56 protein-coding genes and 2 tRNA genes are annotated in these 55632 nt (G+C 68.0%); 44 read left to right on the forward strand and 14 right to left on the reverse strand.

The features are described from left to right. Window positions 1–73 precede the first annotated feature (73 nt). The 4 genes from EIZ44_RS33275 (at window position 74) to EIZ44_RS33290 (ending at window position 1330) form a co-directional block, all read left to right on the forward strand. Window positions 74–146 (forward strand) — tRNA-Met (locus tag EIZ44_RS33275). 49 nt (window positions 147–195) lie between these two features. Next, window positions 196–360 (forward strand): 50S ribosomal protein L33, encoded by a 165-nt coding sequence (rpmG, locus tag EIZ44_RS33280; protein ID WP_005152047.1) that lies wholly within the window; start codon window positions 196–198, stop codon window positions 358–360. A gap of 125 nt (window positions 361–485) precedes the next feature. Continuing rightward, window positions 486–935, forward strand: coding sequence for a MaoC family dehydratase N-terminal domain-containing protein (locus EIZ44_RS33285; protein WP_167754349.1), 450 nt, complete (start codon window positions 486–488; stop codon window positions 933–935). Beyond that, the gene (locus tag EIZ44_RS33290; RefSeq protein WP_167754350.1) at window positions 932–1330 is read left to right on the forward strand and encodes a MaoC family dehydratase; all 399 of its coding nucleotides are present in this window, start codon (window positions 932–934) and stop codon (window positions 1328–1330) included. Before EIZ44_RS33285 ends, EIZ44_RS33290 begins: the two co-directional genes overlap by 4 nt. Before the next feature lie 371 nt (window positions 1331–1701). Here EIZ44_RS33290 and EIZ44_RS33300 read toward each other — a convergent pair whose 3' ends face one another. Together EIZ44_RS33300 and EIZ44_RS33305 are read right to left on the reverse strand one after the other, a co-directional pair. After that, window positions 1702–2610, reverse strand: coding sequence for an SGNH/GDSL hydrolase family protein (locus EIZ44_RS33300; RefSeq protein WP_134733096.1), 909 nt, complete (start codon window positions 2608–2610; stop codon window positions 1702–1704). A 40-nt stretch (window positions 2611–2650) separates the two neighbouring features. Then, entirely contained in the window at window positions 2651–3562 is a 912-nt protein-coding gene (locus EIZ44_RS33305; RefSeq protein WP_167754351.1) for a TIGR03619 family F420-dependent LLM class oxidoreductase, read from the reverse strand. A gap of 434 nt (window positions 3563–3996) precedes the next feature. Between EIZ44_RS33305 and EIZ44_RS33310 the strand changes: the two genes are divergently transcribed. The 6 genes from EIZ44_RS33310 to EIZ44_RS33335 all read left to right on the forward strand — a co-directional run bounded on the left by EIZ44_RS33310 (window position 3997) and on the right by EIZ44_RS33335 (window position 7637). After that, a tRNA-Trp gene (locus EIZ44_RS33310) sits at window positions 3997–4069 on the forward strand. A 32-nt stretch (window positions 4070–4101) separates the two neighbouring features. Next, window positions 4102–4536, forward strand: coding sequence for a preprotein translocase subunit SecE (gene secE, locus EIZ44_RS33315; RefSeq protein WP_107051120.1), 435 nt, complete (start codon window positions 4102–4104; stop codon window positions 4534–4536). A 76-nt stretch (window positions 4537–4612) separates the two neighbouring features. Continuing rightward, window positions 4613–5434 (forward strand): transcription termination/antitermination protein NusG, encoded by an 822-nt coding sequence (gene nusG / locus EIZ44_RS33320; RefSeq protein WP_037816303.1) that lies wholly within the window; start codon window positions 4613–4615, stop codon window positions 5432–5434. Between the two features lie 82 nt (window positions 5435–5516). Then, window positions 5517–5948, forward strand: coding sequence for a 50S ribosomal protein L11 (gene rplK / locus EIZ44_RS33325; protein ID WP_037360170.1), 432 nt, complete (start codon window positions 5517–5519; stop codon window positions 5946–5948). A gap of 90 nt (window positions 5949–6038) precedes the next feature. Beyond that, window positions 6039–6758, forward strand: a complete 720-nt coding sequence (gene rplA / locus EIZ44_RS33330) for a 50S ribosomal protein L1 (RefSeq protein ID WP_037816302.1) — start codon at window positions 6039–6041, stop codon at window positions 6756–6758. Window positions 6759–6827: 69 nt separating this feature from the next. Further along, complete coding sequence (locus EIZ44_RS33335; protein ID WP_037816301.1) at window positions 6828–7637, forward strand: alpha/beta fold hydrolase; 810 nt, start codon at window positions 6828–6830, stop codon at window positions 7635–7637. Between the two features lie 3 nt (window positions 7638–7640). On the opposite strand, the gene EIZ44_RS33340 is transcribed toward EIZ44_RS33335, so the two are convergent. Beyond that, window positions 7641–8576: a hypothetical protein gene (locus tag EIZ44_RS33340; protein ID WP_134733100.1), complete on the reverse strand. Its 936-nt coding sequence runs from the start codon at window positions 8574–8576 to the stop codon at window positions 7641–7643. A gap of 319 nt (window positions 8577–8895) precedes the next feature. On the opposite strand from EIZ44_RS33340, the gene rplJ reads away from it, so the two are divergent. The 13 genes from rplJ to EIZ44_RS33405 all read left to right on the forward strand — a co-directional run bounded on the left by rplJ (window position 8896) and on the right by EIZ44_RS33405 (window position 21897). Further along, window positions 8896–9450 (forward strand): 50S ribosomal protein L10, encoded by a 555-nt coding sequence (gene rplJ, locus EIZ44_RS33345; protein ID WP_037816297.1) that lies wholly within the window; start codon window positions 8896–8898, stop codon window positions 9448–9450. A gap of 50 nt (window positions 9451–9500) precedes the next feature. Further along, complete coding sequence (gene rplL, locus EIZ44_RS33350; RefSeq protein WP_037816296.1) at window positions 9501–9887, forward strand: 50S ribosomal protein L7/L12; 387 nt, start codon at window positions 9501–9503, stop codon at window positions 9885–9887. A gap of 458 nt (window positions 9888–10345) precedes the next feature. Beyond that, on the forward strand, window positions 10346–11527 hold the full coding sequence (locus EIZ44_RS33355; RefSeq protein ID WP_037816295.1) for an ABC transporter ATP-binding protein: 1182 nt from the start codon (window positions 10346–10348) through the stop codon (window positions 11525–11527). Between the two features lie 32 nt (window positions 11528–11559). Beyond that, window positions 11560–12312 (forward strand): MlaE family ABC transporter permease, encoded by a 753-nt coding sequence (locus tag EIZ44_RS33360; protein ID WP_051165981.1) that lies wholly within the window; start codon window positions 11560–11562, stop codon window positions 12310–12312. 2 nt (window positions 12313–12314) lie between these two features. Further along, window positions 12315–13151 (forward strand): MlaE family ABC transporter permease, encoded by an 837-nt coding sequence (locus tag EIZ44_RS33365; RefSeq protein ID WP_037360186.1) that lies wholly within the window; start codon window positions 12315–12317, stop codon window positions 13149–13151. Further along, window positions 13148–14479, forward strand: coding sequence for an MCE family protein (locus tag EIZ44_RS33370; protein WP_037816294.1), 1332 nt, complete (start codon window positions 13148–13150; stop codon window positions 14477–14479). The genes EIZ44_RS33365 and EIZ44_RS33370 overlap by 4 nt, the downstream gene beginning before the upstream one ends. Further along, window positions 14476–15504, forward strand: coding sequence for an MCE family protein (locus EIZ44_RS33375; RefSeq protein WP_037816293.1), 1029 nt, complete (start codon window positions 14476–14478; stop codon window positions 15502–15504). The genes EIZ44_RS33370 and EIZ44_RS33375 overlap by 4 nt, the downstream gene beginning before the upstream one ends. Next, on the forward strand, window positions 15501–16487 hold the full coding sequence (locus EIZ44_RS33380; protein ID WP_134733102.1) for an MCE family protein: 987 nt from the start codon (window positions 15501–15503) through the stop codon (window positions 16485–16487). The genes EIZ44_RS33375 and EIZ44_RS33380 overlap by 4 nt, the downstream gene beginning before the upstream one ends. Then, on the forward strand, window positions 16484–17665 hold the full coding sequence (locus tag EIZ44_RS33385; protein ID WP_037816291.1) for an MCE family protein: 1182 nt from the start codon (window positions 16484–16486) through the stop codon (window positions 17663–17665). The genes EIZ44_RS33380 and EIZ44_RS33385 overlap by 4 nt, the downstream gene beginning before the upstream one ends. 10 nt (window positions 17666–17675) lie before the next feature. Continuing rightward, complete coding sequence (locus EIZ44_RS33390; RefSeq protein ID WP_037816463.1) at window positions 17676–18899, forward strand: MCE family protein; 1224 nt, start codon at window positions 17676–17678, stop codon at window positions 18897–18899. Next, a complete protein-coding gene (locus EIZ44_RS33395; protein WP_043827674.1) occupies window positions 18899–20161 on the forward strand; it encodes an MCE family protein in 1263 nt (420 codons plus the stop codon). Before EIZ44_RS33390 ends, EIZ44_RS33395 begins: the two co-directional genes overlap by 1 nt. A gap of 36 nt (window positions 20162–20197) precedes the next feature. Next, entirely contained in the window at window positions 20198–20806 is a 609-nt protein-coding gene (locus tag EIZ44_RS33400; protein WP_043827673.1) for an Rv1363c family protein, read from the forward strand. A gap of 26 nt (window positions 20807–20832) precedes the next feature. Next, complete coding sequence (locus EIZ44_RS33405; protein ID WP_240691484.1) at window positions 20833–21897, forward strand: hypothetical protein; 1065 nt, start codon at window positions 20833–20835, stop codon at window positions 21895–21897. Window positions 21898–21913: 16 nt separating this feature from the next. Here EIZ44_RS33405 and aroQ read toward each other — a convergent pair whose 3' ends face one another. After that, window positions 21914–22384 (reverse strand): gamma subclass chorismate mutase AroQ, encoded by a 471-nt coding sequence (aroQ, locus tag EIZ44_RS33410; protein ID WP_134733104.1) that lies wholly within the window; start codon window positions 22382–22384, stop codon window positions 21914–21916. Between the two features lie 720 nt (window positions 22385–23104). Here aroQ and rpoB point away from each other — a divergent pair. Beyond that, window positions 23105–26608: a DNA-directed RNA polymerase subunit beta gene (gene rpoB / locus EIZ44_RS33415; protein ID WP_134733106.1), complete on the forward strand. Its 3504-nt coding sequence runs from the start codon at window positions 23105–23107 to the stop codon at window positions 26606–26608. A 155-nt stretch (window positions 26609–26763) separates the two neighbouring features. After that, the gene (locus tag EIZ44_RS33420) at window positions 26764–30675 is read left to right on the forward strand and encodes a DNA-directed RNA polymerase subunit beta' (protein ID WP_037816286.1); all 3912 of its coding nucleotides are present in this window, start codon (window positions 26764–26766) and stop codon (window positions 30673–30675) included. 61 nt (window positions 30676–30736) lie between these two features. Here the strand turns inward: EIZ44_RS33420 and EIZ44_RS33425 are convergent, their stop codons facing one another. From EIZ44_RS33425 to EIZ44_RS33440, 4 genes are read right to left on the reverse strand one after another with little or no spacing between them, the layout of a single operon-like run. Further along, window positions 30737–31552, reverse strand: a complete 816-nt coding sequence (locus tag EIZ44_RS33425) for a hypothetical protein (RefSeq protein ID WP_134733108.1) — start codon at window positions 31550–31552, stop codon at window positions 30737–30739. A gap of 3 nt (window positions 31553–31555) precedes the next feature. After that, window positions 31556–32617 carry a hypothetical protein gene (locus EIZ44_RS33430; protein WP_037816284.1) on the reverse strand — a complete coding sequence of 354 codons (1062 nt, stop codon included), beginning with the start codon at window positions 32615–32617 and terminating at the stop codon, window positions 31556–31558. A gap of 8 nt (window positions 32618–32625) precedes the next feature. Further along, entirely contained in the window at window positions 32626–32961 is a 336-nt protein-coding gene (locus EIZ44_RS33435; protein WP_134663737.1) for a hypothetical protein, read from the reverse strand. Beyond that, on the reverse strand, window positions 32961–33542 hold the full coding sequence (locus EIZ44_RS33440) for a YbaB/EbfC family nucleoid-associated protein (RefSeq protein ID WP_037816282.1): 582 nt from the start codon (window positions 33540–33542) through the stop codon (window positions 32961–32963). Before EIZ44_RS33440 ends, EIZ44_RS33435 begins: the two co-directional genes overlap by 1 nt. Window positions 33543–33739: 197 nt before the next feature. On the opposite strand from EIZ44_RS33440, the gene EIZ44_RS33445 reads away from it, so the two are divergent. Continuing rightward, the gene (locus EIZ44_RS33445) at window positions 33740–34378 is read left to right on the forward strand and encodes a double zinc ribbon domain-containing protein (protein ID WP_240691485.1); all 639 of its coding nucleotides are present in this window, start codon (window positions 33740–33742) and stop codon (window positions 34376–34378) included. A 4-nt stretch (window positions 34379–34382) separates the two neighbouring features. On the opposite strand, the gene EIZ44_RS33450 is transcribed toward EIZ44_RS33445, so the two are convergent. From EIZ44_RS33450 to EIZ44_RS33470, 5 genes are all read right to left on the reverse strand, one after another. Further along, window positions 34383–35882 (reverse strand): hypothetical protein, encoded by a 1500-nt coding sequence (locus EIZ44_RS33450; RefSeq protein ID WP_134733110.1) that lies wholly within the window; start codon window positions 35880–35882, stop codon window positions 34383–34385. 14 nt (window positions 35883–35896) lie between these two features. Then, window positions 35897–37375: a hypothetical protein gene (locus EIZ44_RS33455; protein WP_134733111.1), complete on the reverse strand. Its 1479-nt coding sequence runs from the start codon at window positions 37373–37375 to the stop codon at window positions 35897–35899. A 132-nt stretch (window positions 37376–37507) separates the two neighbouring features. Then, entirely contained in the window at window positions 37508–38671 is a 1164-nt protein-coding gene (locus EIZ44_RS33460; protein ID WP_134733112.1) for a hypothetical protein, read from the reverse strand. Window positions 38672–38684: 13 nt separating this feature from the next. Further along, a complete protein-coding gene (locus EIZ44_RS33465) occupies window positions 38685–39020 on the reverse strand; it encodes a hypothetical protein (RefSeq protein ID WP_043827665.1) in 336 nt (111 codons plus the stop codon). Beyond that, window positions 39017–39598 carry a YbaB/EbfC family nucleoid-associated protein gene (locus tag EIZ44_RS33470; RefSeq protein ID WP_134733113.1) on the reverse strand — a complete coding sequence of 194 codons (582 nt, stop codon included), beginning with the start codon at window positions 39596–39598 and terminating at the stop codon, window positions 39017–39019. The genes EIZ44_RS33465 and EIZ44_RS33470 overlap by 4 nt, the downstream gene beginning before the upstream one ends. Before the next feature lie 619 nt (window positions 39599–40217). Between EIZ44_RS33470 and EIZ44_RS33480 the strand changes: the two genes are divergently transcribed. The 5 genes from EIZ44_RS33480 to EIZ44_RS33500 all read left to right on the forward strand — a co-directional run bounded on the left by EIZ44_RS33480 (window position 40218) and on the right by EIZ44_RS33500 (window position 45125). Next, a complete protein-coding gene (locus EIZ44_RS33480; protein WP_238608644.1) occupies window positions 40218–42080 on the forward strand; it encodes a selenium-binding family protein in 1863 nt (620 codons plus the stop codon). A gap of 60 nt (window positions 42081–42140) precedes the next feature. Further along, entirely contained in the window at window positions 42141–43901 is a 1761-nt protein-coding gene (locus EIZ44_RS33485; protein WP_134733115.1) for a hypothetical protein, read from the forward strand. A gap of 41 nt (window positions 43902–43942) precedes the next feature. Next, a complete protein-coding gene (locus EIZ44_RS33490; protein ID WP_134733117.1) occupies window positions 43943–44323 on the forward strand; it encodes a hypothetical protein in 381 nt (126 codons plus the stop codon). 18 nt (window positions 44324–44341) lie between these two features. Next, a complete protein-coding gene (locus tag EIZ44_RS33495) occupies window positions 44342–44575 on the forward strand; it encodes a hypothetical protein (RefSeq protein ID WP_134733119.1) in 234 nt (77 codons plus the stop codon). Between the two features lie 64 nt (window positions 44576–44639). After that, window positions 44640–45125, forward strand: coding sequence for an MmpS family transport accessory protein (locus EIZ44_RS33500; protein WP_134733121.1), 486 nt, complete (start codon window positions 44640–44642; stop codon window positions 45123–45125). Here the strand turns inward: EIZ44_RS33500 and EIZ44_RS33505 are convergent. Then, window positions 45118–45606, reverse strand: coding sequence for a GNAT family N-acetyltransferase (locus tag EIZ44_RS33505; RefSeq protein WP_134733123.1), 489 nt, complete (start codon window positions 45604–45606; stop codon window positions 45118–45120). The genes EIZ44_RS33500 and EIZ44_RS33505 overlap by 8 nt on opposite strands. A gap of 74 nt (window positions 45607–45680) precedes the next feature. Between EIZ44_RS33505 and EIZ44_RS33510 the strand changes: the two genes are divergently transcribed. The 13 genes from EIZ44_RS33510 to rpsC all read left to right on the forward strand — a co-directional run. After that, window positions 45681–45833, forward strand: coding sequence for a hypothetical protein (locus EIZ44_RS33510; protein ID WP_101436018.1), 153 nt, complete (start codon window positions 45681–45683; stop codon window positions 45831–45833). 802 nt (window positions 45834–46635) lie between these two features. Next, window positions 46636–47010, forward strand: a complete 375-nt coding sequence (rpsL, locus tag EIZ44_RS33515) for a 30S ribosomal protein S12 (protein WP_003102113.1) — start codon at window positions 46636–46638, stop codon at window positions 47008–47010. After that, window positions 47010–47480, forward strand: coding sequence for a 30S ribosomal protein S7 (gene rpsG, locus EIZ44_RS33520; protein ID WP_007031033.1), 471 nt, complete (start codon window positions 47010–47012; stop codon window positions 47478–47480). Before rpsL ends, rpsG begins: the two co-directional genes overlap by 1 nt. Window positions 47481–47543: 63 nt before the next feature. After that, window positions 47544–49643 carry an elongation factor G gene (gene fusA / locus EIZ44_RS33525; RefSeq protein WP_037816271.1) on the forward strand — a complete coding sequence of 700 codons (2100 nt, stop codon included), beginning with the start codon at window positions 47544–47546 and terminating at the stop codon, window positions 49641–49643. Between the two features lie 127 nt (window positions 49644–49770). Next, a complete protein-coding gene (gene tuf / locus EIZ44_RS33530; RefSeq protein WP_037816270.1) occupies window positions 49771–50964 on the forward strand; it encodes an elongation factor Tu in 1194 nt (397 codons plus the stop codon). A gap of 401 nt (window positions 50965–51365) precedes the next feature. Beyond that, a complete protein-coding gene (gene rpsJ / locus EIZ44_RS33535; RefSeq protein WP_003102098.1) occupies window positions 51366–51671 on the forward strand; it encodes a 30S ribosomal protein S10 in 306 nt (101 codons plus the stop codon). A gap of 30 nt (window positions 51672–51701) precedes the next feature. Then, a complete protein-coding gene (gene rplC / locus EIZ44_RS33540) occupies window positions 51702–52352 on the forward strand; it encodes a 50S ribosomal protein L3 (protein WP_037816269.1) in 651 nt (216 codons plus the stop codon). A gap of 2 nt (window positions 52353–52354) precedes the next feature. Then, a complete protein-coding gene (gene rplD / locus EIZ44_RS33545; RefSeq protein ID WP_037816268.1) occupies window positions 52355–53044 on the forward strand; it encodes a 50S ribosomal protein L4 in 690 nt (229 codons plus the stop codon). Next, window positions 53041–53352, forward strand: coding sequence for a 50S ribosomal protein L23 (gene rplW / locus EIZ44_RS33550; protein WP_009072304.1), 312 nt, complete (start codon window positions 53041–53043; stop codon window positions 53350–53352). The genes rplD and rplW overlap by 4 nt, the downstream gene beginning before the upstream one ends. A 15-nt stretch (window positions 53353–53367) precedes the next feature. Continuing rightward, window positions 53368–54201, forward strand: coding sequence for a 50S ribosomal protein L2 (gene rplB, locus EIZ44_RS33555; protein WP_037816266.1), 834 nt, complete (start codon window positions 53368–53370; stop codon window positions 54199–54201). 18 nt (window positions 54202–54219) lie between these two features. Next, window positions 54220–54501 (forward strand): 30S ribosomal protein S19, encoded by a 282-nt coding sequence (gene rpsS, locus EIZ44_RS33560; protein WP_003102083.1) that lies wholly within the window; start codon window positions 54220–54222, stop codon window positions 54499–54501. A 28-nt stretch (window positions 54502–54529) separates the two neighbouring features. Beyond that, a complete protein-coding gene (gene rplV, locus EIZ44_RS33565; protein ID WP_037816265.1) occupies window positions 54530–54943 on the forward strand; it encodes a 50S ribosomal protein L22 in 414 nt (137 codons plus the stop codon). Then, on the forward strand, window positions 54943–55632 hold a 690-nt coding region (rpsC, locus tag EIZ44_RS33570; protein ID WP_134733125.1), incomplete at its 3' end, for a 30S ribosomal protein S3. The genes rplV and rpsC, both read left to right, overlap by 1 nt.

Genomic DNA, 55632 nt, shown 5'->3' on the forward strand with positions numbered 1-55632 from the left:
GGCTTCGCCCCCCTGGACCCCCGGCCGGGGTTAAGCTCGGTTGGCGGGTTCTGGTGGGGTGGGTGTCACGTAGGGCGGTGTAGCTCAGTTGGCAGAGCAAGCGGCTCATAATCGCTGTGTCGCCGGTTCAAGTCCGGCCACCGCTACGCGGTAACGACGGGGCTGGCCCCCGGATCTGAGAGAGAAGGAAACGCTGTGGCTGCCACCGACGTGCGACCCAAGATCACGCTGGCGTGCGAGGAGTGCAAGCACCGCAACTACATCACCAAGAAGAACCGGCGCAACAACCCGGATCGCCTGGAGATGAAGAAGTTCTGCCCGAACTGCGGTACGCACCGGACTCACAAAGAGACCCGCTGACGCAGGCGGTCTTTTACCAGCTTCGCAAAAGCCGTCCCGGCACTCGCCGGGGCGGCTTTTCGCTGTTACCGACGGGTTTAGGCACCCGCGCGGGACGGCCGCCGGGTTCGGTTAGCCTTCTTCGCGTGCCTTTGGACCAGTCGTTCACCGGGCGGGAGTACCCGTCGGACAGCAAGTACTTCGTGAGCCGGGAGAAGATCCGCGAGTTCGCCGACGCGATCGACGACCCGAACCCGGTGTACCGGGACCCGGAGGCGGCCCGCGCGGCCGGCCACCCGGACGTGCTCGCGCCGCCCACCTTCCTCACCATCCTGAACCTGCCGAAGATCAACGGCATCGTGACCGACCCCGCGCTCGGACTCGACTACTCCCGGATGGTCCACGGCGACCAGGGCTTCCGCTACGAACGCCCGGTCCACGCGGGCGACGAGCTCGAAATCTCGGCCTCGATCGAGTCGATCATGGCGCGGGCGGGCAACGACTTCATCAACCTCCGCGCGGAAATCACCGACGCGGACGGCAAACTCGTGTGCACGACGCGGGCGCAGCTCGTGGTTCGGGGGGCGGAAGCGTGAACGTCGGCGACGAACTGCCTCCGCTGGAGGTCCGCATCACCCGCGCGCAGCTGGTCCGCTACGCCGGGGCCTCGCTCGATTTCAACCCGATCCACTGGAACGAGAACTTCGCGACCAAGGTCGGCCTCCCGGACGTGATCGCGCACGGCATGCTCACGATGGCCCTGTCCGGCCGCATCGTCACCGACTGGCTCGGCGACCCGGCCCGCCTCGTGGACTTCAGCACGCGCTTCACCCGCCCGGTCGTGGTGCCGGACAACGACGAGGGCGCACTGGTCGAGGTGACCGCCAAGGTCGGCGCCCTGACCGACGAGGGACTGGCCCGGATCGACCTGACGGTGAAGTTCGAGGGCAAGACCGTGCTGGGCAAACCGCAGGCTCTCGTCCGCCCCTGAGCAACCCGGCTTTGCCCAGCGGTTCCTCCGTGGCCGGTCCTGCCGCCATAGGTCCGGCGCGCTGCTGCGGTCCGTGAAGGGCTCCTTGAGGGAACCAGATTCCCTCAAGGAGCCCTTCACGGCCTTTCGGGGAAGCGAAGCCACGCGGCCAGCCTCGCCAGCCGGTGCTCCGCCGCGGCCCGGCGAGCGCTACCGGGAACCCGCCGCAAACCGCAGCTCTCGCTCGCCCCTGACGAGCCCGCAGCTCGGCCTGATCGCCCCAATGTGGCGTTGGGTGCATCTGACGCATCGAAAGCCACATTGGGTGCGCGGCACGCACCGAACGCCACATTGGGTGCGCGGGACGCACCGAATGCCACATTGGGGCGCTCTCAGTGCACCCCGAGCACCGACTCCACCACGTCAGCCATCCCCGCCTCGCCCCGTGCGTTCGGGTGCAGGGCTGCGGCCGAGGACGTCGGGATCACCCCTTCGACCCACTTGACGTCCGAATTCGCGCACACGTCGTGCCCCTTGCTCGGCGCGGCGGTGTCGGCGAACCCGGCGTCGTGCGACTTGGCCTGGTCGGACAGGGCGTCGTTGAGCTTGCCGAGCGCGTCCCGCAGGTACGCCACGTCGCCGGAACCCAGCGGCAGCACCGGCCAGCAGCCGTCGCCGTCCGGGAGGACCGTCGGGTAGCCGACGACCACCACTCGCGCCTTCGGGGCCTTCTTGTGGATCTGGTCGAGCGCGGTGCCGACCTTCTTCGCGGTCGCGCTGATCCGGTCGGCCAGTTCGTCCTTGCCGCCCGCGGTGAGCCGGTCCTTGCACGGCGAGGCGCTCTGGTGGGAGGTCACACAGGTCTGGGCCAGTGAGATGAATCCCACATCGTTGCCGCCGATGCCCAGGGTGACGAGCGTCGTGTCCGCGGTGACCGAGTCGAACTGCGGCGGGTTCGAACCGTTGCGGGTCGACTGGGTGTCGGTCAAGTCCTCGGTCGTCGCGCCGCTGCAGCTGACGTCCACGAACTTCGCCGGCTTCAGCTTCGCCGACACCAGGTGCGGATAGTTGTTGTCCGACCGCGCGCATCCGGCCGGCGAGCCCGCCTGCTTCCCGGTCCGCGGCGCCGACGTGTACGAGTCGCCGAGCGCGACGTACCGGCCGCTGCCGCCGCCGGTGTCCGCGCCGGACGGCGGTGCGGTCGACGAGTCGTGCTTCGACTTGTAGTAGCCGACGGCCAGCAGCGCCCCCACGACCACGAGGACGAGCAACCCGCATCCACCGCTTTTGTTTGCCCCCACCCGACCGTTTTACCGGTCCCGCTCCTCGCCGACGACCCGCTTACGGGTGATCACGCAAAGACAGGGCGTGCAGTTCGCCCGCCAGTTCCAGCGCGTGCGGGACGGTTTCGGCCACATAGTGCAGATCGACCAGTGCCTCGGTGATGCCGTCCGCTTCGGCGGCCTTCAGCTGAGCCGCGACGTCCTCGACGGACGCCGTCTTCGACCCCGGCGTCGGGTTGATCCGCAGCACCCGGCGCAGCGACTCCGGATCCCTTCCGGCCTTCTCCGCGGATTCGACGACCACGTCCCACTTCTGCCGCAGCATCGGGATCGGGAGCCCGGCGGGCAGCCAGCCGTCGGCGATCCGGCCGACGCGGCGCAGTGCCGCGTCCGACGCCCCGCCCAGCAGCACCGGCGGACCGGGCTGCTGCAGCGGACGCAGGCCGATCAGCGAGTCCGGGATGTCCCAGCGTTCGCTCTGGTGCCCGGCCGGATCCGCGGTCCAGAGCGTCCGCAGCACCTGGACCAGTTCGGCCAGCCGCGCGCCGCGGTGCTCCCACGGCACGCCGGCGGCGATGTACTCGTCGCGCAGCCAGCTGAGCCCGAGGCCGACGTCGAGCCTGCCGCCGGACAGCAGGTCCAGCGAAGTCAGCGAACGCGCCAGCAGCACCGGGGAGTAGAGCGGGCCGTTGAGGGTGCTCGACCCCAGCCGCGCGGTCTCGGTCGAATTCGCCGCGATGGTGAGCGCCAGCAGCGGATCGACGAAGCGGACGAACTCCGGCGGGTACGGCTGTTCGGGTGTACCGGACGGGTAATAGGTCTTCGGGGCGACCGGGGTCAGGACCCGGTCGCCGACCCACAGCGAAGCGAAGCCCATCCGCTCGGCTTCGGTGGCGAAGCCGGCGATGGCGGAGGGATCGGCGAGCTTGCCGTACTGCGGCAAAGCGAGGCCAAGCCGGAATGAGGTCACCGCTGCTCCTTGATCAGAGTTTCGCTTGCGGGTCAACGAAGATCATCTTCCAGTGCGCCGGTCTTGGCTTCCTGACGGGGAATTTCGCGGGCGTGGAAGCGATTTCGGTTGCCGTGCCAGCGATCCGGAGCGGTCGCGAAGCCGGGCGGGACAACGCTCGTCAGCGGCTTTGCGATTAATCGGATAACGGGCACGCGCTCATATTCGCACGATCAGGTGATCTTCGCCGAGGATTCCGGGGTGCTGTCCGAAGGGTCCGGAACGGCCGTCTCCGGGGTGCCGCGAGACCGTCGCGGCGCGGTCGAGGGGGCTGGGTTGCGAGGCTTCATACGGCTTGCCGTAGACTTCGGAACTCGGAACGCACTACGGTCATCCCCGCCGGATGGTGGGGACGATGGAATGCGTCCTCCGGAGCCAGGGTGACCGGGCTCCACAGGGGTGTAGCTCAATTGGCAGAGCAGCGGTCTCCAAAACCGCAGGTTGCAGGTTCAAGTCCTGTCACCCCTGCGTACGGGAACTGGTGGAGCGGAGGAGTGGTCGTGAGCGACAGCGACGCCAGCGGCGAGCACGAGCAGGACGATTCGGGCAAGCAGCCCGGAGTCGAATCCCGCCCGGTGTCCGCCGCGGCTCGGCGCGAACGCCGCGCTTCCGCTCGGCCGGCAGGCAAGTCCGAGGCACGGCCGGGCTCGACCCGTCCGTCCGGCAAGGCGGGCGACAAGGTCGCGAAGCCCGCCGACGCCAAGGGCGTGCCCACCCCCAAACGGGACCGGAAGGCCAAGAAGGCCTCGGTGTTCGCCCGGTTCACGCGGTTCATCCGCGAGGTCTGGGCCGAGCTCCGCAAGGTCATCTGGCCCAACCGCAAGCAGATGGTCACCTACACCGCGGTCGTGCTGGTGTTCGTGGTGTTCATGGTGGCCCTCGTGAGCGGCCTCGATCTCGGCTTCAAGGAGCTGGTCGGGCTGGTCTTCGGCTGACGCCCGCAACGGGCGCGCCACCGCGCTGGCCGGGCCCCGGTCCGGCCCGGCAAGCGATCAACTGAGAGGACGGAACGTGACCTCCGACAACGGCACCGAAGCCGGTCGCGACCTGACCGAGCTTTCCGACGAGCAGGTGCAGACGGCACCCGGCGACGAGGAGTCCGCCGACGCCGTCGAGGTGCCCGTCGCCGAGGACGAGGTCGCCGCCGACGAGAGCGCTGAGGAAGCGGACGACGCCGCCGAAGCCGACGTGACCGAGCCCGCCCCCGAGGCGGACGACCCGGTCGCCGCGCTGCGCGCCGAGCTCAAGGCCGCGCCGGGCGAGTGGTACGTCGTGCACTCGTACGCCGGTTACGAGAACAAGGTCAAGACCAACCTCGAGACGCGTACCCAGACCCTGGACGTCGAGGACTACATCTTCCAGATCGAGGTCCCGACCGAAGAGGTCACCGAGATCAAGAACGGCCAGCGCAAGCAGGTGCAGCGCAAGGTGCTGCCCGGCTACATCCTGGTCCGGATGGACCTCAACGACCAGTCGTGGAGCGCGGTCCGCAACACCCCGGGCGTCACCGGGTTCGTCGGAGCCACCTCGCGGCCGTCGCCGCTGACCGTGGACGAGGTGCTGAAGTTCCTCGCCCCGCAGGTCGAGAAGGAAGCCCCGGCCAAGGCTGCCAAGGGCGGCGAATCGGCCGCGGCCGCGCCGTCCGGTGCGCCCGCCGTCGAGGTCGACTTCGAGGTCGGCGAGTCGGTCACCGTCATGGACGGCCCGTTCGCCACGCTGCCCGCCACGATCTCCGAGGTCAACGTCGACGGGCAGAAGCTGAAGGTCCTGGTGTCGATCTTCGGCCGGGAGACCCCGGTCGAGCTCTCGTTCAGCCAGGTCTCCAAGATCTGACGGCCGGGCCATCCCGGTCGGCAGTCCCCGCGTACTGGCAGGTGTGCGGGGGACTCACGTCAGTTAAGAAGGACACAAGGTAATGCCACCCAAGAAGAAGAAGCTTGCGGCGATCATCAAGCTGCAGATCAAGGCGGGTGCGGCCAACCCCGCGCCGCCGGTCGGCCCGGCGCTGGGTCAGCACGGCGTCAACATCATGGAGTTCTGCAAGGCCTACAACGCCGCGACCGAGTCGCAGCGCGGGGACGTCGTCCCGGTCGAGATCTCCGTGTACGAAGACCGGTCGTTCGACTTCAAGCTGAAGACGCCGCCGGCCGCCAAGCTGCTGCTCAAGGCCGCGGGCGTGGAGAAGGGCTCCGGCGAGCCGCACAAGACCAAGGTCGCCAAGGTCACCTGGGACCAGGTCCGCGAGATCGCGAAGACCAAGGAGACCGACCTCAACGCGCACGACATCGACCAGGCCGCGAAGATCATCGCCGGCACCGCCCGCTCGATGGGCATCACGGTCGAGTAATTGCTTCGGCCTCGCTGAAGCAAAACCAGTGGGAGAGCCAGGTGCTGGCTCGTCACCACACTGATCCACTGACTTACTAAGGACAGAAGCATGACCAAGCACAGCAAGGCCTACCGCCAGGCCGCGGAGCTGATCGACAAGGCGCGCCTGTACGCGCCGCTCGAGGCCGTGAAGCTGGCGAAGGAGACCTCCAAGACGAAGATGGACGCGACCGTCGAGGTCGCGATGCGTCTCGGGGTCGACCCGCGCAAGGCCGACCAGATGGTCCGCGGCACCGTGAACCTGCCGCACGGCACCGGTAAGACCGCCCGCGTCATCGTTTTCGCCGTCGGCGACAAGGCCGCTGAGGCCGAAGCCGCCGGCGCGGACGCGGTCGGCACCGACGAACTGATCGAGCGCATCCAGGGTGGCTGGCTCGACTTCGACGCCGCGATCGCGACGCCGGACCAGATGGCCAAGGTGGGCCGCATCGCCCGCATCCTCGGCCCGCGCGGCCTCATGCCGAACCCGAAGACCGGCACGGTGACCCCCGCGGTCGAGAAGGCCGTGAAGGACATCAAGGGCGGCAAGATCAACTTCCGCGTCGACAAGCAGGCGAACCTGCACCTGGTGATCGGCAAGGCGTCGTTCGACACCGAGAAGCTGGTGGAGAACTACGCGGCCGCGCTGGACGAGATCCTGCGCGCCAAGCCGTCGTCGGCGAAGGGCCGCTACGTCAAGAAGATCACCTTCACCACGACGATGGGCCCGGGCATCCCGGTCGACCCGGCGCGGACCCGCAACCTCCTCTCCGAGGAAGCCGCGGTCTGAGTCGCACATCACGCGAAAGGGTGGTCACGCTTCGTGCGTGACCACCCTTTTTTCGTGTCTCATGGACGTATGCCAACGACGTTCCTCGCCCCCGACGGGCTCCAGCTGAGCTACACGGTCTGGGAGGGCGACGGACGGCACCGGCGGCCCGTCGTGCTGCACCACGGTTTCGCCGCCGATTCCCAGGTGAACTGGGTCAACCCCGGAGTCGTGGACGCACTGGTCAAGGCCGGGTTCACGGTGATCGCGCTGGACGCGCGCGGACACGGCGAGTCGGAGAAACCGCACGACCCGGCGGCCTACGGCGAGGACATCATGGCCGCGGACCTGACCGCGCTGTTCGACGAACTCGGCCTGGACGAGGTGTGCCTGGCGGGCTATTCGATGGGCGCGATCGTCTCGCTGCTGGTGGCTACGAGTGACCGGAGAGTCCGCTGCCTCGCGGTCGGCGGCGTCGGCGCGGGAATCGTGGACTTCGGCGGGGTGGACGCCCGGGTCATCAACCGCAGCCAGATCGCGGACGGACTGCTGGCCGAGGACCGGTCGCAGGTGCCGCCGGCGGCCCGCCCGTTCCGCCGCCTGGCCCGCCGCGCGGGCGCGGACGTCGAAGCACTGGCCGCGGTCATGCACGCGACCCCGCACGGCCCGATGCGACTCACGAACCTGTCGGCGGCGACGCTGATCCTGGCCGGGGAGTCGGACGAACTGGCGACCCAGCCGGAACGCCTCGCCGCGGGAATCGCGGGCGCGCGGTTGGTGCGGGTGCCGGGGAACCACATGGAAGCGGTGGCGCACCCGGCTTTCGCGGCGTCGTTGGTGGACTTCTTCGCGTACTCGGACACGGGGGAGACCCGGTTGCCGATCAGCTCGCCTGCCTGACGGTCAGCCCGGGGTGGAGGTCGCCGTCGGCGGCGTGCACTTCTCGGGTCCGCGTTTATGCCCGACGATCAGCCACTGTCCTTTTTCGACCTGCTTGACGGTGAAGTCTCCGAGAGCCGGGCCGCCGGTGATCGCGAAGTCGCACGACTTGATCACCACGTCCTCGCCCGGCGGCCATCCGGAGCGCTTCGAGATCGACTCGGCGTAGGCGTCGACTGAACCGGGTGCCCGGTCAAGCCGGTCGTGCAGGCCCTGCACCGCGGCGGCGCAGTCCGTGAAACCGAGATCGGTCGCGAACTTCTGTTGCGTTGCCTGGTCGAAAAGGCCGCAAACGTGGTCGACCATGCTCTTCGGCCCGGGGCCGTGCTGAGCGATCCCGTCGTAGACGCGGCGCACTGATTCATAGGGCGAGGCCGTCGTGAGGATCTGGTTCGTGTGGTAGGTCCCGCCGCCCTCGGCGGCGATCTGGGCCGAGGTTTTGCCGTCGTCGCTGGGGAAGATCTGGTGGTATCCCCAGTTGACCAGGATCCCGAGGATGACCAGGGCGATCACCCAGCCCAGGATCTTCCCGCCGAGCCGCTTCACCCAGCGCGGGACCGGGCGGCGGTTCTTCGGCGGTTCTTCGTACGCGGTCAGCGCGCCCGGATGGTTCGGCGGCGCAGGCGGCTGGCCACCGGCCAGCGGTTGCGGCTGGCGGTTTCCGGCCGGGACCAGACCCGCGTCGGGGGCCGGTTCGGTGCCCTGCTGGGACTGGGTGAACCGCAGGTACTCCTGGAACCGCTGGAATTCCTGGAACTGGCGCAGCTGTTCCGGATCCAGCTGGGGCTCCGCTGATGCGTTCGGCTGCGGGAGATTCGGCGCTGCCGGTTGGGGCAGGTTCGGCGTCGAGCCGGGAGAGGGGGTTTCTTCCGGCTTTCCGTGATCACGCTGTTCCGCCACGTCACCAATGATGCCCGCTCCGGCGCGATTTCCCGAGACTGCCCCGGTTCTCGCAGCTCAGCAAGGGGGTGCCCGCGAACGGCAAACAACCCTCCCGTATGCTGGTCAACGGTTCTACCAAAGACCGCTGGTTCTCTCCGGATTCCCGGGGAGCGAAGGTTCGCCCGCAACGGCGACGGCCCGCGCAGGAGGAACGAGGCTTTCACCCCAGTCTTCACGGCTGGGCAACGCCCCGCGTCTGACTGCGCGTGGGCGTTTTTTCGTTCGGGGGCGCCTCCGCCGAAGCCAGTGGTGACACTAGCCAAGAGAGGAGGCGACCATGGCGAAGCCCGACAAGGTGGCGGCCGTCGCCGAGATCGCGGAGAGTTTCCGCAGCAGCTCGGCCACCGTCGTTACCGAGTACACCGGCCTCTCCGTGACTCAGCTGTCCCAGCTGCGCCGCGCTCTCGGCACCAGTGCCAAGTACCGGGTCGCGAAGAACACCCTCGTCAAGCGTGCCGCTGAGGACGCCGGCCTCGAGGGGATCGAGGACCTGTTCGTCGGCCCGACCGCGATCGCTTTTGTGCACGGCGAAGCAGTCGACGCCGCGAAGGCGCTTCGCGACTTCGCGAAGGAAAACAACGCGCTTGTCATCAAGGGCGGCTACATGGACGGCAAGTCGCTGTCCGTGGACGAGATCACCAAGATCGCCGATCTCGACAGCCGCGAGGTGCTGCTCTCCAAGGCGGCGGGCGCGTTCAAGGCGAAGCTTTCCCAGGCCGCGGCGCTGTTCCAGGCGCCCGCGTCCCAGGTTGCCCGCCTGGCTGCCGCGCTGGAGGAGAAGCAGCGCAACGCCACCGGTACCGAAGCAGCCGAAGCACCCGCCGAGAGCTGAACCACCCCACCCCCCGAACGTCTCGTTCGTTTTTCTGAGAGGAAGCCATCATGGCGAAGCTGAGCACCGCCGAGCTGATCGACGCCTTCAAGGAGCTGACCCTTCTTGAGCTGTCCGAGTTCGTGAAGGAATTCGAAGAGGTCTTCGACGTCACCGCCGCCGCCCCGGCCGCCGTCGTCGCCGCCGCCCCGGGCGCCGCGCCCGCCGAGGCCGCTGCGGAGCAGGACGAGTTCGACGTCATCCTCGACTCGGCCGGCGACAAGAAGATCCAGGTCATCAAGGTCGTCCGCGAGGTCGTCTCCGGTCTGGGCCTGAAGGAGGCCAAGGAGCTGGTCGAGGCCGCTCCGAAGGCGCTCCTGGAGAAGGTCGACAAGGAGGCCGCCGAGGCCGCCAAGGAGAAGCTCGAGGCCGCTGGCGCCAAGATCTCCATCAAGTGATCCCGGGCGCGCAAGCGCCTGTTGCACCACCTCGAAAGGGGCGGACACCCGACACGGGTGCCCGCCCCTTTCGCTGTCCGGACAAAAAAGACGCACAGTCGCCGAGCCGGGCCCGCGACACCCTCGTTCAGGCGAACAAACCGTGCGTCCGGCGACCCCGGGTCACCCCCTGTTTGCCGCGTTTCCCGCCGGTTAACCCGTCAGGGTGAGCGGAAGTCGGCCATCTGGATCTGCGCCCGAACGTGACGTGCACTACCGTGCTGCCAGCGGTCGCCGTACTGGATCCCCGTCGCGTGAGGTGTGCACGGGGGCTGGCCAGAGAACAAAACTGGTGAGTAACCTGTTCGCGCTCAGCTCGTTGCACCTGGTTGAAGCGGAGTTCGCCGCGCGAGCTCCGCCGCTGCCAGCGGTGACGGGGCGGCGGTGCGCGACGACGCGGAACAGCTCCTGGAGGTGCGATGGGTGCCGAGGTGGTCATCGAAGGTCTGACGAAGTCCTTCGGAAAGCAGACCATCTGGCGGGACGTGACGCTGACCCTGCCTCCCGGCGAGGTCTCGGCGATGCTCGGCCCGTCCGGAACCGGCAAGTCCGTGTTCCTGAAGTCGATGATCGGCCTGCTCAAGCCGGACCGCGGACGATGCGTCATCAACGGCGTCGACATCGTCACCTGCTCCGAGCACAAGCTGTACGAGATCCGGAAGCTCTTCGGCGTCCTGTTCCAGGACGGCGCGCTGTTCGGCTCGATGAACCTCTTCGACAACGTGGCCTTCCCGCTGCGGGAGCACACGAAGAAGTCCGAGACCGAGATCCGCCGCATCGTGCTCGAGAAGCTCGAGATCACCGGTCTGGCCGGCGCGGACAAGAAGCTCCCCGGCGAGATCTCCGGCGGTATGCGCAAGCGCGCCGGCCTCGCCCGCGCCCTCGTGCTGGACCCGGAGATCATCCTGGTCGACGAGCCGGACTCCGGTCTCGACCCGGTCCGCACGACCTACATCTCGCAGCTCTTCCTGGACGTCAACGCCCAGATCGACGCGACGTTCCTGATCGTGTCGCACAACATCAACCTCGCCCGCACGGTGCCGGACAACCTCGGCATGCTGTTCCGCAAGGAACTCGTCATGTTCGGCCCGCGCGAGGTGCTGCTGACCAGCGACGAACCGGTGGTCGAGCAGTTCCTCAACGGCCGCAAGCTCGGCCCGATCGGCATGTCCGAGGAGAAGGACAGCGCCCAGATGGCCCGCGAGCAGGCCGAGGCCGAGGCGGGCCACGGCGACGTGCTCAACGAGGACGTGCGCGGCGTCGTGCCGCAGATGCAGGTCAGCCCGGGCGTGCCGGAGCGGGCCGGGGCGAAGCGGCGGATGGACCGCGTCATGCGGATCCTGCACACGCTCCCGCCGAGCGCGCAGGAGGGGATCATCGAATCCCTGACGCCCGAGCAGCAGCGGCACTACAACGTGCGGCCCAACCCCGGCGCCTTCCACCACCAGCCAGGTCCCGAGGACACCCAGCAGCTGCCTCCGGTCAGCTCGCCGGGTCCGGTGCCCAACCAGCACCAGGGACAGCTCCCCGCCGACCAGGTCGCGCGCATCCCCGGCGCCGCGGACCGCCGGTCGCCCCGGCACGGGCAGGGTGGCGCGTGACCACCAGCACGGCCAAGATCCCCGGCTACGGAATGCTGCGGGAGACCGGGAACCTGTTCGCGCTCGGCCTCGACATCATCCGCGGCATCTTCCAGCGCCCGTTCCAGTTCCGCGAGTTCATCCAGCAGGCCTGGTTCGTCGCGAGCGTGACGATCCTGCCGACCGCGCTCGTCGCGATCCCGTTCGGCGCGGTCATCTCGCTGCAGTTCGGCGCGCTCGCCCGCCAGCTCGGCGCGCAGTCCTACACCGGTGCCGGTTCGGTGCTGGCGACCGTGCAGCAGGCCAGTCCGCTGGTCACCGCGCTGCTGGTGGCCGGCGCGGGCGGCAGCGCGGTCTGTGCGGACATCGGCGCGCGGACCATCCGCGAGGAGATCGACGCGATGGAGGTGCTGGGCGTCTCCGCGGTCCAGCGCCTGATCGTGCCCCGCACGCTCGCCATGATGCTCGTCGCGCTCCTGCTCAACGGCATGGTCAGCGTCATCGGCGTGCTCGGCGGCTACTTCTTCAACGTCGTGCTCCAGGGCGGCACCCCTGGTGCGTACCTGTCCAGCTTCTCCGCGCTCGCGCAGCTGCCCGACCTCTGGGTCGGCGAGATCAAGGCGCTGATCTTCGGCTTCATCGCGGCGGTCGTGGCGGCTTACCGCGGCCTGCACCCGAGCGGCGGCCCGAAGGGCGTCGGCGACGCGGTGAACCAGTCGGTGGTCATCACGTTCCTGCTGCTCTTCGTCGTGAACTTCGTGATCACGCTGATCTACCTGCAGCTCGTGCCCGGAAAGCTGGACTGATCATGACGTTCCTCTCGGGGGCGAAGCGGATCGCCAACCGCCCGCTGGAGACCCTGGACACGCTCGGCGACCAGATGTCGTTCTACGGCAGGGCTCTGCTGTGGACGCCGCGCACGCTGCGCCGCTACACCAAGGAAGTGCTGCGGCTGCTGGCCGAGGTGAGCTTCGGTTCCGGCTCGCTCGCGGTCATCGGCGGCACGGTCGGCGTGATGGTCGGCCTGACGCTGTTCACCGGTGTTCTCGTCGGCCTCCAGGGCTACTCGGCGCTGAACTCGATCGGCACCTCGGCCTTCACCGGCTTCCTCACCGCGTTCTTCAACACCCGCGAGATCGCGCCGCTGGTCGCCGGGCTGGCGCTGTCGGCGACGGTCGGCGCGGGCTTCACCGCGCAGCTCGGCGCGATGCGGATCTCCGAGGAGATCGACGCGCTCGAGGTGATGGGCGTGCCGAGCCTCCCGTACCTGGTGACCACGCGGATCATCGCCGGGTTCGTGGCCGTGATCCCGCTGTACGTGATCGGCCTGCTGAGCTCGTACCTCGCCTCGCGGCTGGTCGTTATCTATATCTACGGACAATCCGCGGGTACCTACGACCATTACTTCGACCTGTTCCTACCACCGCAAGACGTGCTCTATTCGTTCATCAAGGTGCTGATCTTCAGCGTTTTGATCATTCTTTCGCACTGCTACTTCGGGTACCGGGCCAGCGGCGGGCCCGCCGGGGTGGGCGTGGCCGTCGGCCGCGCGGTGCGGCTTTCCATCGTCACGGTTTCGGTCGTGAACTTCTTCATCGGTTTCGCGATTTGGGGAACCGACGTCACGGTGAGGATTGCGGGATGACCACACTACGGCGCAGGTTGCTCGGCCTGCTGCTGGTGGCGGTGCTCGTCGGCGGGATCGCGCTCAGCATCGCGATGTACGACAAGGCGTTCAGCAAGTTCGTCACCGTGAAGCTCGACGCGGGCCACATCGGCAACCAGCTGCTCAAGCAGTCGGACGTGAAGGTCCGCGGTTTGATCGTCGGTTCGGTGCAGGACATCAAGGCCACCGAGAACGGCGCGGAACTGACGCTGGCGATGGATCCGGAGTCGGTGAAGCTGATTCCGGAGAACGTGTCCGCGCGATTCCTTCCCAAGACGTTGTTCGGCGAACGCTATGTGTCGCTGCAGATTCCGCAGGACCCGTCGAGCAGGACGCTTTCCCAGGGCGACGTGATCACCCAGGACCGCACTTCCGGCGCGGTCGAACTGGACCAGGCGCTCGAACACCTGATGCCGGTGCTGCAGGCGGTGCAGCCGCAGAAGCTGTCCAGCACGCTCACCGCGATCTCGACCGCGCTGCAGGGCCGCGGCAAGCCGCTCGGCGAAACGCTTTCGCAGCTCGGCCAGTACATCGGCGAGCTGAACCCGCACGAGCCGGAGCTGCAGCACAACCTCCAGGCGCTCGCGGAGTTCTCCGGACACCTGAGCAACGCGACGCCGGATCTGGTGCAGAGCCTGGACAACCTGAGCACGACCACGCGCACCGTGGTCGCCGAGCAGGCGAACCTGTCGAGCCTCTACGGCAACCTCACCACCGCGTCGCAGGACCTGCAGTCGTTCCTCGAGGCGAACTCGCAGAACCTGATCAGCCTCGCCAGCACCGCGCGCCCGACCGCTGAGCTGCTCGCCAAGTACTCGCCGGAATACCCGTGCGTGCTGAAGCAGATGGCGAAGGTCGTGCCGGTCGCGGACGCGGCGCTGGGCAAGTACAACGGCAAGCCCGGCCTGAACGCGACCATCGAGGTCGTCGTCAACCGCGGGCCGTACAAGCCGGGCGAGGAACCGCGGTTCGAGGACAAGCGCGGTCCGCGCTGCTACGACCTCAACCCCGCGCCGGACCCGTTCCCGCAGCAACCGCCGGACGGCCCGTTCAAGGACGGCACCAAACAGGGCGCGGCTCCGAAGACCGTGGGCGAGGGCCTCAACCCGGCCAACTTCAAGGCGGACGCGGCCGGGGCCAACGGCGGCGGCACCTCGGGCGGCAACCCGGTCAACACCGCGGCCGAGAACAACTTCCTCGCCGCGCTGGTCAGCCCGGAGATGGGGATTTCGCAAAACCAGTTCCCGGGCTGGGGCTCGCTGCTCGTCGGCCCGCTCTACCGGGGCACGGAGGTGACGGTCAAGTGAGGGGACTCGCCGCACCGCTGATCAAGCTGACGATCTTCGTGGTCGTCACGGTGCTGTTCACGACAGTGCTCGGCATCAGCATCGCGAACATCAACACCACCAGCACGAGCGCCTACTCCGCGCGGTTCACCGACGCCACGCTCCTGCTGCCGAACGACGACGTGCGCATCGCCGGCGTCCGCGTCGGCCAGGTCAAGGACGTGAAGATCGTCGACAAGCGCCAGGCGCAGGTGGACTTCGAGGTCGACTCCGGGCGCAAGCTCCCGGCAGGCGTGACCGCGCAGATCAAGTTCCGCAACCTGGTCGGCCAGCGCTACGTCTCCCTCGGCGAGGGCGACGACACCAGCGGCGCGACGCTCAAGCCGGGCGACACCATCCCGCTCGAGCGCACGACGCCCGCGCTGGACCTGACCGAGCTGTTCAACGGCTTCAAGCCGCTGTTCACCGCGCTGAACCCGGCCGACGTCAACAAGCTGTCGTACGAGGTCATCCAGGTGCTGCAGGGCGAGGGCGGCACGGTGGAAAGCCTGCTGTCGCACACCGCTTCGCTGGCCACCACGATCGCCAACAAGGACCAGGTGATCGGCGAGGTCATCGACAACCTCAACTCGGTCCTCGACACGGTCAACCAGCACACCCCGCAGCTCAACGACCTGATCGTGAAGCTGCAGCAGCTGGTGTCCGGCCTCGCCGCGGACCGCAAGCCGATCGGCGACGCGATCGAGGGGCTGGGCAACCTGGCCAACACGACCGCCGGTCTGCTGACCGACGCGCGGGCTCCGTTGAAGGACGACATCGCCGCTCTGGGCAAGCTCACCACGAACCTGAACCAGAACGAGCCGCTCGTCGAGCACTTCATCCAGTTCATGCCGAAGAAGGTCAGTGCGCTCACCCGCACCGCCGACTACGGCTCGTGGTTCAACTTCTACTCCTGCGAGATGACCGGGACGGTGGGCGTGCCAGGGCTGCTGCCGCCGACGGACTTCACGCTCGCGCCGGTGAACCGGGACAGGTGCAAGCCATGAAGTCCTTCCAGAAACGCAACCCGATCCCGATCGCGCTGGTCGGCATCGCGGTCATGGCGCTCGGCCTCGTCGCCGCCATGAACTCCGAGGACCTGCCGGTGATCGGCGGCGGCACCACCTACAGCGCAGACTTCTCCGAAGCGGCCGGGCTGCAGAAGGACAACGACGTGCGGATCGCGGGCGTGAAGGTCGGCAAGGTGTCCGACATCAAGCTCGACGGCCCGAACGTCAAGGTGTCGTTCAAGGTCAAGGACGCCTGGATGGGCGACAAGACCACGGCGGCGATCAAGATCAAGACGCTGCTCGGCCAGAAGTACCTCGCGCTCGACCCGCAGGGCAACGGCAACCTCGACCCCGGTTCGCCGATCCCGCGCGACCGGACGATGTCGCCGTACGACGTGCTCGACGCGTTCCGCGGCCTGTCGCAGACGGTCGACGCGATCGACACGAACCAGCTGTCGAAGAGCTTCGAGGCGATCACCCAGACGTTCTCGAACACGCCGCAGGACGTGAAGGGCGCGCTGTCCGGGCTGTCGAAGCTGTCGGACACGATCGCCAAGCGCGATTCGCAGCTGGCGAACCTGCTGGCCAACACGCGCCAGGTGTCGCAGACCCTGGTCGACCGGGACGCCGAGGTGCAGAAGCTGATCACCGACGGCAACCAGCTGCTGGACGAGATCGGCAAGCGCGAGCAGGCGATCAAGACGCTGCTCGACGGTTCGAAGCAGCTGTCGACGCAGCTGCAGGGCCTGATCGACGACAACGACGGCCAGCTGAACCCGGTGCTCACCCAGCTCGACCAGCTCACGTCGATGCTGCAGCGCAACCAGGACTCGCTGGCGCAGGGGATCCAGAAGTTCGCGCCGTTCATCCGGGTCTTCAACAACACGATCGGCACCGGGCACTGGTTCGACAACTACATCTGCGGCCTGGTGCTTCCCTCGGTCGGCCCGCTCAATCCGGAGGGGTGCAACTCCAAATGACCGACACCCGCTTCGGCCAGTCGCTCACCCGCGGCTTCACGATCGCGATCGTCCTCGCGCTCGTGGTCGCGGGCGCGCTCTGGTGGACGTTGAAGGACGCCGGCCGCAACCACCTGACCGCGTACTTCTCCGGCGCCGTCGGCCTTTACGAGGGCAACAGCGTCCGGATGCTCGGAGTGGACATGGGCACGGTGACCAAGATCCAGCCGATGGGCAACCAGGTCCGGGTCGACCTCGAATACGACCGCTCGGTCGCGGTGCCCGCCGACGCGAAGGCGGTCATCGTGTCGCCGTCGCTGGTCAGCGACCGCTACGTCCAGCTCGCCCCGGCCTACACCGGCGGCCCGCGGATCTCCGACGGCGCGACGATCGGCCTCGACCGCACCGAGGTGCCGCTGGAGGTCGACCAGCTCGCCGCCAGCCTCGCCAAGGTCAGCGAGACGCTCGGACCGAACGGGGCCAACAAGAACGGCTCGCTTTCGGACCTGCTGAACACCGCCGCGAACAACCTCGACGGCAACGGCAAGGCGCTGCACGACACGATCACCAAGCTCGGGCAGGCGTCCGGAACGCTGGCGGGCAACAAGGACGACCTCTTCCAGACGGTGCAGAACCTCGGCAAGTTCTCCCAGTCGCTCGCCAACAGCGACGGCCAGGTGCGCCAGTTCGAGAGCCAGCTCGCCGACGTGAGCGGATTCCTCGCCGGGGAGAAGGACAATCTCGCCCAGACCGTGCAGCAGCTCGGCACCACGCTGCAGTCGGTGCAGGGCTTCATCGAACGCAACCGCGGCCGGTTGAAGTCCAATGTGGACAAGCTGGCCAGCGTGACCAAGGTGCTGGTGGACCAGCGCAGCTCGCTCGCCGAGATCCTCGACGTCGCGCCGGTCGCGCTGTCCAACATCGTCGGCGTCTACAACGGCTCGTCCGGCACGCTCGACGCGCGGCCGAACCTCAACGAGCTGACCCAGCCGCCGCTGGTGATGGTCTGCAGCCTGCTCAAGCAGACCTCGGTGACCAAGCAGCTGCTCGGCAACGCCTGCGACGGCATCGCCAAGGTGGTCGACGGCGTGGTTCCGCTGCCGTCCACCGCGCAGGTCATCCAGGCGATGCAGAACGGCCAGCTGCCGCCGCTGCCGCTCCCGCTGCAGGGCCAGGTCTACGGGACGCAGGGGAGCTGACGTGAAGCGACTGACGAAGTTCGCCGCGGGCGGAGCGCTCGCCACGGTGTCCGCGCTCGTGCTGAGCGGCTGCGCGTTCAACGGCGTCTACGACGTCCCGCTGCCCGGCGGGGCCGACCTCGGCAGCCACCCGTACACGCTGAAGATCCAGTTCAAGGACGTGCTCGACCTCGTCCCGCAGTCCGGGGTGAAGGTCAACGAGGTGCCGGTCGGGCAGGTCAAGTCGATCGGGCTGACGCCGGACGGCTGGCACGCCGAGGTGACCGTCGAGGTCAACGGCGACGTCAAGCTGCCGGCCAACGCGATGGCCAACGTGAAGCAGTCGAGCCTGCTCGGCGAGAAGTACGTCGAACTGGCCTCGCCGGGCGGCGACGAGGCGACCGGGCAGCTGGCGAACGGGGCGACCATCCCGCTCGCGCGCACCGGCCGCGACGTCCAGGTCGAGGAGGTGCTCGGCGCGCTGTCCCTGCTGCTCAACGGCGGCGGCGTGGAGCAGCTCAACACGATCACCAAGGAACTCAACAACGCCACCGCCGGCCGCGAGCCGGACATCAAGGCGCTGCTGGCCAACGCGAACGAGCTGGTCACCAACCTCGACAACCAGTCGGCCAACATCACCCGCGCGCTCGACGGCCTCAACCGGCTGTCCATGACGCTGCGGGACCAGAAGGACAAGCTGGTCGGCGCGGTCGACAACCTCGGGCCCGGGCTCGGGGTGCTGGAGCAGCAGCGCGGCCAGCTGGTGACCATGCTGAACGCGCTCAACAACCTCTCCGGCGTCGCGACCGACACGGTCAACAAGAGCAAGGCGGACCTGGTCGCCGACCTCAAGGCGCTCACGCCGACGCTGCAGAAGCTCGGCGAGGCGGGCAGCGACCTGCCGAAGGCGCTGGAGATCCTGCTGACCTATCCGTTCACCGACCAGGCCTACAACGACGTCAAGGGCGACTACTTCAACCTGTTCGCCAAGGTCGACCTGAACCTCAAGGACGTCATCGACAACCTCGGCCGCAGCAGGCAGAACGGGCTCAACGGGCTCATTCCCGCGCCGGGGCTGACCGGCGGCGTCGAAGGCTCGCCCGCGAACCAGCCGCCGCCGCTGTCGTTCCCGGGCAGCCAGCCCGCGCAGCAACAGCAGCAGGCTCCGTCCTCGACCGGCGGCCAGGGCGGCGGGCAGCCGTCGCAGAGCGGGTTGTCCGGCCTGTTCGGGGTGCTTTCCGGAGGTGCTGGCTGATGTTGCTGCGCAGGACGAAAATCCAGCTGGTGGTCTTCGCCATCATCTCGGTCGTGGCCATCGTGTACGCGCTGATCCGGTTCGCCGGCCTCGGCACGGTGTTCGGCAGCAGCGGGTACACGGTCAAGCTGCAGCTCAACGAATCCGGCGGGATCTTCACCAACGCCGAGGTCACCTACCGCGGCTTCAACGTCGGCCGCGTCGGGCAGCTGCGGCTGACCCAGAGCGGGCTCGAGGCCGACCTGAACATCGACCCGTCGGCCCCGCGCGTGCCCGCCGACCTCGACGCGGTCGTCGCCAACCGGTCCGCGGTCGGCGAGCAGTACGTCGACCTGCGGCCGAAGAACGACCAGGGCCCGTACCTCGCGAGCGGTTCGGTGATCCCGGCCGCCCGCACGAGCACCCCGGTCAGCACCGACCGGCTGCTCGGCGACCTCGACTCGCTGTCGGCCTCGGTGCCGACCGACGCGCTGCGGAAGGTCGTCGACGAGTCCTACGACGCGTTCCGCGGCACCGGCGGCGACCTGCAGAAGCTGCTCGACACCGCGCGCAGCTTCACCACCACCGCGCAGCAGTACCTGCCGCAGACCGTGCAGCTGCTGCAGGCAGGCGGCCAGGTGCTGGACACGCAGAACGACGAGGCGTCGAACTTCGCGTCCTTCTCCAAGAGCCTCAACCAGCTCAGCGGGACGCTCAAGAATTCCGACGGCGACCTGCGCAAGCTGATCGGCGTCACCCCGCAGGTGGCGACCCAGATCAGCCAGGTGCTCAAGGAGACCGGGCCCGGTCTCGGCGCGCTGACCGCGAACCTGCTGACGACGGCCAACCTGACCGTGACCCGGCTGGACGGCCTCGAACAGGGCCTGGTGACCTATCCGGCACTGGCGGCCGCCGCGCCGTCGGTGGCCCCCGGCGACGGGACCGCGCACCTCGGCCTGGTGCTGAACCTGTTCAACCCGCCGTCGTGCACGAAGGGCTATCTGCCCTACAGCCAGTACCGTCCGGGTTCGGACACCTCGCCCCGGCCCGAGGACGACAAGGCCTACTGTGCCGAGCCGAAGGGCAGCCCGATCAACGTCCGGGGTTCCCAGAACGCGCCGTACAACGGCGTGCCGGTGCAGCCGTCGCAGCAGGACATCGCGGCGAACCAGAACCGGCCGGCGCAGCAGCTGCAGGAGCAGCGCGACGCTCAGGTGCCGGGCGTCGTCGGCAGCCCCGGGGTGTCCCTGAACAGCATGGGCTCGCTGCTGGGACTCGGCTGACCGGGATTTGATGACTGTTACCTACTCTGGAGTGTTATGAGTGCCGAGCACGCGGTCGCCGAGGAAGAGGTGACCGCTGATACGCCCGAACCGGCAACGGCGGTGGCGGCGAAGGAAAAGTGGACGCTTCCCGGATCGCCGCGGGTGTGGCTGTTCGGATCCGGGGCGTTCGCTCTCGCCGCGCTGGTGGTGGCGATCGTGTTCGGGATCATGTGGCTGGTCGCGGAGATGGACGGCGACCGGGATCTGGCTTCGGCGCGCGACGACGTGCTCAAGGACGGCACCGCGGCGGTGCTGGCCTACACCCAGGTCGACTACCAGCACCTGGACACGTACTTCCAGCAGCAGAAGGACGTCTCCAGCGACGACATGGCCAAGCAGATCGAGCAGGCCCAGCCGAACTACTCGAAGGCGCTGACCGACCAGAAGGTCAAGGTCACCACCACGATCCAGGACATCGCGGTCGAGGAGCTGAACGACCACGACGGCAAGGCCAGCTTCCTGGCCGCGATCAGCACGGACACCTCGGCGGGCGGGAAGAACGCCACCAAGGCGCTGCGGCTCGAGGTCCAGATGACCCGGGTCGACGGCAAGTGGAAGCTGTCCGGGATCGACCAAGTGCCGCTCGTCGCCGCCGGCAAGTAGCTTCACCCGCAGATCGGAGTTCCGCAGTGCCCCCCTCCCGTCGCCAGCCACCGCGCAGCAGCAGCACGCCACCGGCTCGCAAGCCGAAGGTCGCCGGGCTGCGCAAGCCGTCGGACCCGGCGGCGCCGGCGGCCTCGCCCAAGCCGCGCCCCCGGCCGCGGCCGCTCCCCGACGCGGATCCGGCCGAGGTGACCCAGGAGCTGCGGATTCCCCGCGGCGGCCTGGTGCGCCCGGCCGACCCCGAGCCCGCTTCGACCGAGACCGAGCCTGCTTCGGCCGAGGTCGCGGAGACCGCTGTCGAGGAAGACGCCGCCGAGGTCTCCGGGGTAACCAAAGAAGCCCCGGCCGAAGAAGTCGACGCGCTCACCGGCGAGACCGTCGAGGACGAGAAACCGGCCCGGCCGAGCCCGCGGCGCAAGAAGCGCGACACCGGCTCGGAGAAGCCCTCGGACGTCGAGGAAGCCGAGACCAAGGCCCGGGCGGAGGAAGCCGCCGAGGTACCGGCTCAGCGGTCCGTGGTCAGCCGCAACACCGTGCGCGTCGCGCTGCTGCTGGTGGTCGGGCTGGCACTGGTCGCCGCGGCGGTCATCTTCCAGGTCAAGGGCTCGGACGCGGCCGATTCGACGAGCAACCGCGCGGTGCTCGACGTGGCGAAGACCGCGCAGGTCAAGGACCAGGTCTCGAAGGCCATCGAGACGCTGTTCTCCTACGACTTCAACAACATCAAGAAGACCGAGGACGCGGCCAACCAGCTGCTCGCCACCGACCAGGTCAAGACGAGCTACAACGCGCTGATGGGCCAGGTCAAGAAGCTGGCTCCGGAGCAGAAGGTGGTCGTGACCTGCAAGGTCACCCGCAGCGCAGTGATCCGGCTGAACGGCGACCTCGCCAGGGTGATGCTGTTCATCGACCAGACGTCGACGCGCGCGGACACGAAGCAGACCGCCGCGGGCACGGCGCAGATGCACGTGGACGCCCAGCTGCAGGGCAACACGTGGAAGATCACCGACATGGACACCTACAAGGCCGCCGCACCGGCCGCTGGCGCCCCCGCGCCGTCCGCGCCCGCTTCGGCTCCGCCGTCGAAGTAAGCGTCCTGAGCAGTCGTCACGGCCCGTTCCCGGAACCTCCGGGGGCGGGCCGTTGTCGTGCCAGCGTCCGGAACGCCGTCCGAAGCGGCTCCTGCAGCTCATCCGGGCTCTCCGGCGGCTCCAGGGCCTCCGAGCCGGTCGCGGCCAGCCGGTCCAGCAGAGCGACCGTGAGACCGTCCAATTCGGCCCGCAGCACCGACAGGTCGGGACCGCCCTCGGGCAAGTCGCCGGGATGCGCGCTCCAGTGCGTGAAGAGCCGATGCTGGACCTGCTTGCTGGCGGCGATCTGATCCGAGAGGAACCCGGCGGCGAGATCCGGGTCGAGGCCGATTTCGCGGGCCAGCACCCGGACGCGGGCCAGCTCCCGCTGCTCGCGGACGGGATCGTCGACCGGCCGCCCGGCCCCGAACTTCGCGGCGGCGACCTGTTCGCTGATCGCCAGCCTGCGCAGGACCAGGTCGGGAAGCGACGCGTCGGGTCCGGGCATCGTGCGCACCTCCGGGAGTTCGGGCCCGCCCAGTTGATCACCGGGACGCATCCGTTGCCAAGCGTCGCTTCCGGGCGTGCGCAACCCCTGTCCGGGGGACCCGGAATCGGGTGCCGAGCTGCCCGAAGTTCCCCTGTTTTCGTCCGCCGCGAAGCATCCGGCCACTCGCGGAATGTGATCCATCCCGCGCCCGCCGCGCCGATGCGGAAACCGCCGCCGAAACCGTGCGCAGGCCGCCCACCTGCGTCGCTGTCCGGCCGACCTGCGCGGCCGTCCCGGAGTACCCGGCGGTAACCGGGACCGCGGCCGGATCGGTCACCCTGTGCTGTCCGGGTTCGACGCTGCGCCAACCGGCGGGAGAGCCGCGCGGCATCTTGACTCCAAAGCCGCGTGGGTTCACGCTTACTGCCAACGGTCACGGCCGGGGAACGCGAACCTTGCGGGAGGGGCGCGAAAACCCGGGCGAACCGGGAGCCGGAAGGACGCAGTGAGGCTCAGGGAGACGCACTGCCCCAAGGTGACGCGATGCAGGCTGGGCCCCGTCGGGAGCGCCCCCTGGACAGACCGCGTCATCGGGGCTAGACTGCTTCTTTGCGCTGCCCTCTTTCAGGCTGCCCGGAGCCGGTAGTTAGGATAGTGGGCACACGGCACCCCTGACAGTCCGCGACAGCTGTTGCCATCGCGGCTGCTCACCGCTCATTGTCCCCGGAAGGACGCATCTTGGCAGTCTCTCCCGCGAACCAGGCCACTGCTGCGACCACCTCGGCTGAATCCCGCGCGCAGGCCACGGGAATCCCCGGAGCGCCCAAGCGGGTCTCCTTCGCGAAGATCCGCGAGCCACTCTCCACCCCGAACCTGCTTGACGTCCAGATCCAGTCGTTCCAGTGGTTCACCGGCAACGAGGCGTGGTTCGAGCGCCGCGTCAACGAAGGCGAAGAAAACCCGGTCGGCGGTCTGGAAGAGGTCCTCAACGAGATCTCGCCGATCGAGGACTTCTCGGGCTCGATGTCCCTTTCCTTCTCCGCTCCGCGCTTCGACGAGGTCAAGGCCTCGATCGAGGAGTGCAAGGACAAGGACATGACGTACGCGGCCCCGCTGTTCGTCACCGCCGAGTTCGTCAACAACAACACTGGCGAGATCAAGAGCCAGACGGTCTTCCTGGGCGACTTCCCGGTGATGACCGACAAGGGCACCTTCATCATCAACGGCACCGAGCGGGTCGTCGTGTCCCAGCTGGTGCGTTCTCCGGGCGTGTACTTCGACAGCAGTGTCGACAAGACGACCGACAAGGACGTCTTCAGCGTGCGCGTGATCCCGAGCCGCGGCGCGTGGCTCGAGTTCGACGTGGACAAGCGCGACACCGTCGGCGTCCGCATCGACCGCAAGCGCCGCCAGCCGGTCACCGTGCTGCTGAAGGCGCTCGGCTGGTCCACCGAGGCGATCCGCGAGCGCTTCTCGTTCTCCGAGACGCTGCTGGCCACGCTCGAGAAGGACCACACCGCGGGCACCGACGAGGCGCTGCTCGACATCTACCGCAAGCTGCGCCCGGGCGAACCGCCCACGAAGGAGAGCGCGCAGACGCTGCTGGAGAACCTGTTCTTCAAGCCGAAGCGCTACGACCTGGCCAAGGTCGGCCGCTACAAGGTCAACAAGAAGCTGGGCCTCGACACCCCGTACGAGACCGGCACGCTGACCGAAGAGGACATCGTCTCGGCCATCGAGTACCTGGTCCGGCTGCACGCCGGCGAGGACAAGATGACGAGCTCCGCCGGCGTCGAGGTGCCGGTCGAGACCGACGACATCGACCACTTCGGCAACCGCCGCCTGCGCACCGTCGGCGAGCTGATCCAGAACCAGATCCGGGTCGGCCTCTCCCGCACCGAGCGCGTCGTGCGCGAGCGCATGACCACGCAGGACGTCGAGGCGATCACGCCGCAGACCCTGATCAACATCCGCCCGATCGGCGCGGCGATCAAGGAGTTCTTCGGCACCTCGCAGCTGTCGCAGTTCATGGACCAGAACAACCCGCTGTCGGGCCTGACGCACAAGCGTCGTCTTTCGGCCCTCGGCCCGGGCGGTCTGTCCCGTGAGCGCGCCGGCATGGAGGTCCGCGACGTCCACCCGTCGCACTACGGCCGGATGTGCCCGATCGAGACGCCGGAAGGCCCGAACATCGGCCTGATCGGCTCGCTGTGCTCGTACGCGCGGGTCAACCCGTTCGGCTTCATCGAGACGCCGTACCGCAAGGTCGTCGAGGGCCAGGTCACCGACCAGGTCGACTACCTGACCGCGGACGAGGAAGACCGTTACGTCAAGGCGCAGGCCAACGCGCCGCTGACCGACGACGGGCACTTCGAGGAAGAGAAGGTCCTCGGTCGCCGCAAGGGCGGCGAGGTCGAGCTGATCGACCCGCTCGAGATCGACTACATGGACGTGTCGCCGCGGCAGATGGTCTCCGTCGCCACCGCGATGATCCCGTTCCTGGAGCACGACGACGCGAACCGCGCGCTGATGGGCGCGAACATGCAGCGGCAGGCTGTTCCGCTGCTGCGCAACCAGGCTCCGTACGTGGGCACCGGCGTGGAGCTGCGCGCCGCGGTCGACGCCGGGGACGTCCTGGTCGCCGAGCAGGCGGGCGTGGTCGAGGAGCTGTCCGCGGACATCATCACGATCATGCACGACGACGGCACGCGGAAGAGCTACGGACTGTACAAGTTCCGCCGCTCCAACCACGGCACGTGCTTCAACCACCGGCCGATCGTCAACGAGGGCGACCGGGTCGAGCAGGGCCAGGTCATCGCCGACGGCCCGTCCACCGAGAACGGTGAGATGGCGCTCGGCAAGAACCTTCTCGTCGCGGTCATGCCGTGGGAGGGCCACAACTACGAGGACGCGATCATCCTCTCCGAGCGCCTGGTGCAGGACGACGTGCTGACGTCGATCCACATCGAGGAGCACGAGATCGACGCCCGCGACACCAAGCTGGGCGCCGAGGAGATCACCCGGGACATCCCGAACGTCTCCGAGGAGGTCCTGGCCGACCTCGACGAGCGCGGCATCATCCGCATCGGCGCCGAGGTCCGCGACGGCGACATCCTGGTCGGCAAGGTCACGCCGAAGGGCGAGACCGAGCTGACCCCGGAGGAGCGCCTGCTCCGCGCGATCTTCGGCGAGAAGGCGCGCGAGGTCCGCGACACCTCGCTGAAGGTGCCGCACGGCGAGACCGGCAAGGTCATCGGCATCCGGGTGTTCTCCCGCGAGGACGACGACGAGCTGCCCCCGGGCGTCAACGAGCTGGTCCGCGTCTACGTGGCCCAGAAGCGCAAGATCCAGCCGGGCGACAAGCTCGCCGGCCGGCACGGCAACAAGGGTGTCATCGGCAAGATCCTGCCGGTCGAGGACATGCCGTTCATGGAGGACGGCACCCCGGTCGACATCATCCTGAACACCCACGGTGTGCCGCGACGGATGAACATCGGCCAGATCCTCGAGCTGCACCTCGGCTGGCTGGCCTCGCAGGGCTGGACGATCGAGGGCAACCCGGACTGGGCGAAGAACCTGTCCGAGGAGCTCTACGACGTCGCGCCGAACACGAACACCGCGACCCCGGTGTTCGACGGCGCGAAGGAAGAGGAGCTCACCGGGCTGCTCGGGGCGACCAAGCCGAACCGCGACGGCGAGCGCATGGTCAAGGAGAACGGCAAGGCCACGCTGTTCGACGGCCGCTCCGGCGAGCCGTACCCGTACCCGGTGTCGGTCGGCTACATGTACATCCTGAAGCTGCACCACCTGGTCGACGACAAGATCCACGCCCGCTCCACCGGCCCGTACTCGATGATCACCCAGCAGCCGCTGGGCGGTAAGGCGCAGTTCGGCGGCCAGCGCTTCGGCGAGATGGAGTGCTGGGCGATGCAGGCCTACGGCGCGGCTTACACGCTGCAGGAACTGCTCACGATCAAGTCGGACGACGTGGTCGGCCGCGTCAAGGTGTACGAGGCGATCGTGAAGGGGGAGAACATCCCCGAGCCGGGCATCCCGGAGTCGTTCAAGGTGCTCCTCAAGGAGCTCCAGTCGCTGTGCCTCAACGTCGAGGTGCTCTCCAGCGACGGCGCGGCGATCGAGATGCGCGACTCCGACGACGAGGACCTCGAGCGCGCAGCGGCGAACCTCGGCATCAACCTGTCCCGCAACGAGTCGCCCTCGGTGGACGACGTCGTGCACTAGCCCGCCTCTCCGGCATTTCCAAGTGTGGTCGCGTTTTCGAGGACCGTCGCGCTGGGAGGGGTACCGTGGCCGGCTGCCGTCACGGTACCCCTGAGGTGCGGTTGATCCCGGGGCCACAAAGGCTTTAATCCTCAAGGAAAGAGGGAAGAAAAGACGTGTTGGACGTCAACTTCTTCGACGAACTCCGGATCGGTCTTGCTACTGCCGACGACATCCGTCAGTGGTCCTTCGGCGAGGTCAAGAAGCCGGAGACCATCAACTACCGGACCCTCAAGCCGGAGAAGGACGGGCTCTTCTGCGAGAAGATCTTCGGTCCGACCCGGGACTGGGAGTGCTACTGCGGCAAGTACAAGCGCGTCCGGTTCAAGGGCATCATCTGCGAGCGCTGCGGCGTCGAGGTCACTCGCGCCAAGGTGCGCCGTGAGCGGATGGGCCACATCGAGCTGGCCGCGCCGGTCACCCACATCTGGTACTTCAAGGGCGTTCCGTCGCGCCTCGGCTACCTGCTGGACCTGGCGCCCAAGGACCTCGAGAAGATCATCTACTTCGCGGCCTACGTGATCACCGGCGTGAACACGGAGCTGCGGCACAACGACCTGCCGACCCTCGAGAACGAGATCGGCGTCGAGCGCAAGAACCTCGAGACGAAGCGCGACGCCGACATCGAGGCCCGTGCGCAGAAGCTGGAAGCCGACCTGGCCGAGCTGGAGGCGGAGGGCGCGAAGTCCGACGTGCGCCGCAAGGTCAAGGAGGGCGGCGAGCGCGAGATGCGCCAGCTGCGCGACCGCGCCGGCCGCGAGCTGGACCGCCTCGAGGAGGTCTGGACGACCTTCACGAAGCTCGAGCCGCGTCAGCTGATCGCCGACGAGCTGCTCTACCGCGAGCTGATCGACCGGTACGGCGAGTACTTCACCGGCGGCATGGGCGCGGAAGCGATCCAGAAGCTGGCGACCGAGTTCGACGTCGCCGCGGAGGCCGACAGCCTGCGCGACACCATCCGCAACGGCAAGGGGCAGAAGAAGCTCCGCGCGCTGAAGCGGCTCAAGGTCGTCGCCGCGTTCCAGGCGACCGGCAACGACCCGCGCGGCATGGTGCTCGACGCCGTCCCGGTCATCCCGCCGGACCTGCGCCCGATGGTGCAGCTCGACGGTGGCCGCTTCGCCACGTCGGACCTGAACGACCTGTACCGCCGCGTGATCAACCGGAACAACCGGCTCAAGCGGCTGATCGACCTCGGCGCGCCCGAGATCATCGTCAACAACGAGAAGCGGATGCTGCAGGAGGCCGTCGACGCGCTGTTCGACAACGGCCGCCGCGGGCGTCCGGTCACCGGCCCGGGCAACCGGCCGCTGAAGTCGCTGTCCGACCTGCTGAAGGGCAAGCAGGGCCGGTTCCGCCAGAACCTGCTGGGCAAGCGCGTCGACTACTCGGGCCGTTCGGTCATCATCGTCGGTCCGCAGCTGAAGCTGCACCAGTGCGGTCTGCCGAAGGACATGGCGCTCGAGCTGTTCAAGCCGTTCGTCATGAAGCGGCTGGTCGACCTGAACCACGCGCAGAACATCAAGTCCGCCAAGCGGATGGTGGAGCGCTCGCGGCCGCAGGTGTGGGACGTGCTCGAAGAGGTCATCACCGGCCACCCGGTGATGCTGAACCGTGCGCCGACCCTGCACCGGCTGGGCATCCAGGCCTTCGAACCGCAGCTGGTCGAGGGCAAGGCCATCCAGCTGCACCCGCTGGTCTGCGAAGCGTTCAACGCGGACTTCGACGGCGACCAGATGGCGGTGCACCTGCCGCTGTCGGCCGAGGCGCAGGCCGAGGCCCGGATCCTGATGCTGTCGGCGAACAACATCCTGTCGCCGGCGTCGGGCCGTCCGCTCGCCATGCCGCGACTGGACATGGTCACCGGTCTGTTCCACCTGACCCGGCTGAACGAGAACGCCGAGGGCGCGGGCAACGCGTACTCGTCGCCCGCCGAGGCGATCATGGCGTTCGACCGCAAGGCGCTGAGCCTGCACGCCCCGGTCAAGATCCGCGTCACCGACCGTCAGCCCGCGAAGGCCGACGAGGCGGCGCTCGCGGAAAAGGGCTGGGAGCCGGGCAAGCCGTGGCTGGCCGAGACGACCCTGGGCCGCGTCCTGTTCAACGACCTGCTGCCGGCGGACTACCCGTTCATCAACGAGCCGATGCCGAAGAAGCGGCAGGCGGCCATCGTGAACGACCTCGCCGAGCGGTACTCGATGACGCAGGTCGCGCAGACGCTGGACAAGCTCAAGGACGCCGGTTTCTACTGGGCGACCCGCTCGGGCGTCACGGTCGCGATCTCGGACGTGCTGACCCCGGTCGGCAAGAAGGCCATTCTCGACGAGTACGAGGGCAAGGCCGACCAGGTCGAGAAGCGGTACCAGCGCGGTCAGCTGTCCCACGCCGAGCGCAACAACGAGCTCGTCAAGGTGTGGACGCAGGCGACCGAAGAGGTCCACAAGATCATGGAGACGGCGCTGCCGGACGACAACCCGATCGCCATGATCGTGAAGTCGGGCGCGGCCGGCAACATGACACAGGTCCGTTCGCTGGCCGGTATGCGTGGTCTGGTGTCGAACCCGAAGGGTGAGTACATCCCGCGTCCGATCAAGGCGAACTTCCGTGAAGGCCTGTCGGTGGCGGAGTACTTCATCGCCACGCACGGCGCCCGGAAGGGTCTGGCGGACACGGCGCTGCGTACCGCGGACTCGGGTTACCTGACCCGTCGTCTGGTGGACGTTTCGCAGGACGTCATCGTCCGCGAGATCGACTGCGGCACCACGCGCGGCATCATGATGCCGATCGGCGAGGACCTCGGCGACGGCAAGGTCGTGCGCGACCAGCACGTCGAGACCTCCGTGTACGCGCGGAACCTCGCGACGGACGCGGTGGACGCCAAGGGCAACGTCGTGCTGAACGCGGGCGACGACATCGGCGACCCGGCCATCGAGAAGCTGCTCTCCAGCGGCATCTCGAAGGTGAAGGTCCGCTCGGTGCTCACCTGCGAGTCGGCGGTCGGTGTCTGCGCGACCTGCTACGGCCGTTCGATGGCGACGGGCCAACTCGTCGACGTCGGCGAGGCGGTCGGCATTGTCGCCGCCCAGTCGATCGGTGAGCCGGGCACGCAGCTGACGATGCGTACGTTCCACCAGGGTGGTGTCGCCGGTGACGACATCACGACCGGTCTGCCCCGTGTCACCGAGCTTTTCGAGGCTCGGGTGCCGAAGGGCAAGGCTCCGATCGCGGACGTCGACGGCCGCGTGCGGATCGAGGAGAGCGAGCGGTTCTGGAAGATCACCCTGATCCCGGACGACGGGTCGGAGGAGATCGTCTTCGACAAGCTGTCCAAGCGGCAGCGGCTCGCGAACACCCCGAACGGCCCGCTGGGCGACGGCGACCACGTCAACGTCGGCCAGCAGCTGCTCGAGGGCACGCCGGACCCGCACGAGGTCCTGCGCGTCATGGGCCCGCGCGAAGCGCAGATGCACCTCACGGACGAGGTCCAGAAGGTGTACCGGGCGCAGGGTGTGTCGATCCACGACAAGCACATCGAGGTCATCGTGCGGCAGATGCTGCGCCGCGTGACGATCATCGACTCCGGAGCCACGGACTTCCTGCCGGGCGAACTGCCCGAGCGGACGAAGTTCGAGGCGACGAACCGGGCCGCGGTCGCCGAGGGCGGCGAGCCGGCTTCGGGCCGTCCGGTGCTGATGGGCATCACGAAGGCGTCGCTGACCACGGACTCGTGGCTGTCGGCGGCCTCGTTCCAGGAGACCACGCGCGTCCTGACCGACGCGGCCATCAACGGCCGCTCGGACAAGCTCGTGGGCCTCAAGGAGAACGTCATCATCGGTAAGCTCATCCCGGCCGGTACGGGCATCAACAAGTACCGGAACATCCAGGTGCAGCCGACCGAGGAGGCGCGGGTCGCGGCGTACGCGATCCCGTCCTACGACGACGGTTACTACACCCCGGACGTGTTCGGTTCGGGCACCGGCGCCGCGGTTCCGCTGGACGACTACGACTTCGGTCGCGACTTCCGCTGATCCGCTCCGCGTGAACGAAACGCCCCCGGCTTCGGCCGGGGGCGTTTCGCTGTATGCGGGGTCAGACCGCGGCGGGCACGTTGATCCGGTCGAGGAAGTCGGCGATCAGGTCGATTCTGGCGACCAGGGTCGCCGGGTCGATCTCGTCCCGGTACACCGCGTAGCACCACCCGTGCTCGAGGCCGATGAGGTCCGGAAGCAGTTCATGGTTGCCGCGCAGCCAGTCCATGGTCTCCGGGGCGATGACCTGGGCCGAGAGGTCCTGATCGCTGGCGTATCCGGTGAACTCGTTCTCGGCCGGCGTGAATTGCTCCCAGCGGGCGGCCGAGGGCGACGTTCGCGCCTCCGCTTCGAACAGCCTTTGCTGGTAGTTGAGATACGCCATGGTCCGCCCGAACATCCGCACCGGTTCGGTCGGGTACGCCTTGGCGATCTTCATGCTCGGCGTCGGCCCGACCTTGGTTTCGATGGTGTACTCGTAGATCCTTCTGGAGCTGTTGGCCCCGACCCGGAGCGAGCACCAGTACGCGCTGACCCGGAACTGCCGGTCCCGCCGCGGCAGATCAGCCGCGAACTCGACGGTCGGAGGACTGCTGGGGAAGGTCATGCCCTCCGAGATGGTCTTCGGCCGGTACAGCTCGCCAAGAGGCTTCCGGCGCTGCGCGGACCGGGGCCGCCCGTATTTCAGATCGGCGACCATGGATCCGCCCAGTTCCTCGGGCACCGCGTGCAATGCGGCCTCCCGGGCTTGTCTCGCCCGTTTCTTCTTCAGATGCCAGCGGAAGCCGAGATAACTCGGGAGCACGACCATGACCAGGAGTCCGAGAATCGGCCTGAGCCAGTACCAAGCGTCGTGCTCTGCGAGGGCGAGATCCACGGTTCAGAACTCCAGATCTTTTTTGGTCTCGTCTTCCGAAGTTCCGTCCCCGGTCGCCGCGTACTCGACGGCCTTGCGCGCGTTCTCCAGGTGTCCCAACGGTTTCCCTGGCTTGACCGGCAGGTCGGTTTCGTTCTTGTCGTGGCTTCGGAGCCCGACCTGCGACCGTGCCTCGTCCAGCAGCTTCCCGCCGACGGTTTTCCCGAAACCGTCCTTGGCCCGCTTGGCGGTGGTCTTGCCGCCTGCCTCGGCCATCTTGGCCACCTCGTCCTTGGCCGCTTTGAAGAACGTCTGGAACCGGGCGATCAAGTCCTTGATCATGTCCAGCAGCTTCTGCAGCTTGCTGACCTGCTTGGTCGCCTTGCCCGCGGTAGACGCCGCGCGCACCCCGGTCGCCGTGCCCGCCGCCGCGGTGGATGCTCCGAACGACGGGACCGCGGCGGCCAGTGCCGGGATCCAGATCATGATCAGCCAGGTGATCAGCTCGGTCAGCAGCGCCTTGATGAAGTCCTCGATGACGGTCATCGCCATGCTGCACACCTGCAGCATCGTCGCGATGTCGCCGGCCTGGTCGGCGGTGCCGGTGATCCCAGTCGAGAACTTGGCCAGCTTCTCCGCCGCGGTTTCGGCCGCGCCGCCTTCCCACTGGGAGAGCGAGCTCTTCGCCTGCTCGCTGAACTGGTGCGCGAACTGCTCCAGCCCGCGCCCGATCGCCGTGAAGTTCTCGGCCGCTTTGGACAGTGCCGGGCCGTCGCCGCTGACGAAGTGGATCGCGTCCTGGAGCGGGTCGCAGACGGCCAGCAGGAAGTTCAGTCCCTGGCCGACCAGCCAGCCGATCGGATCGGAGCTGATGCTCATCGCGGTTTCCGCGCACGACTGGACGAAGTTGGTCGTCTCGGAAACCACCCCGCTCAGCCCGGTCGCGGTGTCGCCTGCCTTGATCGCGTCGCTGGTGCCCGCGTCGTAGATCTTCACCGCGCCGCCCACCACCGGCAGCGCGTTGACGATCTTCTTGCCGGTGCCGTCCTCCGGCTTGATCTCGATCTTGCCCAACGGATCAGACATCCCGCCCCCTACTTCCGTCCGCTGCCGAGGTTGTCGATCTTGCCCATGACGTCTTTCCAGCTGCGGCAGTGGTCCTCTTCGGTCTGGTCGTAGAACTGGCCTGCGCGGTTGATCTTGTCGGACGCGGACTGCAGGCCGGTTTCCATCGAGGTCAGCAGGTCTTTCAGGTCGTTGACCATGTCCGTGTACATGTGCTTGACGAGGATGCCGATGACGCCCCAGGACTCGTCGCCGACGTCGGCTTGCGCCACCTTGCCCTTGACCCCGGCGACCGCGGTCTTGTTGCCCGCCAGCTGGCGGGAGTAGTCGTAGAGCTTCGCCGTCTGCACCTGGTAGCCGGCCATCAGCGGTGGTCCTCGTCGTCGAACAGGTTCTTCAGGAAGTCGTCCCCGGCGGACCCGGCCGAGGACGGCGGTGGCGGCGGGGGAGGGGTCTTCTCCGCGGGGTCGGCCAGCAGTTCGCGCTCGGAATAGTCCTCGTGCTGTTCTTCCTCGACGCTCCGCTGCGGCGCGGGCGCGCCCCGCTCCATCGCGGCACGCAATTCCTCGACGTCGGTGCCCAGCAGTTCGGCCTGGGTTTCCAGCACCTGCTCGGTGAGCTGCATCGAGTTGCCCGTGTGCTGGTCCACCAGCACGGCCTGCTGCCGCGCGGACTCGGCGACCGCCTGCTGCAGGGTCGCCATCACCATCCCGGACAATTCCGTCCCGCCGTGACGCAGCGCGGCATCGGTGATCCGGATGTCCTTGATCGACCCGCCCGGGCCGGAGACGACGGTGACCGACTGGTCGGGCGACGTCGCGGTCGCTTCGAGCGCGCCCAGTTCCTCCTGCATCTGGGCGATGCCGGCGAACTGGTCGTCCACCCGCTGCAGCCTCGATTGGAACCGGTCGAATTCAGCGACCAGCCGGTCGAACTCGTCGGACATGCCGTCTCCCCTGGTGTTCTGTTGCCATACCGTCATGGCCCAATCCGGCATCTTACGGTCGGTATCCGACTAAACACGGCGAAACCGCCAAAAAAGCCCCGTCGCGCGCTCTCTGGTCCCGGTCGCGCTGCGTAGCGGGTCCGGAGACGGTACTTGTACGGTCGCGGCCCGGATCCGGCTGGCATAACTTCGCGCGCGTGGCTGATGTCGTGCCGTTCACGGACAACTTCTCGGATCTCTCCAACGCGCAGGGGTACCAGTTCGAATTCCGTTGCGAGCGCTGCGGAAACGGGTACCGGTCGGCGTTCCAGCGGGACGCGATGGAGACCGGGCGCAGCATGTTGCGCGCGGTGGGCTCGTTCTTCGGCGGGACGCTGCAGCAGTTGAGCAGCTCCGCGGACCAGTGGAAGTACGACCGGGCGACGAACTCGTCAGCGAAGGACCGCGCGCTGACCGCGGCCGTCGAGGAGATCACCCCGCGCTTCCGCCAGTGCCGCGGCTGCAGCGACTGGATGTGCGCGGATCAGTGCTGGAACGAGGAAATCGGCCAGTGCCTGCGCTGTTCGCCCAGCGTGGCGGAGGAGGTCTCGCGCGCGCAGGCGGCGGCGCAGCGGGACCAGATCTGGGACAAGGCGCGCGAGAAGAACTGGACCAAGGGTCTGGACCTGGGCACCCGCGCGAAGCTCACGTGCCCGGACTGCGGCCTGAAGGTGGACGGCGGGAAGTTCTGCACCGGATGCGGAAGCTCGCTGGCCCCGACTGTCCACTGTGGAGAGTGCGGCAAGGAGTCCAAGGCGGGCGCGGTGTTCTGCGCGGATTGCGGGCACCGGCTCTGAGGTCTCAGACCTTGGCGAGGGTTTCGCGCCGCTTCTTCACCCGGCGAGGGACGCTGGGCAAGTAGGTGCGCTTGAGCAGCAGGAGACCAGGCACGAGCCAGATCAGCGAGCCGAGAAGATCGACGGCCGAGAACGCCGAGCCGACCTGATACCCCGGATGTCCCCAGAACGGACCCACCGCGACCTCGACGACGGTGCCCGGCGCGGGGAGCTCGCTCTTGTTCCAGTCGGCGGTGATTTCGCGGGTGCTGCCGTCCTGCTCGTAAGTTCCGTCGATCTCGGCCCGGTCGGCGGTGCACGACATGCCGCCGCTGGTGGTCACGCAGTGGCGGGTGCCGCCCTCGCTGACCCGGGTAACTGTCACTTGCACCTGGGGAGCCAGCCTCGTCAGCACGGCGATCGAGTTGCCCGCCGGCGCCGCGCCGATGATGATCATGGCGAGCGCGATGAGAGTCCGCGCGGTCAGCGAAACCGAAGTGACCGGCTGCCGGTCCCGGGCGTCCCGTCGGTGGTTCAGCGGTGTGCGGACAAACCCGCCGCGTTTGCCGATCCATGCGTCGTACGCGGTGTCGGCGCTGGTCGCGACTGAACGGAATTGCCGGTCGTTCGCCCACTTCTCCCAGATCGCTGAGGGGACAGCGGCGGCGAGCATCGCGAGCTTGCGGGAGTTGTCGAACATCCGGTCTTCGGTCAGCCCGCCGGTGTCGGTGGTCCAGATCGCGTCCTCGCGGAAGGCGACCTGGTGCACGCGGAAGAACCGGTCGTTCAGGAGCAGCTCGCGGACCTCGCCGGTCAGCATCTCCCGGGCGAACTCCGGATCCGAGGTGTAGACGGAGAACCGGCGGTCGAATTCGGGGTCGGTCTCGAATTCGTGCAGGGTGGTGTCGGGCCGCAGCCAGCTGAACTGGTTGCGGGTGATCCGCATGTCTTCGAGCGGAGTGAAGTGCCCTGGGGCGAAGGCTTTGATCTTCGGCGAGATGGTCAGCGCGGGCACGTTCGGGACGCGCAGCTCCACGACCGAGCAGATCGAACCCAGCGCCTCGGCCAGCTTCGACTTCCGGCGGAAGTTCTCGTCCCGGTAGGGAGATTCGGTCGAGTACTCGATGCCGAGCAGCCGGTGCCCGTGATGGGTGAACTCGACCGTGGCCCGGCTCGGCCAGGGATCGGGATGGTCGCGCGGGACGGCAAGCCCTTGCCGGGGAAGGAAACCGAAGCTGGGCTCGCCGCTTGAATCGACGCGCTTGGCCCAGTGCTGCGAGCGCCAGCCCCGCCAGGCAAGCAGGGCGGCGACGACCAGCGGCACGCCGTACCAAGCCAGCGGCGGCACGGTCAAGCTGGCGGAGAACCAGTACAGCGTGGCGAGGGAGACGGTGATTCCGCTGAGCACATGGAAAACCGCCGCCAGGACCGCGCTGCGACGCTCGGCCCAGGCGGCGGTCCACAGCAGCAGGAAGGCCAGCGCGCAGCCGCCGAAGAAATAGCCGGGGACAACCAGCTCGTCCATCACACGCTGCCAGGTCAGGCCGCGGCCAGGGCTTCACGCGTCTTCCGGACTCGGCGCGACGCCCTCGGCCAGTAGGTCACCTTGACGATCAGCAAACCGAACAGCAACGGGAACAGGCAGGTGAAAATGACTCCCTGCGCGGCCCTGCCGCTCTCGAAGATCGGGCTCCACCACAACGGTCCGAGCTGAACCTTGACGACGTCGCCCACTTCCGGCATTTCTTCGGACCAGCGCGTGGTCGAGGTATGGGTGGAGCCGTCGAGCACGTAGGCGCCGCGGACCCGAGCGGCGGAGCCCCCGGTGCACTTCCCGGAACTTCCCCGGCAGACCGGCGCGGCACCGCGGTCGATCCAGGTCACCTTCAAGTCCACCTCGGTGCCCTGTCCGTTCATGACGAGAAGCGAATTGCTCATCGCGAGGACGGCGCTGACGATCATGACCGCCGCGATCAGCGAGCGCATCGCCAGCGAGGTGGAGGTGACCGGCTGCCTGTCCAGCGCTTCCCGGCGGCGGTTCAGCTTGGTCCGGACGAGCCCGGCCCGTTTGCCGTACCACGCGTCGTAGCTCGTTTCGGCGCGCGCGGTCACCCGGCGAAATTCCGCTGCTTCGGCGCTGTTCCACAAGCTGGGCGACAGCACCGCGGCGAGCATGGCGAGCCGCCGCCCGTTGCCGAGCATCCGCTCTTCGGTCAGCCCGCCCGCTTCCGCGGTCCACATCGAATCGCGGTCGAACACGACCTCGTGCACCCGGAACCACAGATCGGTCATGATCATCTCGCGGACCTCGCCGGTGAGCACCTGTCGCGCGAACTCCGGGTCGCTGGTGGTCACGGAGAACCGCCGGTCGAAATCCGGATCCAGTTCGAACGCTGCCAGCTCCTCGCCGGGCTTGGGCGAACCGGCCTGGTTGCGGGTGATCTTGGCGTCTTCGAGCGGGGTGAAGTGTTCCGGCTCGAAGGCCTTGGTCCGCGGGCTGATCACCAGCGTCGGCCCGGCGGGGACCCGCATTTCGACGAGGGTGTAGATCCCGTCGACCTGGTTGGCGACCGAATCGAGCACGCCGTCCGGCGCGCCGGACGAGTACTCGACGCCAAGCAGCTGGTGCCCCTGGTGGTCGAACTCGGCAGTGCGCCGGGTCCGCGGACGATCGGGCTCGGTGATCGCGACCGTGCGGCCTCGCCGGGGAAGCACGCCGAAGGTCGGTTCCTCGACCGCACCCAGCCGCCGGATCCAGAATCGCTGCCGGAGAACTCTCCAGGCCGCGAACCCGGCCATCGCGATCGGGATGCACACCCAGCCGATGGCGGGACCGCTGCTCTCGGTCCCCGCGGTCAGCCAGTACAGCGTGGTCCCGAACAGGGCGGCGATGCTGAGCGCTTCGCATACGGCGGTCTTGACCACGCTGCGGTTCTCGAACCGGCTGGCGAGCATCAGCAGGAGCAGGGTCAGGACGTAGCCGCCGACGATGTACCAGGGTTCGAGCAGTGCTGCCATTTTCGCGGCTCCTGTGGGCTGCTCTTCGGCACCCGGGTGAAGAGGTTTGTGCTCCGGCAGGGCGAGGGTAGTGCGCGTCGAACCGGATCGCCGTCGCGGGCGAGGCAGCGCCGGCGATTTCAGCCCCGCTGGTCAGATGTCGAGGTCGTCCTTCGTTTCTTCGACGCTCTGGCCGTTGCCGGGATGATCCTGCTTCAGGTTCGTGATCGCCTTGTCGGTCGCCTTGTACGCGGACTTGGTGGTGTAGGCCGAGCCCTTCGACAAGTCGCCAGGGGCGATGCCGGTGGTCGCCTTGACTGTCTCGTCGAAAACTTTGCGCGGAACGCTGGTGAAAACGTCCTTCGCCGCTTGGCTGTATGCGGCGCCCTGAGCGTTCAGGCCCTTGGCGAAGGCTCCGGTGATCGCCTTCTCCTGGCCGGGGGTCATGCCGATCTTGCCTGCCTTGGTGAGCTTCGAGCCCTGCTTGACCAGGTCGTCGCTCCACTTCATGAGGAAGCCCATGAATTTGTCGAGCAGCTTGCCGAGCTTGCCGAGGTGTTTGGTGATCTTGCCGAGCGCGCTCGCCGCCTTCGCGACGGACGCGGCCATCGCACCCGCGACCGATGAGCCGAAGCTCACGATCGACGCCGCCAGCGCGGGCAGCCAGATGTAGATGAGCCAGCTGACCAGTTCCGAGATGATCGCCTTGACGACCTCCTCGATGACGGTCATGACCATCGACCACATCTTCAGGGTGTCGGACACCGACCCCGCGGCCGAGCCGATGCCGTTGATGCCCTGGGCGAACTCGGCCAGAGCCTTCTTGGCTGCCTCGCCGCCTTCGCCTTCCCAGTCCTTGAGAGCCTCGTCTCCGGTCTTGACGAAATCGTCGGCCAGCTTGACGAAACCCGTGCCGATCGACACGAAGTCCCCTGCCGCCTTCTCCAGCGCGGGCCCGTCGCCGGTCACGAAGTGCAGCGCGTCGTTGAGCGGCTGGATCAGATCCAGCAGCATGTTCAGGCCGTTGCTGACCAGCCAGCCCACCGGGTCGAGCGCGAAGCTCGCCATGTCCATCGTTGCCCCGGCGACGAAACCCGCTCCGTCCTGCAGCAACTGGCCACTCGCAGCGGCGACGTCACCGACACTGTCTGCTTTGGAGAACTTGTCGTAGGCGTTGGAGATGGTGCTGACGCCTTTGCCGACGACGGGCGTGTGCGTCGTCGCCTCCTTGGCCACGTGCAGGCCGTGCTGAAACCCGTTTTCGCCGCGGTGGTCGTCGTGGAGCTTCACCCCGTCGGCGATGCTGTCCTGTCCCATGGTTTCCCCCTGCTCAGCGCGGCCCGTCGATCTTCGTCTCGAATTTGCCGAACGTCATGACAGTGTCTTGTTCGTGGCCGTCGTAGATCTCGGCGGCCTTGCTGACCTTGCCTTGGAAGGATTCGACGCCGCTCTTGAGAAGTTCGAGCAGCTCTTTGAGGTCGTCGAGTTTGCCGGTGTAGGTCTGCTTGACCGCCAGCCCGATCAGTCCCCAGGACTTGTCCGTCACGTCGGCGTGGTTGATGAGGTCGCCGAACTTCCCGGCCTCGCCTTTGTACCGGTCGAGCCCCGTGGAGTACTTGGTCAGGGCTGCGGTGTCGACCTTGTGACCGCCGTTCGTCGGACTCATCGGTGGTCCTCCTCGTCGTTGAACAAGTTCTTGAGGAACTGGTCGCCCGCCGATGCCGAGGGCGGCGCCGGCGGAGGCGCCTGGGGCGTCCGGCGGTCGTCGCGAAGCAGGTCGTTGTTCGCGAAGTCCTCGTCGTCCCTGACCGGTGCGGCCTGCTGCGGCTGCTCCTCCGGCAGGTTGGACTCCAGTTCTTCGACGGTGGTTCCCAAACCAGCGGCCTGTGCCTCGAGGACCTGGTCGGAGACGTTCAGCCCGAAGGCCGTGCCCACGTGCTCGTCGACGATGCCCGCCTGCTTGCGGGCGGATTCGGCGACCGCCTTGTGCAGGGTCGCCAGGATCGAGGTCGCCAGCTGGTCCGGTTGCTGCCGGAGCGCGTCCGGGGTGAGCCGGAGGTCTTTGATCGATCCGCTCGGACCCGCGACAACGGTGACCGCCCGGTCCGGCGACGTCACTTCGGCCTCGAGTGCGGTGAGCTCCTCCTGCATGTCGCCGACTTTCGCGAACTGCGCTTCGGCTTGCTTGAGCTTGTCCTGGAACTTGTCGAACTCCGCGACGAGCCGGTCCATCTCTGCCGACACCGACAGTCACCCCTTCCCCTGATCCCTCACGTGATGTGCGGATTATGCCGCTTCTGTCAGGTTCGCGCCGCAGGGTCAGGGAATCCAGGGTGGGTGATTCACCGCAGGCAAGCGGGTGAGTTCCCGGGATTCGATCACGAAAAGGTAACGAACATATCGGGCGAACAACCCCACCTCGGACGCCGAAGCGCCGAACATACTTTGGGCCGAACGGAGCATCGCAGGTCAGCGCCGCCGCTCCAGCCGGGTGTCGGGGTGCGGGCCGGGCAAGTCGGCCCAGTTCGTGGGATATTCACCCCTTCGGTCGACGTTCCCACGATTGATCACCGCATTGACAGTGCGTGCGGTTCGCCAGAGTATTTCGCGCATGTCCATTCCGGTTGCCCTCGTGTGGCGCCTGCACGTTGATCTGCGTCAGCAGGCCAGCGCGCTGTGTAGGAATTCCTGACCTTTTCTTCCGGCCGCGTTCGGCTGGTTGATTTCTCTTGCCCCGCAACGGGTTTCTGTGGCCCGAGGGGATAACCGCTTTTCCCGTTCCGGGTGGGTTTCGGGCTGCCCGGAGAACGGGGAAAGAAGTGCCTTCGCGGGCGCTTCACGGGAACACGAACAGGGAGACACAATGCGATTCAGCTCCTCCTCGGGCGCCCCGCCCCGATGGCGGAAAGCGCTGACCGTCGCCGGCGCGGTCGCGCTCGCGATCGGTGCGGTGACCTACACCGGGTCCAGCACCAGCGCCTACGCCGACGTCCAAGTGGTCACCGACGCCAAAACCGCGTCCGACGGCAAGCAGTACTGGGTGCAGAACCACCTGGTGAGCAAAGACCTTGCCGCGCAAGCGCGTTCCGCGGACGGCACGCCGAAGAAGTGGCTGCTGGTCTGGGCGGGCGACGAGAACATCGCCGACACCGCGGTGAAGGACGTCAAAAACCTGCCGGGATCGCTCGGCGGCGGTCTCGGCAAGGTCAAGAATGCCTTGCCCGGTCCCGATTTCCTCGCGGTGATCGACGCGACGCAGGGTTCGCCGACGTACGGCAAGGTGGTGAACACCGCGACCGTCGGGCCGCTTGTCGAGAACGAGCCGCACCACATGCAATACGTGTGGCACAAGGGCGACACGATCTATGCCGGTGCGTTGTTCGCCGCAGCGACGTACGCGTTCGACGTCAGTGCGTTGCCGCAGTTGAAGCTCAAGGGCATCAGCCTGCCGACGCAGACGCTCGGCGGTTCCGTGCCGGACGCGTACTGGGTGCTGAAGGACGGCACCGCGTACGGCACGTATATGGGCGGGCCGGTCGTGCCCGGTCCGTACGCGTACCAGGACGGTTCCACGCAGATCGGCAACGGTTTCGCCGGCAGTCCGGGGGAGGTTGTGCACTTCGACCAGAACGCGCAGGTGCTGTCGCAGAATCCGGCGGCGACCCCGCAGGGCGACAACGCGAAGCTGTGCGACAACCTGCCGCAGCTGGGCAAACCGTCCTGCGCGAACCCGCACGGCGTGCAGGCGCGCGAGGACCTCAACACCCTCGTCACCAGTGACTACGCCGAACCGCGCAACATCATTCTCGACCCGGTGAAGCAGCCGTCGCCGTATCTGCGCCGTCCGACGATCCGCACCTGGGACATCTCCGACCGCAACCACCCGAAGCTGAAAGCGGTGTCCTACCTGCAAGACGGCCCGCGGGCGAATCCGGCGGACCCGCTGCACTCGGAAAGCCGCGCGGTCATGGAGACCACGGTGACGAACCTGCCCGGCCACAAGGGTGCGTTCGCCGAGACGATGCAGGGCGGCGCGATCTTCTACACGCCGGACATCACCGCGAAGGACCCGCACTGGATCGAGGTGTTCGACGACGGCACCGCGGGCAAGCCGATCTACTCGCAGAACGACTCCAACGGGGCCAGCTCCAACGGCGGCTGGCTGCAGACCAGCCCGGACGACCGGTTCCTGTACCACGCGGTGCAGGGCAGGCAGAAGGGCGCGCTCGGCCCGGACGACCCTGGCACCACCGGCGGCGTGTACGTGCTCGACATCCAGAAGCTGGTCGCGGCGGGCGACAAGGTCGAGGACATCAAGGGCCGCGTCGACACCGTGGAGAAGGCGCAGCAGGGCGGCGGGGGAGACCTGCCGACCGTCGTCGGCTCCGCGCCGATCAACCCGGGCGTGCCCGGGGCGGGCCCGCACTGGGGCGCGTACGACAACTTCGCGCTCGGCCAGGACGGTTTCTACCACGAAACCCAGCAGCCGCAGCACATCGCGGTGTCGAACTACTTCGTCGCCCGGTCCGGTTTGGACGGTGACCACAAGGTCAACCTGCTGAACCTGTCGCCGGACGGGAAGGTCGCGGTCGACGCGAACTTCCGCGACGAGTTCACCGGCCAGGTCGGCATCAACTTCAACCGGAAGTCGTGGCCGCACGGGGACTTCGGCAACGCCAAGCCGCACTCCGAGCTGTTCGTGGTCGCCGACCAGAACGTGAAGTAACTCGTTCCCGGCGCGCGGGCGCCCGTCCGCGCGCCGGGACTCTCCCCGAAGAAGGTCTCCATGGATCACCACGTCACTCCGGCCGCCACCGGATCGTCCGGGGTGGACAGTGCCGCGCTGGTGCTGCGGCTGATACTGCTGCTGGCGACGGCATTCCTCGCCGGTACCGGGATTCTGCGTCCGCTCGTCGGCCCGCTGCCGCGCAAGCTGTGGCTCACCACCGGCGCGCTGGGGGTGGGCTCGGCGGTGCTGGCCGCGGTGTCGGCGGCGACGGTCGACGTCAACCTCGTCGCGCTGATCGTGCACATCGTGCTCGCGCTGGCGGTGCCGGTGTTGCTTCGGTGGCCCTCGGCGGGCCGTTGGGCTTCGCTCGCGCTGGTCGTGCTCGTGGTGTTGGAGACCTCCGTCGACGGCACGGGTATCTCCTTCGCCATCGACACTGTGTACGTCGCCGCGGCTGCACTGTGGTTCGGCGTGACGCTGCTGTCCGCTTGGGTGCCGGTGGAGGAGTGGCGGTCGACGCCGTTGCGCGTCGGGCCGCTGTCGGTCAGCCTCGCCGGACTGCTGACCCTCGCGGGCATCGTGCAGCTCGGCGTCTCCGGCGTCGCCTTCGACCGACGGCTGTACGAAACACTCTTCGGCGTCTCGCTGATCGTGGTGGTCCTGCTGCCCGCCGCGGTCACCGTCGTGTCGGCAATCTTGTTGTCCCGCAACGCTTCCATTCGCGGTTACCGCTACGGCGTCGCCGGGGTCGCGCTCGGTTTCGTCGCGTGGAGTGCGCTCGCCGCGGTGCCGCAGCCAGCGCCGTTGCCGGTGCCCGGAGTACCGCTGCTGGCGGACGCGACCGTCGGCGGCGCGAGCGTGCCGGTGCTGGTCAGTCCGCAACGGCCCGGACGCAACCTCGTGCACTTCCCGGCGAGCGCGGGCACGGACCTGTCCGCCGGCGTCGAGGGCGGGACCGTGACCACTGCGGCGGCGCGCGCCGGCGCGGAAGGCAGCTGGGCCGAGGTCGACCTTCCGCCCGGACGCAGCAGTCTCGTCGTGCACAAGGGCGAAGCGACCACCACGGTCGACGTCGACGCGGGCACCGAGGCGGGCCCGGCGGTGTCGGACGCCGACGCGCCGGAATGCGCGGAAGCCGCACTCGGCGGTCTGGTGGCGGAGAAACGCGACGTGCTCACCAGCTGCCCGGCGGACGCGTTGTCGCCGGAGGACCGCGGTTCGCTGGTGAAGCTGGTCGAATTCCTTGCCTCGCGGAAACCGTCGGCGATCACGCTGGTCGAGGACAAGTCGCCGCGCGGGGTGCAAGCCGCCCAGCTCGTCCGTGAAACCGCCGTTCGCGTCGGGCTGCCGGTGCGCCCGGACGCGGCGGCGGACACCGCGCTGGTGGTCGTCTCCGGCTGGAGCGACGGGTACCTCGCGATGAGCCGCGCCGCCGAGTCGCAGCGGCTCAAACCGACGCACCAGTTCGGCCTCTATCTCGCGCCGTGGCTGCTCAACGGACCCATCGTCAACACCGTGGCCAGCGCGGCCATGCCGCTGCGCTTCGACCCGCGCGACCAGCTCGCGGTGAGCTACGCGGTGGCGGTCGGCAACAGCTTCGGCGGAGAAAGCCCGTCACTGGGCGGTTTCCGGACCTGGCTCGGTCCACAGTGGACAGCGGTGAACGGCGAGGTGCAGCTGTTCGCGGCCGCGCAGGTCAACGCGATGCCGATGTACCCGAACGAACCGCACGCGCCCGGCATGCAGGCCGCGCGCGACTACGCCGGGCAGTGGATCCCCGACGGAACCATCGTCCCGATCAGCGGCGCGCTCCGCTGACCCGCAGTTCCCCGAAGTACCCCGAAGAAAGGAAACCCCTGATGAAACGCACTGTCGCCCGGATCCTGCTGCCGCTCGCCGCGGCCGGGGCGTTCGCCGGATTCGGCGGGGGAGCGGCCAGCGCCGCCACCCCGGACGCGTCCGCTCCCGCCCAGCCCGCGGTCGCCGCTGGTCAGGCAGCCGTGCCGGGATCCTCCGTTCCCGGTCTCCCCGCGGGCCTGCCTTCCCCGCCGACTGGTGGCCTGCCCTCCCTTCCGACCGGCGGGCTGCCCACCCCGAGCCTCCCGGGCGCACCGACCGGCGGCAGCCCGTCGATCTGGGTCGTCCCGGGCCTCGACGCGGGCAGCCTCCTCGGCCCCACCACCCAAGCCCCGGCGCAGCTCCTCGCGCCGGTGTTCAACCTCGTCACCGCCGTTTCCTGAGCACTGAAGGAGAAAGCCATGAAGAAGACAGTCGTCCGCGCCGTAGCCGCCACCGCGCTCGCCGGAGCCGCGGTGCTCGGCGCCGCCGCTCCCGCGCTGGCCGCCACGCAGGACCAGCCCGGTGTCGTCGTGGTCGACGAGCCGGACACGTCGAACCTGAACAACATCTGGACGTTCGCGCCGCTCGGCGTGCCCGTGCTGGGCCTGATCCAGTCGCTGAACGGCGTCCCCGGCCGGATCCTGCCCGGCTGACCCGACCCCGCCGGTGGTTCCCCTCGTCCCCGGGAACCGCCGGCGGACCCCGGAAAGAAGGACCATGGACAGACAGCTGATCGGCCGGCTCGCGATCGCCGGGATCGCGGTGGCCGCCGTCGCCGCGGCAGTAGTGATCCTCGGCGACGACACCGCGCCCGCCCCGGCCGCCGTCTCGACGCCGACCGCCGCCGTGCCGCAGCGCGCCCCGGACCGCACCGTCACGCGCACCTTGGCCCCGACGACGTCCATCGCGCCGGCCGCGCCCGCTCCGTCCAGCTGGCAGATCACCTACGAACTCGCCGGCTCCGGCACCGCCACCGTCGTTTACGACGACAACGGCCTCGGCCTGGTGCACCAGGAGCTGTCCGTGCCGCTGCCCTGGCGCAAGACCCTGACCTGGCCGAAGTCCGCCGTCGCGCCGACCGTGCAGCTGATGGGCCAGTCGAGCGGCCCGGTCGAATGCCGGATCTCGGTGAACGGCGTGCTGGCGCGGTCCGCGAAAGCCGCCGACGGCGAGGTCGCCAGCTGCGCGGGACGGCTCAGCTGAGGTCTTTCGAGAACCAGTGCTCGGCGTACTTGTCGTCGTTGAACGCCTCGACCTCCGCGTAGCCCATCGACGCGTACAGCGCGCGTGCTTCGACCAGGTCGTCCCGGGTGTCGAGCCGCATCCGCACCGAGCCCAGCCGCTTCGCCGCCGCTTCGGCCGCCGTGACGATCAGCTTCCCGCCGCCGTGCCCGCGGTGCTCCGGGCGCACGTACACCTTCGTCAACGCGCTCAGCCCCGGCTCGACCACGCGGACCCCGATGCAACCGGCCGGTTTCCCGTCCCGATAGGCCATCAGGAACGCCCCGGTCGGCGCGACGAGGCCGTCGGCGGGCTCGTCGGCCAGCGCCTCGTCCACCTCGGCGGGCGTGGCCGGACGGCCGTAATACCGCGACGCCACCTCGTCCATGTACTCGCGCAGGATCGCCGTCGCGTCGGGGTGTTCGGCCGGGATTTCGCTGATCTTCCAGTCCACGTCCCTCATCTTGGGGAGTCCGTCCACCGATTTCCCCGGCAGGTACCGTGCAGTCCGGCAGGGGAACCGAACGAGGAGGCGACATGGACGGCAGCGAGAACGTCGACCAGCCGGGGGACAAGAAGACCGGCGGCAGCCATGCCGCGCCGGAGGGGGCTGGAGTGCACCCGCTGATCGATCTGTCGCGCGACCCGAACCCGGGCAAGCCCGACCACGCGAAGCCGGACGAGGACTGATCTCCGGCTGGCCGGACGGGGACTGATCTCCGGCTCGGCCTGGACGAGGATTGACCCGGCCAGGCGAGGACGGACCCTCGGCTCGGCCCGGACGAGGACTAACCCGCGGCTCGGTCCAGGCGAGGACTGACCCGCGGCCCGGTCCGACGAGGTTTGACCCCGGCCCGGCGGGTGCACACCGCCGGGCCGGGTTTCGCGGCTCCGCCCAGCCCTGAGGCGAGCGCCGCCTCCGGTGAGGTGCTTGTCACCCCGGGCGAGGTCCATTGTGGAACACCCGGCGGCTCTTCTTCTTGCCGCTGAAGAATTTCTCTCGCGTTCTTAACGCCGCTGCGAGTTCTCGGCGCGGCCGTCGGCGAGCGATGCCCGGCGCGCGTCCATTCATTGGCCGCCCCGTCCCGGCATGCGAACCGAAGTGCGCTCTGACCGCGGGAACCCGTCCGGGAATAGCGTCGCCGAGCCTCGCGTTCTGCATCTCGGGAAGTCCCGCGCGGCACCGTCCCAAGGCCCCGATCTGGGGTTACGATGACCGGTCGGCGACCGTAGCGACCCCCCGCCCGGACCGCTCCGCGAGTGGACGGGTATCTTTGGAGACCGTGCCCGGCAGGCGTCGGGCCGCTCCGCGTGCCGTTGGGCATGAGCGGGGTGCTTTTGCACCCGGTTCACCGGCCTCGCCACGTGGGGTTCCGACGGAAAATCCCTCCGGGAAGTTACCGGTCGAGAGACCGTGACGCGGGCCGACACGCCCGACCGCGGGGACCGGTGAAGACACGAAGAAGCAAGATCACGACAGGAAGCTGGTCCATTGCCCACGATCCAGCAGCTGGTCCGCAAGGGCCGCCAGGACAAGGCTGCCAAGCAGAAGACCGCGGCCCTCAAGGGGAGCCCGCAGCGTCGTGGCGTGTGCACCCGCGTGTACACCACGACTCCCAAGAAGCCGAACTCGGCCCTGCGCAAGGTTGCTCGTGTGAAGCTGACCAGCGGTATCGAGGTCACCGCGTACATCCCGGGCGAAGGCCACAACCTGCAGGAGCACTCGATGGTGCTCGTGCGCGGTGGCCGGGTCAAGGACCTGCCGGGTGTTCGCTACAAGATCATCCGCGGTTCGCTCGACACCCAGGGTGTGAAGAACCGTAAGCAGGCGCGCAGCCGGTACGGCGCGAAGAAGGAGAAGAGCTAATGCCTCGCAAGGGTCCGGCGCCGAAGCGGCCGCTGATCTCCGACCCCGTCTACGCCTCCCCGCTGGTCACCCAGCTGGTGAACAAGGTGCTGAAGGACGGCAAGCGGTCCCTGGCCGAGCGCATTGTCTACGGCGCTCTCGAAGGCGCTCGCGAGAAGACCGGCACCGACCCGGTCGTCACGCTGAAGCGCGCGCTCGACAACGTGAAGCCCACCATCGAGGTGAAGAGCCGCCGCGTCGGTGGCGCCACCTACCAGGTGCCGATCGAGGTCAAGCCCGGCCGCTCCACCACGCTGGCGCTGCGCTGGCTGGTCTCCTTCTCGCAGGCCCGCCGCGAGAAGACGATGATCGAGCGGCTGCAGAACGAGCTGCTGGACGCGAGCAACGGCCTTGGCGCCAGCGTCAAGCGTCGCGAAGACACGCACAAGATGGCCGAGTCCAACAAGGCCTTCGCGCACTACCGCTGGTGATGACCGCCCGGCTGCCGATAGAAGCCATGCCGGGCCCCACGTTCGAGACAGGGGAACATTCTCGTGGCACGTGAAGTGCTGACCGACCTCAACAAGGTCCGCAACATCGGCATCATGGCGCACATCGACGCCGGTAAGACCACCACCACCGAGCGGATCCTGTTCTACACCGGGATCAACTACAAGCTCGGCGAAGTCCACGACGGCGCCGCCACGATGGACTGGATGGAGGAGGAGCAGAAGCGAGGCATCACCATCACCTCGGCTGCCACCACCACCTTCTGGAACGACTACCAGATCAACCTGATCGACACCCCCGGGCACGTCGACTTCACCGTCGAGGTGGAGCGCAACCTGCGGGTGCTCGACGGCGCGGTCGCCGTCTTCGACGGCAAGGAAGGCGTCGAGCCGCAGTCCGAGCAGGTCTGGCGGCAGGCGGACAAGTACGACGTCCCGCGCATCTGCTTCGTCAACAAGATGGACAAGCTGGGTGCGGACTACTACTACACCCTGCAGACCATCTCGGACCGTCTCGGCGTCCGGCCGCTGGCCATCCAGCTGCCGATCGGCGCGGAGAACGAGTTCGAGGGCGTCATCGACCTGGTCCGGATGAAGGCCCTGGTCTGGCGCGGCGAGGTGCAGAAGGGCGACGACTACTCCGTCGAGGACATCCCGGCCGAGCTGGCCGACCGCGCGGCCGAGTACCGCGAGAAGCTGATCGAGGCCGTCGCCGAGACCGACGACGCGCTGATGGAGAAGTTCCTCGAGGGCGAAGAGCTGACCCAGGACGAGATCAAGGGTGGCATCCGCAAGCTGGTCGTCACCCGCGAGGCGTTCCCGGTGCTCGCCGGCTCCGCGTTCAAGAACAAGGGCGTGCAGCCGATGCTGGACGCGGTCATCGACTACCTGCCGTCGCCGCTGGACGTGCCGCCGGTCGAGGGTCTGCTGCCCGACGGCGAGACCCCGGTCACCCGGCACGCGACGACCGAGGAGCCGTTCTCCGCGCTCGCGTTCAAGATCGCCGCGCACCCGTTCTTCGGCAAGCTGACCTACATCCGGGTCTACTCGGGCAAGGTCGCCTCCGGCGCCCAGGTCGTCAACGCGACCAAGGAGCGCAAGGAGCGCATCGGGAAGATCTTCCAGATGCACTCCAACAAGGAGAACCCGGTCGACGAGGCTCTGGCCGGCCACATCTACGCGGTCATCGGCCTGAAGGACACCACCACCGGTGACACCCTTGCCGACGCGCAGAACCCGGTCGTGCTCGAGTCCATGACCTTCCCGGACCCGGTCATCAAGGTGGCCATCGAGCCGAAGACCAAGGCCGACCAGGAGAAGCTCTCCCTGGCGATCCAGAAGCTCGCCGAGGAAGACCCCACGTTCCAGGTCAACCTGGACGAGGACACCGGTCAGACGATCATCGCGGGCATGGGCGAGCTGCACCTCGAGGTGCTGGTCAACCGGATGAAGTCCGACTACAAGGTCGAGGCGAACATCGGCAAGCCGCAGGTCGCCTACCGCGAGACCATCAAGAAGACCGTGGACAAGCTCGACTACGTCCACAAGAAGCAGACCGGTGGTTCCGGCCAGTTCGCGAAGGTCATCGTGAAGCTGGAGCCGCTCGAGCGCACCGACGGTGCTCTCTACGAGTTCGACAACAAGGTGACCGGTGGCCGCGTGCCGCGGGAGTACATCCCGTCGGTCGACGCGGGCGCACAGGACGCGATGCAGTACGGCGTGCTGGCCGGCTACCCGCTCGTCGGGTTGAAGTTCACCTTGTTGGATGGCGCGTACCACGAGGTCGACTCTTCCGAAATGGCGTTCAAGATCGCCGGTTCCATGGCGATGAAGGAAGCCGCGAAGAAGGCAGGCCCGGTCATCCTCGAGCCGATGATGGCCGTCGAGGTCACGACTCCCGAGGACTACATGGGTGACGTGATCGGCGACCTCAACTCCCGCCGTGGCCAGATCCAGGCCATGGAGGAGCGCGCCGGTACCCGTGTCGTGAAGGCACTGGTCCCGCTGTCGGAGATGTTCGGCTACGTCGGCGACCTGCGGTCCCGTACCCAGGGCCGGGCGAACTACTCCATGGTGTTCGACTCCTACGCCGAGGTTCCCGCGAACGTCGCGAAGGAAATCATCGCGAAGGCGACGGGGGAGTAATCCCCTCCGCTCGCGGGCATTAAGGGACTCTCCTGAACGTCCGCAGCAACGACGAAGGAACATTCGCGGGGCGGCAGCCACGCTGCCCCGCGAGCACAAAGCAAATCCAGTCCAGGAGGACATTCCAGTGGCGAAGGCGAAGTTCGAGCGGAGCAAGCCGCACGTCAACATCGGCACCATCGGTCACGTCGACCACGGCAAGACCACGCTGACCGCGGCGATCACCAAGGTTCTGCACGACGCGTACCCGGAGCTGAACGAAGCCCGTGCGTTCGACCAGATCGACAACGCGCCGGAAGAGAAGCAGCGCGGTATCACGATCAACATCTCGCACGTCGAGTACCAGACCGAGAAGCGTCACTACGCGCACGTGGACGCCCCCGGTCACGCTGACTACATCAAGAACATGATCACCGGTGCCGCGCAGATGGACGGCGCGATCCTGGTGGTCGCGGCCACCGACGGCCCGATGCCGCAGACCCGCGAGCACGTGCTGCTGGCCCGCCAGGTCGGCGTGCCCTACATCGTCGTGGCGCTGAACAAGGCCGACATGGTCGACGACGAGGAGATCCTCGAGCTCGTCGAGCTGGAGGTCCGCGAGCTGCTGTCCTCGCAGGAGTTCCCGGGCGACGACGCGCCGGTCGTGCGCGTCTCCGGCCTCAAGGCCCTCGAGGGCGACCAGAAGTGGGCCGACGCCGTGCTCGAGCTGATGCACGCCGTCGACGACAACGTGCCGGACCCGGTGCGCGAGCTCGAGAAGCCCTTCCTGATGCCGATCGAGGACGTCTTCACGATCACCGGCCGCGGCACCGTCGTGACCGGTCGCGTGGAGCGCGGCCAGGTCAACGTCAACGAAGAGGTCGAGATCGTGGGTATCCGCGAGAAGTCGACCAAGACCACCGTCACCGGTGTCGAGATGTTCCGCAAGCTGCTCGACTCTGGCCAGGCGGGCGACAACGTCGGCCTCCTGCTGCGCGGCATCAAGCGCGAGGACGTCGAGCGCGGCCAGGTCGTCGTGAAGCCGGGCACCACCACCCCGCACACCGAGTTCGAGGGCCGGGTCTACATCCTGTCCAAGGACGAGGGCGGACGGCACACCCCGTTCTTCAACAACTACCGCCCGCAGTTCTACTTCCGCACCACGGACGTGACCGGCGTCGTGACCCTCCCCGAGGGCACCGAGATGGTCATGCCGGGCGACAACACGGACATCAGCGTCGTGCTGATCCAGCCGGTCGCCATGGACGAGGGTCTGCGCTTCGCCATCCGCGAGGGTGGCCGGACCGTCGGCGCGGGCCAGGTTACCAAGATCAACAAGTGACGTCGGCGCCCTGAATTCGGGTCAATACACCCCCGAGTTCAGGGCGTCAACTCACGTGTGCGACACTATTCAGGTTGCTCGTCCTGGGGCGGCCGAATCCTGATCGGTTTTCAATCGACTGGGTTCCGGCCGCCCTGGTATGAGCGGCCACGGTCCGTGGAGCTCGTCCTTCGGGTGAGGCTAGCGGGCAAGGCCAGTAGGGACGACCCCGTGTCGGCCCGCGGCCTCCTCACGTAGAGGAAGACCAGGCAAGACGACGATCCTTAGGGATCCGTCTGTGCGGCGGGCGCGACACGCCCGACCGCGTGGACCGGGGACAGGGCCGTTGAACTGCTGAAACCCGGGCTCCGGCCCAGGTTGACGAGACAAAGCGGCACGAGACGACAAGGAACGCAGCCACCATGGCGGGACAGAAGATCCGCATCCGGCTCAAGGCCTACGACCACGAGGCGATCGACACCTCGGCGCGCAAGATCGTGGAAACGGTCACGCGCACCGGCGCCCGTGTTGTCGGGCCGGTGCCGCTGCCTACCGAGAAGAACGTTTACTGCGTCATCCGCTCGCCGCACAAGTACAAGGACTCGCGCGAGCACTTCGAGATGCGCACGCACAAGCGTCTGATCGACATCCTCGACCCGACGCCGAAGACGGTCGACGCGCTCATGCGCATCGACCTCCCGGCGAGCGTCGACGTCAACATCCAGTAAGCGTTGGGCGAGCGGCGGAGATAAGAACTCATGTCTGACAGGCAAATGAAGGGCATCCTGGGCACCAAGCTCGGCATGACCCAGGTCTTCGACGAGCAGAACCGGGTCGTCCCGGTCACTGTCGTCAAGGCCGGTCCGAACGTGGTGACCCAGGTCCGGACCACCGACAAAGACGGCTACGCGGCCGTGCAGCTGGCGTTCGGCGCGGTCGACCCGCGCAAGGTGAACAAGCCGCGCACCGGCCACTTCGACAAGGCTGGCGTGACGCCGCGCCGGCACCTCGCCGAGCTGCGCACCACCGACGCCGAGACCTACGAGGTCGGCCAGGAGATCACCGCTGAGGTGTTCGAGGCTGGCACTTCGGTCGACGTGACCGGTACCAGCAAGGGCAAGGGCTACGCCGGTGTCATGAAGCGCCACGGCTTCAAGGGCCAGGGCGCGAGCCACGGTGCGCAGGCCGTGCACCGCAAGCCGGGTTCGATCGGCGGCTGCGCCACGCCGGGCCGCGTGTTCAAGGGCCTGCGCATGGCGGGCCGGATGGGTAGCGACCGGGTCACCACGCAGGGCCTGACCGTGCACGCCGTGCGCGCCGAGGACGGCCTGCTGCTGATCAAGGGCGCGGTGCCCGGTCCCAAGGGCGGCCTGCTGTTCGTGCGCAGCGCCGCGAAGGGTGGAAACTGACGATGACGAGCGTCGAGCTGAAGACTCCGGCCGGTAAAGCCGACGGCACCGTCGAGCTCCCCGGGGAGATCTTCGACGTGCAGGCCAACGTCGCGCTGATGCACCAGGTCGTGGTGGGCCAGCTGGCCGCCGCGCGCCAGGGCACGCACGACACGAAGACCCGCGGTGAGGTCTCCGGTGGCGGCAAGAAGCCGTACCGGCAGAAGGGCACCGGGCGCGCCCGCCAGGGTTCGACCCGTGCGCCGCAGTTCGCCGGCGGTGGCGTCGTGCACGGCCCCACGCCGCGCGACTACACCCAGCGCACCCCGAAGAAGATGAAGGCCGCCGCTCTGCGTGGCGCCCTCTCCGACCGGGCCCGCGCCGGCCAGCTGCACGTCGTGACGGAACTGGTCACCGGCGAGAAGCCGTCGACCAAGACCGCGAAGTCGGCGATCGCCGCCGCGACCCAGGCCAAGCGCGTTCTCGTGGTCCTGCACCGCGACGAGGAGCTCGCCTGGGTGTCCGCGCGGAACCTGCCGTACGTGCACCTGATCTGGGCTGACCAGCTCAACACCTACGACGTCCTGGTCAACGACGACGTCGTGTTCACCAAGGCCGCCTACGACGCGTTCGTGGCAGGTCCCGTCCGCGGGAAGGTCGTCAAGGCCCTCGCGCGTTCGAGCGAGGTTTCGGAAGGGAGTGACGAGAAGTGAGCTCGGTCGCCATCCCGGACCCCCGCGACATCCTGCTCGCGCCGGTGATCTCCGAGAAGTCCTACGGGCTGCTCGAGGACCACAAGTACACGTTCATCGTCCGTCCGGACGCCAACAAGACCCAGATCAAGATCGCGGTCGAGAAGGTGTTCGGCGTGAAGGTCGTCAGTGTCAACACGGCCAACCGCCAGGGCAAGCGGAAGCGGACTCGTACCGGCTTCGGCAAGCGCAAGGACACCAAGCGCGCCATCGTGACTCTTTCGCCTGAGAGCAAGGCGATCGAGATCTTCGGCGGACCCACCGCGTAAAGGACTGAGCTGACAATGGGCATCCGCAAGTACAAGCCGACGACCCCGGGTCGTCGCGGTTCGAGCGTCTCGGACTTCGCCGAGATCACCCGGTCCACGCCGGAGAAGTCGCTGCTGCGTCCGCTGAGCAAGACCGGCGGCCGGAACGCTTCGGGCAAGATCACCACCCGGCACAAGGGCGGTGGCCACAAGCGCGCCTACCGCGTGATCGACTTCCGTCGTCACGACAAGGACGGCGTGCCGGCCAAGGTCGCGCACATCGAGTACGACCCCAACCGCACCGCGCGCATCGCGCTGCTGCACTACGCCGACGGCGAGAAGCGCTACATCATCGCGCCGGAGAAGCTGAAGCAGGGCGACACGGTCGAGAACGGCCCCCGCGCCGACATCAAGCCGGGCAACAACCTGCCGCTGCGCAACATCCCGGTCGGCACCGTGATCCACGCGATCGAGCTCCGCCCCGGCGGCGGCGCGAAGATGGCCCGGTCCGCCGGCGCCCGCGTGCAGCTCGTCGCCAAGGACGGTCCCTACGCCCAGCTGCGTCTCCCCTCGGGCGAGATCCGCAACGTGGACGTGCGCAACCGCGCGACCGTCGGCGAGGTCGGCAACTCGGAGCACTCGAACATCAACTGGGGCAAGGCGGGCCGCAACCGCTGGCGCGGCAAGCGCCCGACTGTCCGCGGTGTCGTGATGAACCCGGTCGACCACCCGCACGGCGGTGGTGAGGGCAAGACGTCCGGTGGTCGCCACCCGGTGAACCCGAACGGCAAGCCCGAAGGCCGCACTCGCAAGAGCAAGCCGTCCGACAAATTGATCGTCCGCCGCCGGCGCACCGGCAAGAAGCGCTGAGCAGGGAGGTAGAAGCACATGCCACGCAGCCTTAAGAAGGGCCCGTTCGTGGACGACCACCTGCTCAAGAAGGTGGACGCTCTCAACGAATCGGGCAAGAAGACCGTGATCAAGACTTGGTCGCGGCGCTCCACGATCATCCCGGACTTCCTGGGTCACACGATCGCGGTGCACGACGGCCGCAAGCACGTCCCGGTGTTCGTCACCGAGGCGATGGTGGGTCACAAGCTGGGCGAGTTCGCCCCGACGCGGACCTTCAAGGGCCACATCAAGGACGACCGCAAGTCGCGCCGCCGCTGAGCGGGCCAGAGAAAGTTAAGGGAAGCAGATGAACGCCCAGTCAAACGCCACGGCCGCAGCCGAAGAGCTGCCTACGGCCGTCGCGCGGGCTCGTTTCGTCCGGGACGCCCCGATGAAGGTGCGCCGGGTGATCGAGCTCGTCAAGGGTCGTAGCGTCAGCGAGGCCTTGGCCGTGCTCCGGTTCGCGCCGCAGGCGGCCAGCACGCCGCTCGCGAAGGTCATCGCCAGCGCGGCGGCCAACGCCGAGAACAACCTCCAGCTGGACCCGGAGACGCTCTGGATCAAGTCCGCGACCGCCGACGAGGGCCCGACCCTCAAGCGCATCCGTCCGCGTGCCCAGGGCCGTGCGTACCGGATCCGCAAGCGCACCAGCCACATCACCGTGGTGGTCGAGTCGCGGCCTGCGGAGAAGAAGAGCAACAAGAAGGCAGGTGGCCGGTAGTGGGCCAGAAGATCAACCCGCACGGCTTCCGCCTGGGTATCACCACTGACTGGAAGTCGCGCTGGTACGCCGACAAGCAGTACGCGGAGTACGTGGCCGAGGACGTCAAGATCCGCAAGCTGCTCTCCACCGGCATGGAGCGCGCCGGCATCTCCAAGGTCGAGATCGAGCGCACCCGTGACCGCGTCCGCGTCGACATCCACACCGCCCGGCCGGGCATCGTCATCGGCCGCCGCGGCGCGGAGGCCGACCGGATCCGCGGCGCGCTGGAGAAGCTGACCAAGAAGCAGGTCCAGCTGAACATCCTCGAGGTGAAGAACCCCGAGGCCGACGCGCAGCTGGTCGCGCAGGGTGTCGCGGAGCAGCTGAGCAACCGCGTGGCGTTCCGCCGCGCGATGCGCAAGGCGATCCAGACCTCCATGCGCTCGCCGCAGGTCAAGGGCATCCGCGTGCAGTGCGGCGGTCGTCTCGGCGGCGCCGAGATGTCCCGTTCCGAGCACTACCGCGACGGCCGGGTCCCGCTGCACACGCTGCGCGCTGACATCGACTACGGCTTCTTCGAGGCCAAGACGACGTTCGGCCGCATCGGCGTGAAGGTGTGGATCTACAAGGGCGAGCTGGTCGGCGGCCTGAAGGCGCGCGCCGAGCGCGACGCCGCCGCGTCGGCCGCGGACCGCGCGCCGCGCCGC

Source organism: Amycolatopsis nivea, assembly GCF_004522235.1.
In the GTDB taxonomy this organism is placed as follows: Bacteria; Actinomycetota; Actinomycetes; order Mycobacteriales; family Pseudonocardiaceae; genus Amycolatopsis; species Amycolatopsis nivea.

What these genes read in the sequence shown, in the direction of transcription:
- rplK (WP_037360170.1), top strand. Translation starts at nt 5,517, where the DNA reads ATGCCACCCAAGAAGAAGAAGCTTGCGGCGATCATCAAGCTGCAGATC.
- rplA (WP_037816302.1), top strand. Translation starts at nt 6,039, where the DNA reads ATGACCAAGCACAGCAAGGCCTACCGCCAGGCCGCGGAGCTGATCGAC.
- EIZ44_RS33335 (WP_037816301.1), top strand. Translation starts at nt 6,828, where the DNA reads ATGCCAACGACGTTCCTCGCCCCCGACGGGCTCCAGCTGAGCTACACG.
- rplJ (WP_037816297.1), top strand. Translation starts at nt 8,896, where the DNA reads ATGGCGAAGCCCGACAAGGTGGCGGCCGTCGCCGAGATCGCGGAGAGT.
- rplL (WP_037816296.1), top strand. Translation starts at nt 9,501, where the DNA reads ATGGCGAAGCTGAGCACCGCCGAGCTGATCGACGCCTTCAAGGAGCTG.
- EIZ44_RS33355 (WP_037816295.1), top strand. Translation starts at nt 10,346, where the DNA reads ATGGGTGCCGAGGTGGTCATCGAAGGTCTGACGAAGTCCTTCGGAAAG.
- EIZ44_RS33360 (WP_051165981.1), top strand. Translation starts at nt 11,560, where the DNA reads ATGCTGCGGGAGACCGGGAACCTGTTCGCGCTCGGCCTCGACATCATC.
- EIZ44_RS33365 (WP_037360186.1), top strand. Translation starts at nt 12,315, where the DNA reads ATGACGTTCCTCTCGGGGGCGAAGCGGATCGCCAACCGCCCGCTGGAG.
- EIZ44_RS33370 (WP_037816294.1), top strand. Translation starts at nt 13,148, where the DNA reads ATGACCACACTACGGCGCAGGTTGCTCGGCCTGCTGCTGGTGGCGGTG.
- EIZ44_RS33380 (WP_134733102.1), top strand. Translation starts at nt 15,501, where the DNA reads ATGAAGTCCTTCCAGAAACGCAACCCGATCCCGATCGCGCTGGTCGGC.
- EIZ44_RS33385 (WP_037816291.1), top strand. Translation starts at nt 16,484, where the DNA reads ATGACCGACACCCGCTTCGGCCAGTCGCTCACCCGCGGCTTCACGATC.
- EIZ44_RS33395 (WP_043827674.1), top strand. Translation starts at nt 18,899, where the DNA reads ATGTTGCTGCGCAGGACGAAAATCCAGCTGGTGGTCTTCGCCATCATC.
- EIZ44_RS33400 (WP_043827673.1), top strand. Translation starts at nt 20,198, where the DNA reads ATGAGTGCCGAGCACGCGGTCGCCGAGGAAGAGGTGACCGCTGATACG.
- aroQ (WP_134733104.1), bottom strand. Translation starts at nt 22,384, where the DNA reads ATGCCCGGACCCGACGCGTCGCTTCCCGACCTGGTCCTGCGCAGGCTG.
- EIZ44_RS33430 (WP_037816284.1), bottom strand. Translation starts at nt 32,617, where the DNA reads ATGTCTGATCCGTTGGGCAAGATCGAGATCAAGCCGGAGGACGGCACC.
- EIZ44_RS33435 (WP_134663737.1), bottom strand. Translation starts at nt 32,961, where the DNA reads ATGGCCGGCTACCAGGTGCAGACGGCGAAGCTCTACGACTACTCCCGC.
- EIZ44_RS33440 (WP_037816282.1), bottom strand. Translation starts at nt 33,542, where the DNA reads ATGTCCGACGAGTTCGACCGGCTGGTCGCTGAATTCGACCGGTTCCAA.
- EIZ44_RS33450 (WP_134733110.1), bottom strand. Translation starts at nt 35,882, where the DNA reads ATGGACGAGCTGGTTGTCCCCGGCTATTTCTTCGGCGGCTGCGCGCTG.
- EIZ44_RS33455 (WP_134733111.1), bottom strand. Translation starts at nt 37,375, where the DNA reads ATGGCAGCACTGCTCGAACCCTGGTACATCGTCGGCGGCTACGTCCTG.
- EIZ44_RS33460 (WP_134733112.1), bottom strand. Translation starts at nt 38,671, where the DNA reads ATGGGACAGGACAGCATCGCCGACGGGGTGAAGCTCCACGACGACCAC.
- EIZ44_RS33465 (WP_043827665.1), bottom strand. Translation starts at nt 39,020, where the DNA reads ATGAGTCCGACGAACGGCGGTCACAAGGTCGACACCGCAGCCCTGACC.
- EIZ44_RS33480 (WP_238608644.1), top strand. Translation starts at nt 40,218, where the DNA reads ATGCGATTCAGCTCCTCCTCGGGCGCCCCGCCCCGATGGCGGAAAGCG.
- EIZ44_RS33485 (WP_134733115.1), top strand. Translation starts at nt 42,141, where the DNA reads ATGGATCACCACGTCACTCCGGCCGCCACCGGATCGTCCGGGGTGGAC.
- EIZ44_RS33490 (WP_134733117.1), top strand. Translation starts at nt 43,943, where the DNA reads ATGAAACGCACTGTCGCCCGGATCCTGCTGCCGCTCGCCGCGGCCGGG.
- EIZ44_RS33495 (WP_134733119.1), top strand. Translation starts at nt 44,342, where the DNA reads ATGAAGAAGACAGTCGTCCGCGCCGTAGCCGCCACCGCGCTCGCCGGA.
- EIZ44_RS33500 (WP_134733121.1), top strand. Translation starts at nt 44,640, where the DNA reads ATGGACAGACAGCTGATCGGCCGGCTCGCGATCGCCGGGATCGCGGTG.
- EIZ44_RS33505 (WP_134733123.1), bottom strand. Translation starts at nt 45,606, where the DNA reads ATGAGGGACGTGGACTGGAAGATCAGCGAAATCCCGGCCGAACACCCC.
- EIZ44_RS33510 (WP_101436018.1), top strand. Translation starts at nt 45,681, where the DNA reads ATGGACGGCAGCGAGAACGTCGACCAGCCGGGGGACAAGAAGACCGGC.
- rpsG (WP_007031033.1), top strand. Translation starts at nt 47,010, where the DNA reads ATGCCTCGCAAGGGTCCGGCGCCGAAGCGGCCGCTGATCTCCGACCCC.
- rpsJ (WP_003102098.1), top strand. Translation starts at nt 51,366, where the DNA reads ATGGCGGGACAGAAGATCCGCATCCGGCTCAAGGCCTACGACCACGAG.
- rplC (WP_037816269.1), top strand. Translation starts at nt 51,702, where the DNA reads ATGTCTGACAGGCAAATGAAGGGCATCCTGGGCACCAAGCTCGGCATG.
- rplD (WP_037816268.1), top strand. Translation starts at nt 52,355, where the DNA reads ATGACGAGCGTCGAGCTGAAGACTCCGGCCGGTAAAGCCGACGGCACC.
- rplB (WP_037816266.1), top strand. Translation starts at nt 53,368, where the DNA reads ATGGGCATCCGCAAGTACAAGCCGACGACCCCGGGTCGTCGCGGTTCG.
- rpsS (WP_003102083.1), top strand. Translation starts at nt 54,220, where the DNA reads ATGCCACGCAGCCTTAAGAAGGGCCCGTTCGTGGACGACCACCTGCTC.
- rplV (WP_037816265.1), top strand. Translation starts at nt 54,530, where the DNA reads ATGAACGCCCAGTCAAACGCCACGGCCGCAGCCGAAGAGCTGCCTACG.